General features: G+C 68.0%; 42 protein-coding genes and 1 pseudogene. 20 read left to right on the top strand and 23 right to left on the bottom strand.

Annotated elements, in window-relative coordinates:
* Nucleotides 1-173: 173 nt before the first annotated feature.
* Genes ASE31_RS24905 through ASE31_RS24890 form a run of 4 tightly spaced genes read left to right on the top strand, consistent with a single transcriptional unit; the run spans nucleotide 174 to nucleotide 3,170 of the window.
* Nucleotides 174-1,145: a tripartite tricarboxylate transporter substrate binding protein gene (locus tag ASE31_RS24905; protein WP_057204721.1), complete on the top strand. Its 972-nt coding sequence runs from the start codon at nucleotides 174-176 to the stop codon at nucleotides 1,143-1,145.
* Between the two features lie 49 nt (nucleotides 1,146-1,194).
* Nucleotides 1,195-2,544 carry a glucarate dehydratase gene (gene gudD, locus ASE31_RS24900; protein WP_057204720.1) on the top strand — a complete coding sequence of 450 codons (1,350 nt, stop codon included), beginning with the start codon at nucleotides 1,195-1,197 and terminating at the stop codon, nucleotides 2,542-2,544.
* 55 nt (nucleotides 2,545-2,599) lie between these two features.
* A complete protein-coding gene (locus ASE31_RS24895) occupies nucleotides 2,600-2,878 on the top strand; it encodes a type II toxin-antitoxin system RelB/DinJ family antitoxin (RefSeq protein ID WP_057204718.1) in 279 nt (92 codons plus the stop codon).
* The gene (locus tag ASE31_RS24890; RefSeq protein WP_057204716.1) at nucleotides 2,850-3,170 is read left to right on the top strand and encodes a type II toxin-antitoxin system YafQ family toxin; all 321 of its coding nucleotides are present in this window, start codon (nucleotides 2,850-2,852) and stop codon (nucleotides 3,168-3,170) included. The genes ASE31_RS24895 and ASE31_RS24890 overlap by 29 nt, the downstream gene beginning before the upstream one ends.
* 9 nt (nucleotides 3,171-3,179) lie before the next feature.
* Here ASE31_RS24890 and ASE31_RS24885 read toward each other — a convergent pair whose 3' ends face one another.
* Nucleotides 3,180-3,983, bottom strand: a complete 804-nt coding sequence (locus tag ASE31_RS24885; protein WP_082604365.1) for an IclR family transcriptional regulator — start codon at nucleotides 3,981-3,983, stop codon at nucleotides 3,180-3,182.
* Nucleotides 3,984-4,040: 57 nt separating this feature from the next.
* Nucleotides 4,041-4,952, bottom strand: a complete 912-nt coding sequence (locus tag ASE31_RS24880) for a LysR family transcriptional regulator (protein WP_057204714.1) — start codon at nucleotides 4,950-4,952, stop codon at nucleotides 4,041-4,043.
* Nucleotides 4,953-5,055: 103 nt separating this feature from the next.
* Between ASE31_RS24880 and ASE31_RS24875 the strand changes: the two genes are divergently transcribed.
* The 4 genes from ASE31_RS24875 (at nucleotide 5,056) to ASE31_RS24860 (ending at nucleotide 10,029) form a co-directional block, all read left to right on the top strand.
* A complete protein-coding gene (locus tag ASE31_RS24875) occupies nucleotides 5,056-6,501 on the top strand; it encodes an aldehyde dehydrogenase family protein (protein ID WP_057204712.1) in 1,446 nt (481 codons plus the stop codon).
* A 22-nt stretch (nucleotides 6,502-6,523) separates the two neighbouring features.
* The gene (gene mdlC / locus ASE31_RS24870; RefSeq protein ID WP_057204710.1) at nucleotides 6,524-8,143 is read left to right on the top strand and encodes a benzoylformate decarboxylase; all 1,620 of its coding nucleotides are present in this window, start codon (nucleotides 6,524-6,526) and stop codon (nucleotides 8,141-8,143) included.
* Between the two features lie 69 nt (nucleotides 8,144-8,212).
* On the top strand, nucleotides 8,213-9,205 hold the full coding sequence (locus ASE31_RS24865) for a tripartite tricarboxylate transporter substrate binding protein (RefSeq protein WP_057204708.1): 993 nt from the start codon (nucleotides 8,213-8,215) through the stop codon (nucleotides 9,203-9,205).
* Between the two features lie 11 nt (nucleotides 9,206-9,216).
* Nucleotides 9,217-10,029, top strand: coding sequence for a class II aldolase/adducin family protein (locus ASE31_RS24860; protein ID WP_082604361.1), 813 nt, complete (start codon nucleotides 9,217-9,219; stop codon nucleotides 10,027-10,029).
* Nucleotides 10,030-10,096: 67 nt separating this feature from the next.
* On the opposite strand, the gene ASE31_RS24855 is transcribed toward ASE31_RS24860, so the two are convergent.
* The 6 genes and pseudogenes from ASE31_RS24855 to ASE31_RS32810 all read right to left on the bottom strand — a co-directional run.
* On the bottom strand, nucleotides 10,097-11,074 hold the full coding sequence (locus tag ASE31_RS24855) for a PDR/VanB family oxidoreductase (protein WP_057204706.1): 978 nt from the start codon (nucleotides 11,072-11,074) through the stop codon (nucleotides 10,097-10,099).
* Nucleotides 11,075-11,081: 7 nt separating this feature from the next.
* Nucleotides 11,082-11,864 (bottom strand): SDR family NAD(P)-dependent oxidoreductase, encoded by a 783-nt coding sequence (locus ASE31_RS24850; protein WP_057204705.1) that lies wholly within the window; start codon nucleotides 11,862-11,864, stop codon nucleotides 11,082-11,084.
* A 4-nt stretch (nucleotides 11,865-11,868) separates the two neighbouring features.
* The gene (locus ASE31_RS24845) at nucleotides 11,869-12,855 is read right to left on the bottom strand and encodes a tripartite tricarboxylate transporter substrate binding protein (protein ID WP_057204703.1); all 987 of its coding nucleotides are present in this window, start codon (nucleotides 12,853-12,855) and stop codon (nucleotides 11,869-11,871) included.
* Between the two features lie 51 nt (nucleotides 12,856-12,906).
* On the bottom strand, nucleotides 12,907-14,181 hold the full coding sequence (locus ASE31_RS24840) for an aromatic ring-hydroxylating dioxygenase subunit alpha (protein ID WP_057204701.1): 1,275 nt from the start codon (nucleotides 14,179-14,181) through the stop codon (nucleotides 12,907-12,909).
* Nucleotides 14,182-14,506: 325 nt separating this feature from the next.
* Nucleotides 14,507-14,983, bottom strand: coding sequence for a hypothetical protein (locus ASE31_RS32815; RefSeq protein ID WP_235514765.1), 477 nt, complete (start codon nucleotides 14,981-14,983; stop codon nucleotides 14,507-14,509).
* A 100-nt stretch (nucleotides 14,984-15,083) separates the two neighbouring features.
* A pseudogene (locus ASE31_RS32810) lies at nucleotides 15,084-15,302 on the bottom strand (metallophosphoesterase); the annotation flags it as partial.
* 255 nt (nucleotides 15,303-15,557) lie between these two features.
* Between ASE31_RS32810 and ASE31_RS24830 the strand changes: the two are divergent.
* From ASE31_RS24830 to ASE31_RS24815, 4 genes are all read left to right on the top strand, one after another.
* Complete coding sequence (locus ASE31_RS24830) at nucleotides 15,558-16,730, top strand: HD-GYP domain-containing protein (protein WP_057204699.1); 1,173 nt, start codon at nucleotides 15,558-15,560, stop codon at nucleotides 16,728-16,730.
* A 90-nt stretch (nucleotides 16,731-16,820) separates the two neighbouring features.
* Nucleotides 16,821-22,001, top strand: coding sequence for a PAS domain S-box protein (locus ASE31_RS24825; protein WP_057204697.1), 5,181 nt, complete (start codon nucleotides 16,821-16,823; stop codon nucleotides 21,999-22,001).
* Nucleotides 22,002-22,022: 21 nt separating this feature from the next.
* Complete coding sequence (locus ASE31_RS24820) at nucleotides 22,023-23,555, top strand: transporter substrate-binding domain-containing protein (RefSeq protein WP_082604359.1); 1,533 nt, start codon at nucleotides 22,023-22,025, stop codon at nucleotides 23,553-23,555.
* A complete protein-coding gene (locus ASE31_RS24815) occupies nucleotides 23,552-25,159 on the top strand; it encodes a response regulator (RefSeq protein ID WP_057204693.1) in 1,608 nt (535 codons plus the stop codon). The genes ASE31_RS24820 and ASE31_RS24815 overlap by 4 nt, the downstream gene beginning before the upstream one ends.
* A 12-nt stretch (nucleotides 25,160-25,171) precedes the next feature.
* Here the strand turns inward: ASE31_RS24815 and ASE31_RS24810 are convergent, their stop codons facing one another.
* The 6 genes from ASE31_RS24810 to ASE31_RS24785 form a co-directional block, all read right to left on the bottom strand.
* Complete coding sequence (locus ASE31_RS24810) at nucleotides 25,172-27,283, bottom strand: TonB-dependent receptor (RefSeq protein ID WP_057204691.1); 2,112 nt, start codon at nucleotides 27,281-27,283, stop codon at nucleotides 25,172-25,174.
* A 159-nt stretch (nucleotides 27,284-27,442) separates the two neighbouring features.
* Nucleotides 27,443-28,663, bottom strand: a complete 1,221-nt coding sequence (locus tag ASE31_RS24805) for a HupE/UreJ family protein (RefSeq protein ID WP_057204689.1) — start codon at nucleotides 28,661-28,663, stop codon at nucleotides 27,443-27,445.
* On the bottom strand, nucleotides 28,663-29,802 hold the full coding sequence (locus ASE31_RS24800) for a hypothetical protein (protein WP_057204687.1): 1,140 nt from the start codon (nucleotides 29,800-29,802) through the stop codon (nucleotides 28,663-28,665). The genes ASE31_RS24805 and ASE31_RS24800 overlap by 1 nt, the downstream gene beginning before the upstream one ends.
* A 122-nt stretch (nucleotides 29,803-29,924) precedes the next feature.
* On the bottom strand, nucleotides 29,925-30,164 hold the full coding sequence (locus ASE31_RS24795; RefSeq protein WP_157412651.1) for a hypothetical protein: 240 nt from the start codon (nucleotides 30,162-30,164) through the stop codon (nucleotides 29,925-29,927).
* 17 nt (nucleotides 30,165-30,181) lie between these two features.
* Nucleotides 30,182-31,735, bottom strand: a complete 1,554-nt coding sequence (locus ASE31_RS24790) for a DUF4331 domain-containing protein (protein WP_057204683.1) — start codon at nucleotides 31,733-31,735, stop codon at nucleotides 30,182-30,184.
* 173 nt (nucleotides 31,736-31,908) lie between these two features.
* Nucleotides 31,909-32,454, bottom strand: a complete 546-nt coding sequence (locus ASE31_RS24785) for a PadR family transcriptional regulator (RefSeq protein ID WP_057204786.1) — start codon at nucleotides 32,452-32,454, stop codon at nucleotides 31,909-31,911.
* A gap of 182 nt (nucleotides 32,455-32,636) precedes the next feature.
* Here ASE31_RS24785 and ASE31_RS24780 point away from each other — a divergent pair, with 182 nt between their 5' ends.
* The 3 genes from ASE31_RS24780 to ASE31_RS24770 are packed head-to-tail and all read left to right on the top strand — an operon-like array spanning nucleotide 32,637 to nucleotide 36,850.
* Nucleotides 32,637-34,661 (top strand): NADPH-dependent 2,4-dienoyl-CoA reductase, encoded by a 2,025-nt coding sequence (locus ASE31_RS24780; protein WP_057204682.1) that lies wholly within the window; start codon nucleotides 32,637-32,639, stop codon nucleotides 34,659-34,661.
* 28 nt (nucleotides 34,662-34,689) lie between these two features.
* Entirely contained in the window at nucleotides 34,690-35,130 is a 441-nt protein-coding gene (locus ASE31_RS24775) for a nuclear transport factor 2 family protein (protein ID WP_057204680.1), read from the top strand.
* Between the two features lie 37 nt (nucleotides 35,131-35,167).
* Complete coding sequence (locus ASE31_RS24770) at nucleotides 35,168-36,850, top strand: long-chain fatty acid--CoA ligase (protein ID WP_057204678.1); 1,683 nt, start codon at nucleotides 35,168-35,170, stop codon at nucleotides 36,848-36,850.
* Nucleotides 36,851-37,021: 171 nt separating this feature from the next.
* On the opposite strand, the gene ASE31_RS24765 is transcribed toward ASE31_RS24770, so the two are convergent.
* The 4 genes from ASE31_RS24765 to ompR form a co-directional block, all read right to left on the bottom strand.
* Nucleotides 37,022-37,318, bottom strand: a complete 297-nt coding sequence (locus tag ASE31_RS24765) for a HigA family addiction module antitoxin (RefSeq protein WP_057204676.1) — start codon at nucleotides 37,316-37,318, stop codon at nucleotides 37,022-37,024.
* A gap of 36 nt (nucleotides 37,319-37,354) precedes the next feature.
* Nucleotides 37,355-37,636: a type II toxin-antitoxin system RelE/ParE family toxin gene (locus ASE31_RS24760; RefSeq protein ID WP_057204674.1), complete on the bottom strand. Its 282-nt coding sequence runs from the start codon at nucleotides 37,634-37,636 to the stop codon at nucleotides 37,355-37,357.
* Between the two features lie 345 nt (nucleotides 37,637-37,981).
* Entirely contained in the window at nucleotides 37,982-39,514 is a 1,533-nt protein-coding gene (locus tag ASE31_RS24755; protein WP_057204672.1) for an ATP-binding protein, read from the bottom strand.
* A 12-nt stretch (nucleotides 39,515-39,526) separates the two neighbouring features.
* The gene (ompR, locus tag ASE31_RS24750; RefSeq protein WP_007859588.1) at nucleotides 39,527-40,258 is read right to left on the bottom strand and encodes a two-component system response regulator OmpR; all 732 of its coding nucleotides are present in this window, start codon (nucleotides 40,256-40,258) and stop codon (nucleotides 39,527-39,529) included.
* 218 nt (nucleotides 40,259-40,476) lie between these two features.
* On the opposite strand from ompR, the gene ASE31_RS24745 reads away from it, so the two are divergent.
* Nucleotides 40,477-41,193, top strand: coding sequence for an SIMPL domain-containing protein (locus ASE31_RS24745; protein WP_057204784.1), 717 nt, complete (start codon nucleotides 40,477-40,479; stop codon nucleotides 41,191-41,193).
* 139 nt (nucleotides 41,194-41,332) lie between these two features.
* Here ASE31_RS24745 and ASE31_RS24740 read toward each other — a convergent pair whose 3' ends face one another.
* Complete coding sequence (locus ASE31_RS24740) at nucleotides 41,333-42,109, bottom strand: SDR family oxidoreductase (protein ID WP_057204670.1); 777 nt, start codon at nucleotides 42,107-42,109, stop codon at nucleotides 41,333-41,335.
* A gap of 135 nt (nucleotides 42,110-42,244) precedes the next feature.
* On the opposite strand from ASE31_RS24740, the gene ASE31_RS24735 reads away from it, so the two are divergent.
* Nucleotides 42,245-43,141 (top strand): AraC family transcriptional regulator, encoded by an 897-nt coding sequence (locus ASE31_RS24735; protein WP_057204668.1) that lies wholly within the window; start codon nucleotides 42,245-42,247, stop codon nucleotides 43,139-43,141.
* 9 nt (nucleotides 43,142-43,150) lie between these two features.
* Here the strand turns inward: ASE31_RS24735 and ASE31_RS24730 are convergent, their stop codons facing one another.
* Nucleotides 43,151-43,765, bottom strand: a complete 615-nt coding sequence (locus ASE31_RS24730; RefSeq protein WP_057204666.1) for a YdeI family protein — start codon at nucleotides 43,763-43,765, stop codon at nucleotides 43,151-43,153.
* Between ASE31_RS24730 and ASE31_RS33185 the strand changes: the two genes are divergently transcribed.
* Both ASE31_RS33185 and ASE31_RS24720 read left to right on the top strand, forming a co-directional pair.
* Nucleotides 43,730-44,176, top strand: coding sequence for a multiprotein-bridging factor 1 family protein (locus ASE31_RS33185; protein WP_369819495.1), 447 nt, complete (start codon nucleotides 43,730-43,732; stop codon nucleotides 44,174-44,176). The two genes, ASE31_RS24730 and ASE31_RS33185, sit on opposite strands and share 36 nt — an antisense overlap.
* Nucleotides 44,160-45,398, top strand: coding sequence for a type II toxin-antitoxin system HipA family toxin (locus tag ASE31_RS24720; protein WP_235514756.1), 1,239 nt, complete (start codon nucleotides 44,160-44,162; stop codon nucleotides 45,396-45,398). The genes ASE31_RS33185 and ASE31_RS24720 overlap by 17 nt, the downstream gene beginning before the upstream one ends.
* A 132-nt stretch (nucleotides 45,399-45,530) precedes the next feature.
* Here the strand turns inward: ASE31_RS24720 and ASE31_RS24715 are convergent, their stop codons facing one another.
* Nucleotides 45,531-45,959: a hypothetical protein gene (locus tag ASE31_RS24715; RefSeq protein WP_057204661.1), complete on the bottom strand. Its 429-nt coding sequence runs from the start codon at nucleotides 45,957-45,959 to the stop codon at nucleotides 45,531-45,533.
* 175 nt (nucleotides 45,960-46,134) lie between these two features.
* A complete protein-coding gene (locus tag ASE31_RS24710; RefSeq protein ID WP_057204659.1) occupies nucleotides 46,135-47,073 on the bottom strand; it encodes an AraC family transcriptional regulator in 939 nt (312 codons plus the stop codon).
* A gap of 103 nt (nucleotides 47,074-47,176) precedes the next feature.
* Here ASE31_RS24710 and ASE31_RS24705 point away from each other — a divergent pair, with 103 nt between their 5' ends.
* Nucleotides 47,177-47,938, top strand: a complete 762-nt coding sequence (locus ASE31_RS24705) for an SDR family oxidoreductase (RefSeq protein WP_057204657.1) — start codon at nucleotides 47,177-47,179, stop codon at nucleotides 47,936-47,938.
* Nucleotides 47,939-47,955: 17 nt separating this feature from the next.
* Here ASE31_RS24705 and ASE31_RS24700 read toward each other — a convergent pair whose 3' ends face one another.
* Complete coding sequence (locus tag ASE31_RS24700) at nucleotides 47,956-48,594, bottom strand: LysE family translocator (protein WP_057204655.1); 639 nt, start codon at nucleotides 48,592-48,594, stop codon at nucleotides 47,956-47,958.
* Between the last annotated feature and the right edge of the window lie 282 nt (nucleotides 48,595-48,876).

The raw sequence follows: 48,876 nt of genomic DNA, 5'->3' as shown, positions 1-48,876 counted from the left end.
CGTTGCCGCGTCTTGTCGTACTACTCGTACTGCCTACGACGCAGCGCCTAGCCAGAACCGCTTCGCTGAGTTTTGTTATCCGCTCTATGCGCAGCCTCCGCCCCACGCAAACCCCCAAGGCCCCGCAGAGGGCTACCGCAACGACAACACCACCACCTCCGGAGACATCCACCATGCTCGTCAAAAAACTGCTGCTGCTTGCCAGCGCCTGCACCCTGGCTTTTGCCGCAACGGCACAGACCACCCCCTGGCCCGAGAAGCCCGTGACCATCGTCGTGCCGTTCCCGGCCGGTGGCTCCACCGACATGGTGGCCCGCGCCATGGCCCTGCAAATGGGCGAGAAGCTGGGCCAGAGCTTCGTGGTGGACAACCGCCCCGGTGCCACGGGCACGCTGGGTGCCGGTGCGGTCAAGCGCGCCGCGCCCGATGGTTACACGCTGCTGGTGTCGTCCCTGGGCGCCTTCGTCGTGGCGCCGCACCTGCTCAAGAGCGTGCCGTACGACGCGCTCAAGGATTTCGACTACATCACCGTGCCCGTGCAGGCGCCCAACGTGCTGGTGGCCGCACCCAACCAGAAGGCCCGCACCGTCAAGGAGGTGATCGCCCAGCTCAAGGCCAACCCCGGCAAGGTGAGCTTTGCCAGTTCGGGCAACGGCTCGTCGGACCACCTCTCGGCCGAAGTCTTCTGGCAGCAAAGCGGCACCGAAGGCCTGCACATCCCCTACAAGGGCGGTGCCCCGGCCATCAACGACCTGCTGGGCGGGCAGGTGGAGTTCTCGTTCCAGAACGTGAACGCGGTGCTCGCGCACATCCGCGCCGGCAAGCTGCATGCCATTGCCGTCACCGGTGACAAGCGCAGCCCCGTGCTGCCCGACGTGCCCACCCTGGCCGAGGCCGGCGTGGCCGGTGCTGAGGTCTATTCGTGGCAGGGCATGGCCGCGCCCAAGGGCCTGCCCGCCGCCGTGAAGAAGAAGCTCTCGGACGCCGCCATCGCCGCCATGAACGACCCTGCGGTGAAGAAGCGCATGCTCGACCAGGGCCTGGAGATCGTGGCCAGCACGCCCGAAGCCTTCACCGCCTACCAGGCGCGCGAGTTCGCACGCTGGAAGACCGTCATAGAAACCCGCAAGATCACTGCAGATTGAGCAACCCAGGGGGCGCCCCTGCGCGCCTCCTTACTGTCTTTTGACCACCATGACCTCCTCCATCCCCTCTGCCACCAGCACCCCCGTCGTCACCGAACTGCGCGTGGTGCCCGTGGCGGGCCACGACAGCATGCTCATGAACCTGAGCGGCGCGCACGGCCCCTTCTTCACGCGCAACCTGATCATCCTGCGCGACAGCGCGGGCAATACCGGGGTGGGCGAGGTGCCCGGCGGCGAGAAGATCCGCCAGACCATCGAGGACGCGCGCCCGCTGATCGTGGGCCGGCCCATCGGCCACCACAACGCCGTGCTCAACGCCATGCGCGCCCAGTTTGCCGACCGCGATGCGGGTGGGCGCGGCCTGCAGACCTTCGATCTGCGCATCACCATCCACGCCGTGACGGCGGTGGAATCGGCCTTTCTGGACCTGCTGGGCCAGCACCTGAACGTGCCCGTGGCCGCGCTGCTGGGCGACGGCGTACAGCGCGATGCGGTGCAGATGCTGGGCTACCTTTTCTACGTGGGCGACCGCGCCAAGACCGACCTGGCTTACCGCACCGAGCCCGGTGCCGACAACGACTGGTTTCGCCTGCGCAACGAGAAGGCCATGACGGCCGATGGCATCGTGCGCCTGGCCGAAGCCGCTTACGAGCGGTATGGCTTTGCCGATTTCAAGCTCAAGGGCGGCGTGCTGCGCGGCGAAGAAGAGGTCGAGGCCATCCGTGCGCTGCACGAGCGCTTTCCAGAGGCACGCGTGACGCTGGACCCCAACGGCGGCTGGCTGCTGAAGGACGCCATCCGCATCACGCGCGACCTGCACGGCGTGATGGCCTATGCCGAAGACCCCTGCGGCGCCGAGGGCGTGTTCTCGGGCCGCGAGGTGATGGCCGAGTTCCGCCGCGCCACGGGCCTGCCTACCGCCACCAACATGGTCGCCACCGACTGGCGCGAAATGGCGCACAGCCTGGCCCTGCAGTCGGTGGACATCCCCCTGGCCGACCCGCACTTCTGGACCATGGCCGGCTCGGTGCGCGTGGCGCAGATGTGCCAGGCCTTCGGCCTGACCTGGGGCTCGCATTCGAACAACCACTTCGACGTCTCGCTGGCCATGTTCACCCACGTGGGCGCCGCCGCCCCAGGCCGTGTGACCGCGATCGACACGCACTGGATCTGGCAGGACGGCGAGCGCCTGACCAAGGAGCCGTTCCAGATCAAGGACGGGTTCATAGCGCTGCCCAAGAAGCCCGGCCTGGGCGTGGAGCTGGACATGGAAGAAGTGGAGCGTGCCCACCGCCTGTACCTGGAGCACGGCCTGGGCGCCCGCGACGACGCGATCGCCATGCAGTACCTGATTCCGGGCTGGAAGTTCAACAACAAGGCGCCGTGCATGGTGCGTTGAGGGGCTCTTGACTGTATCTCAAAAGAGATACAAAATTGGGCCAAAGGATCACACCATGGCCCGTTCCAGCATGCTCCACGTCCGCGTGGACGACGACATCAAGGCGCAAGCCGGCGAGGCATTGGCAGCCATGGGGTTGTCGGTGTCGGATGCCGTGCGCATTCTGCTCAAACGCGTGGTCAATGACCAGGCCTTTCCGCTGGAACTCAAGGTGCCCAACGGCGAGACCCGGGCGGCCATGGAAGAGGCCCGCGCAATGGCCAAGAGCCGTGCCGCGCGTTTCGATTCCGCCAGCGCCCTGATCGATGACCTCGAAAAAGCCCGCCAGCAGTAAGCGGGCGTCCCCACCCAGGGCGTGCGACTACACCAAGGCTTTTCTCAAGGACTGGGAACGTCTTTCCCGATCCGGCCGATACGACCTTGCGCGCCTGAAAGAGGCCATGCTATTGCTGGTGGCCAACGACGCTCCTTTGGGCGCAGAGTGGCTGGACCATCCGCTCAAAGGCAACTGGGCAGACCACCGCGAGTGCCATATCGGCGGGGACTTCCTGCTGATCTACCAACTGGACGGCAATGCCATCATCTTCGTGCGGACGGGTACGCATTCCGAACTGTTCGAGGAATGATCCACGGGGCTATCGTGTGCCGTGCCCCGCAAACCCCAGCGCCGCCGACAGCGCCCGCGCTTCCTCCTGCACCAGCGCGGCATAGTCTTTCACCAGCGCTTCGCTGAGCCGGGCGCTCGGGCCGAACAGGCCGAGCGAACCGACCACACGGCCGCTGCTCTCGAAGAACGGGGCGGCGATGGCGACCGCGCCCTGGATCAGTTCGTCGCGGCTGGTGGCGTGGCCGTCGCTGCGCACCTGCTGGAGCTGGCCGGTGACCCGCTTCGCATCTGCCGCGCTGGTCGCGCCATACGCCGGCAGGTCGCGTGCGTCGACATTGAGCCAGGCCAGGATCGAGCGGCCGCTGGCGCCGCGCACCAGTTTTTCGCGGTAGCCCACGCCGCGGCGAAAGCTCAGCGGCTGGGTACTGGGCAGCTCGGCCACGCAGACGCGGTCCACGCCCTCTTGCACGTGCAGCGACACGGTCTCGCGCGTGGTCTCCCACAGCCTGCGCATCATGGGCTGGGCCACGGTCTCGTAGCTGGTGCCGGCCGACCAGGCATGCGCCAGTTGCGCCACGGCAGGGCCCAGGCGAAAGCGCTGGGGCTCGCCCTGCGAGCTGAGAAAGCCCTTGGCGTCCAGCGTGTCGAGCAGGCGGTACAGAGTGGGGCGGCTCAGGTCCACGCGCTTGAGCAGCTCGGCCACCAGCAGGCCATCGTCGCCGGGCTTGAAGGCCAACAGAATGTCCAGCGCGCGCTGCACGGCGCGCACGCCGCCCTCGGATTTGTCGGTGTCGGCAGCGGCATCGGCTGCCGACGCAGTGGGTATTTTCATGGTGCTACTGTAGCGTGAATTGTCCATCTGACGGACTCGATTCCGGGGCGATTTTCCTCAAGAAGCTTCGAGTTCACGCAGGCACTGCAGGGCCATGTCCATGGCGGCGCTGCGCGAGGTGTCGCGGCGCCAGTACATCATCACCGGCGGGGCGGCGCTGAAGCGGATGGACAGCCTTTTCAGCGCCCCCATGCGCTCGTACTGTGCGATGGAGCGCTCTGAGGCGATGGTCACCATGTCGCTGGCGGTCAGCATCGAGAAGCTGGCGAACACCGAGTTCGACTGCAGCGCATCGGCCGGCAGGCTGCGGTTGGCCAGGCGCAGCTCTTCGTTGAGAAGGGTGCGTACGGGGGTGTCGGGGCTGAACACCACCCAGCGGTAGCGGTACAGGTCGTCCCAGCCCATGGACTTGAGGCGGTGCAGCGGGTGGCCCTTGCGCGCCACGAAGTGCAGGGGCTCGTCATAGAGCGCTTCCGACTCGACCTGCGCCGTCAGGTACTGGGGCTGGTAGCGGCCCACGGCGATGTCGAGTTCGCGCCGGCCCAGCATTTCCATCAGCCGGTCCATCGTGCCTTCGAAGATGTCCACGCGGGCGCGCGGCATGGCCTGCAGCAGGGCCAGCACGGCGGCCGGCACGGTGCTGGCAATCGTCGCCCCCGATCCGCCGATGGCCACGTAGCCGGTGCTGCCGGCCAGCAGCAGCGCCATTTCGTCGCGCGCCCGGTCCAGGTCCACGCCGATGCGCCGGGCGTGCTCGATCAGTGCCTCGCAGTAGTGCGTGGGCCGAAGGCCCCGCGCATGCCGCTCGAACAGCACCACGCCGATGTCGGCCTCCAGGTCCTTGAGCCATTTGGACAGCGCGGGCTGCGTCATGTGCAGCAGCTCGGCCGAGCGGCTCACATTCTGTGTCTCGGCCAGGCTGACCAGCAGCTGCAGGTGGCGCAGGCGGATGCGTTGTGTCCAGTCCATGAGGTATGTCCTGTTTTGTATAGCTAAGTCATTTTATTCATTGGATTGTTGATGGCTTGCCGCCAATACTGCGCAACTGAACGACAACCAGGAGACACGACTCATGACGAAGGTGGCGCAGCATTACATCGACGGGGCCTGGGTGCCCGCACGCGGAGCCATCGGCACCACGCTGAACCCCGCCACGGGCGAGCCGGCCGGGGAGTTCGTGGAGGGCACGGCCGCAGACGCGCAGGCCGCCATCGCCGCCGCCGATCGCGCATTCCATGCCACGTCCTGGAAGCACGATGCCCGGCTGCGCTCGGAGGTGCTGCTGGCCGCCGCCACCCGGCTGGAGGAGCGCCGCGAGCAGGTGGCCCACCTGCTGGTGGCCCAGAACGGCAAGCTGCTGCGCGAGGCCCTGGGCGAGGTGGGCGCTGCCATTTCCGAGCTGCGCTACTACGCCGGCCTGGCGCGCAACCTGTTCGGGCGGGTGGTCGAGATCGAGCCGGGCTGCTTCAGCACGCTGCACCGCGAGGCGGCCGGCGTGGCGGTGATCATCGTGCCCTGGAACGCACCGGTGACCTTGCTCGTGCGCTCGCTGGGCCCCGCGCTGGCGGCCGGCTGCACCGTGGTCGTCAAGCCCGCGCACCAGACCGCGCTGGTGAGCAACCTGGTGCTGGAGACGGTGCTGTGCGACCCGCGCGTGCCGGCCGGCGTGGTCAACACCGTCACCGAGTCCGGCGCCGAGGTGGCGCGCGCGCTGTGCGAGTCGCCCGACGTGGGTGTGATCAGCTTCACCGGCTCCACCGCCGTGGGCAAGGCCATCGCACGGGCCACGGCGGGTAATCTCACGCGCCTGTCGCTGGAGCTGGGTGGCAAGGCCGCTGGCTTGGTCTTTGGCGACTGCGACATCGCCGCCACCGTGCGCGGCATGCTGGCGGGCGGGCTGATCCTGTCGGGTCAGCAGTGCACGGCGCTGGCCCGGGTGCTGGTGCACGAATCGGTCTACGACCGCTTTGCGGCCGAACTCTCCGAGGCCATGAGCCGCGTGCAGCCCGGCCCAGGCATGGACCCCGCATCCGGCATGGGGCCGTTGATCGACGTGGCCAACCGCGAGCGCATCCGCGCGCTGGTGGAGGGCGCGCCAGGCGCCTCGGGCAAGGTGCTGGTGCACGGCGAGGTGCCGGGCGGTGCGCTGGCCCGAGGCGCTTTCATCGCCCCCAGCCTGATCGCCGTGGACGACCTCGCCAGCCCGCTGGTGCAGAACGAATTGTTCGGCCCGGTGATGGTGATCGAGCGCTTCAAGGACGAGGACGATGCCGTCATGCGCGCCAACGCCACGCGCTATGGCCTGGCGGCCAGCGTCTGGACGGGCGACGCGGGCAAGGCCCGGCGCGTCGCCAGCCGGCTGCGCTCGGGCAGCGTCTGGATCAACGCGCACAACAAGCTCTTTGCCGAGATCGAGACCGGCGGCGAGCGCGACAGCGGCTACGGCCGGCTGCATGGCGTGGAGGGCATGAACGACTTCCTGGTGACCAAGCATGTCTACCAGAGCCACATTGCGTGACCCCGCAGCAGAAAGCGACCCGATGAATTCATCCCCAATTACAACCCAGGCCCTGCAGGGACTGGCCCTGCCCAGCGTGCGCGACACCTTCTACCACCTGATGCGCGAGGTGGGCTGCACGAAGATCTTCGGCAACCCCGGCTCCACCGAGCTGCCGATGGTGCGCAACTTTCCCGACGATTTCGAGTACGTGCTGGGCCTGCAGGAGGCCTCGGTGGTCGGCATGGCCGACGGATACGCGCAGGCCAGCGGCAACGCCGCGTTCGTGAACCTGCACTCGGCTGCCGGCGTGGGCAACGCCATGGGCAACATCTACACTGCCTTCAAGAACCAGACGCCGCTGGTCATCATCGCGGGCCAGCAGTCGCGCTCGATCCAGCCCTTCGACCCGTATCTGAACTCGCGCCGCGCGGCCGAGCTGCCCCAGCCCTATGTGAAGTGGAGCATCGAACCCGCGCGCGCGGAGGACGTGCCCGCAGCCATCCGCAAGGCCTACCACATCGCCATGCAGCAGCCACGCGGCCCCGTGCTGGTGTCGGTGCCCTCCGACGACTGGGACAGGGGCTGCCAGCCGCTGATGGCGGCGCAGGTAAGCCAGGCAGTGGCGCCCGACCCGGCGCAGATCCAGCGGCTGCGCACGCTGATCGGCAGAAGCCGGCGCGTCGCCCTGGTGGTGGGCGCGGCCATTGATCGGGAGTCGGCCTGGCCCGAAGCAGTGCAGCTGGCAGAGGCTTGCCAGGCTGCCGTCTTCGCGGCGCCCATGTCCTCGCGCGCCTCCTTCCCCGAGACACATCCCCACTTCCAGGGCTTCCTGCCCGCCTCGGCGGCGGCCATTCGTGAGCAACTGCACGGCCATGACCTGGTGCTGGTGGTCGGCGGGCCTGCGTTCACCTACCATGTGGAGCGCGATACCGAAGGCTCGCACCTGCCCGAGGACGCCATGCTGGCGGTGCTGACCGACGACGCCGAGGCCGCCGCCTCCGTGCCCCAGGGCATTGCGGTGCAGGGCAGCGTGCGCCTGGGGCTGCAGGCGCTGCTGCAGGGCCTGGGCGAGCGGCTCGCGGCCGACGTGCCGCGCCGCCCCCGGCCCGCGCTGGCCGAGGGCACCAGCCCCATCAGCGTGGCCTACGTGCTGCAGACCCTGTCGCGGCTGCGTGATGCGCGCGACATCATCGTCGAGGAGGCGCCGACGGCCCGCGTGGTGATGCACCAGTACCTGCCCATCACCGAGCCCGGCACCTTCTACACCATGGCCAGCGGCGGGCTGGGCTACGGCATGCCGGCGGCCGTGGGCATCGCCATGGCGCGGCGCGACCGGCGTGTCATCTGTGTGATTGGCGACGGCTCCAGCATGTACAGCATCCAGAGCCTGTGGACGGCTGCCCAGCAGGGCGCCAACGTGGTCTTCGTGGTGCTCAACAACCGCCGCTATGCGGCGCTCAAGCGCTTTGCCGGCGTGCTCGGCTTCGCGCCGAGTGAAAAACTGGTCGGCATCGACATCCCCGGCATCGATTTCAGCGGCCTGGCCACGTCGCAGGGCTGCTTTGGCGAGAAGGTGGACCGCTGGGAGCAGGTCGAGCCAGCGCTTGCACAGGCCCTGCAGCGCCAGGGCCCCAGCGTCATCGACGTGGAAGTGGCCTGATGGCAGGCCGCATGCCACGATAGGTGGGACGCCACCGGACATTCCCCCGAATACATAAAAAGGAGACACATGACACACGCAACCACCGGGCTCGGCCGAGCCACCAAGACCCTCCTGGCACTCACCTGCCTGGCCACTTCCATGGGCGCCTCCATGGGCGCCACCGCGGCGCAGTGGCCCGACAAGCCCATCACCATCATCGTGGGCTATGCGCCCGGGGGCGCCAACGACGTGATCGCGCGCTTCCTGGCCGAAAAGCTGCAGCCTGTGCTCAAGCAGACGGTCATCGTGGAGAACCGCGCCGGGGTCGCCTCCATCATCGGTGCCCAGGCCGTGGCGCGCGCCAAGCCCGATGGCTACACCCTGCTCATGGGCGCCAGCGGCCCCATGGTGTTCAACCACGCGCTGTATTCGAAGCTGCCCTACAAGCCCACGGACTTCGCGCCCATCTCGCTTACCGGCACCTTCCCGCTGGTGCTGATCGCCAACAAGGACGACCCGGCGCGCAACGTCAAGGAGCTGGTGGAGGCCTCCATCCGCCACCCCGAGCGCTCCAACTACGGGGCCAGTGCGGCATCGTTCCAGCTGATCACCGAGCTGTTCAACGAGGCCACGGGCGCGAAGTTCTCGCACATCGGCTACAAGGGCAGCATGGAGTCGGTGACGGCCGTGATGTCCAAGACGGTGTCCATGACCATCATCGACGCAGGCCCGGCGGCCACCGGCATCAACAGCGGCAAGGCCAAACCGCTGGCGGTGACCTCCGCCGAGCGCATGAAGCAGTACCCCGACGTGCCGACGATGAAGGAACTGGGCATCGACGCCACCGTCACGCTCTGGAGCGGACTGTTCGCGCCGGCCAGCACGCCCCCCGAGATCGTCAAGCGCCTGCATGCCGAGGTGGAGCGCATCGCGGCCACGGCGGAAGCCAAACAGCGGCTAGAGGCCCTGGGGGTGACGCCCGTCGCGTCCAGCAGCCCGGCCCAGTTCTCCGAGCAGATCGACGGCGAGATCGTGCGCTGGAAAGAGGCCGCCCGCCGCAGCGGCGTGAAGGCCGATTGAAAGGCGACGCGATGCCCGCCACCACCGAAAAATTCACCCCCGAGGTGCTGCTGCAGGTCACCAGCACGGGCCTGAACTGGCCCACCCCACCGGTGTTCGCCAGCCCGGAGGACGAGCGCCTGCACTTGAAGCAGCGCCTGGCTGCGGGCTTTCGCATCTTCGCGATGCATGGCTTTGAGGCCGGCATCGCGGGCCACATCAGCGCGCGCGACCCCATTCTCACGGACCACTTCTGGGTCAACCCCCTGGGCGTGCATTTCAGCCGCATCACGGTGTCCGACCTGGTGCTTATCGACCACGACGGGCGCATCGTGCAGGGCAAGCACCCGGTGAATGCGGCGGCGTTCTCCATCCACTCGCGCATCCACCGCGCGCGGCCCGATGTGGTGGCGGCAGCGCACTCGCATTCGCGCTACGGTACGGCCTTTGCCTCGCTGGGCCGGCCGCTGCCGCCCATCACGCAGGAGGCCTGCGCGTTCTACGGCGACCATGCCGTCATGCAGGCCTATGGCGGCATAGCCAGCGAGCTGTCCGAAGGCGACCTCATCGCCCAGAGCCTTGGCCAAGGCAAGGCCGTGATCTGCCGCAACCACGCGCACTTCACCGTGGGCCATTCGGTGGACGAGGCGGTGTTCTGGTTTTTGCGCATGGAGCGCGCCTTCGAGCAGTACCTGCTGGCCTGCGCGGTCGGAGCGCCCGTGGAGATCGACGCGGCCACGGCCGCCGCCACGGCGCGCCAGGTCGGCTCGCACCGTGCGGGTTGGTTCGCCATGCAGCCGCTGATGGACAAGGTGATTGCCGAGCAGCCAGAACTGCTGGTTTGACGCTTGCCAACAAGGAACGCCGGCCGTTGCATTGCGCAACGGCCGGCGTTTGCATGGGTGGCGGTGTTCAGCAGTCGAGCACGAGGCTTCCCGATTTGCAGCCCGAGACGCAGACCATCATCGACCGATTGGCCGCCTGCTCCTGTTTGCTCAGGATCAGGTCGCGGTGGTCCACATCGCCCGAGATCACCTTGACCTCGCAGGCGCCGCACACGCCCTCGCGGCAGCTGTATTCAGGGTTCATGCCGGCGTCGATCAGTGCGTCCAGCAGCGCGATGCCGGGCGCCACGTGCACGGTCTTGCCGGACTTGCGCAGCTCCACGGCGTAGCCGTCCTGGGGCGTCTGGGGCGCGGCCAGCGGCGCGGCGGCAAAGCGCTCCAGGTGCACGTGGGGCAAGCCCAGCCGTTCGCAGGCCTGCTCATAGGCATCCAGCAGGGGCAACGGGCCGCAGCAGTAGAAGTGCGTGCCTGCGGGGTGGCCGGCCAGCAGGTGGGGCAGGTCGGCGCGCGTGCCGCGCTCGTCCTTGAAATGCCAGTCCACCGTGAGCCGGCCTTGGGATGCGGCGGCGAGCGACTCGATCTCAGCCACGAAGGCCGCGCTCTGGCGGCTGCCCGCGCAGTAGATGAGGTGGGCCGGGCACCCGAGCGCGGCCAGACGCTGCAGCATGGCGTAGATGGGCGTGATGCCGATCCCGCCCGCCACGAGCACGCTGTAGGGCGCCGCCTCGTCGAGCGCGAAGTGGTTGCGCGGCCCGCCGATGGCGATGGCCTGGCCCACGCGCAGGGATTCGTGCACGAAGCGCGAGCCCCCGCGGCTGGCCTTGTCCAGCGCCACGGCCACCACGTAGCGGTGGCTTTCGCCGGGGTTGGTCAGCGAGTAGCTGCGCGTGAGGCCATCGGCCAGGTGCAGGTCGATGTGGGCACCGGCTTCGACCGCCTGCGCGAAGGCCGTGGCCGGCGCCAGCGGGCGCAGCTCCACGCTGACGGTGCCCGCCGCCTCGTACCGCAGCTGGTGAACGAATGCCTGAAGGGAACTGGAGGACATGACTCTCTCACATGATGTGCAGGCCACCGTCGACCATCAGTGTGGTGCCGGTGATGAACGAGGCTTCGCCGGATGCGAGCCAGACGATGGGCCAGGCGATCTCTTCGGGCGATGCCCAGCGGCCGATCAGCGAGGTGTCCTTGCGCTCGGTGCGCAGTTGCTCGACGCTCTTGCCCGAACCCTGCGCGCGGCCGACGTGGAAGTCGGTTAGCGTGGAGCCGGGGCACACCGCGTTGGCGCGTACGCCGTGTGGCGCTTCTTCGAATGCCAGGCTGCGCGTGTACGCCAGCTGGGCGGCCTTGGTCGCGTCGTAAAGTGCCATGCCCTTGCGGCCCGTAACGGCGTAGCAGGATGACACGTTGACGATGCTGCCTGTGCCCGCCTTGCGCAGCGCCGGCAGGGCCGCGCGGCAGTAGTTCGACATGCCCACCAGGTTCACGCCCACCATGGCATGCCATTCGGCGGCCGTGGCGTCCGCAGCGGCGCTGTAGTTGCGCATGGCCGCGTTGTTCACCAGGATGTCGAGACCACCCCACAGCGTGGCGCACTGCTGCACGGCGGCCAGGGCGGCGGCCTCGTCCGCCACGTCGGCCGTGGCGCAGGCCAGCCGCGCGCCGGGCAGCGCCTCTTCGATGGCCGCCCGCGTGCGTTCGAGCGCCTCGCCGTTGGCGTCCACCAGCAGCACGGCGGCGCCTTCGCGGCAAAAGAGATGGGCCGCAGCGGCGCCGATGCCCGCGCCCGCACCGGTGATCAGGGCGGTGCGCCCTGCGAGTCGGAGTTCGTTGCGCATCGTCTTACTCTGCCTTGGCGCCGGTGGCCTTGATGACCTTGCCCCAGCGCGTGATCTCGGTGGCTATCCAGTCGCTGAACTGCTTGGGCGTACTGGCGACGACCTCGAACTCCATCTCCTGCAGGCGCTTGCTGATGTCGGGCGAGTTCAGTATGCGCACCATCGCCTGGTGGTAGCTGTTGACGATGGCCGGCGGCGTGTTGGCCGGCGCGAGCAGGCCGATCCACGACGTGGCCTCGAAATCCTTCAGGCCCGACTCGGCCAGCGTGGGGACGTCCGGCGTGCTCGGAAAGCGCTTGGGACCGGTGGAAGCCAGCAGCTTCAGGCGCCCCTCCTTGACGAAACCCTGCACATTGCCCGGCACGAAGAAGCCGGCCTGGATATTGCCCGCGATCAGGTCCGTGATGGCCGGGCCTGCGCCGCGGTAGGGCACGTGCGTCATCTGGAAGCCAGCGGCCGACTTCATCATCTCCATGGTCAGGTGCGAGGCGCTGCCCATGGCCACCGAGCCGTAGGCGAACTTCTTCGGGTCGGCCTTGGCCTTGGCGATGAAGTCCCGCACGTCGGTGATGCCGGTGTCCGGGTTCACCACCAGGTACTGCGGCGACTTCACGGCCAGCGTGATGGGCGCCAGGTCCTTCTGCGGGTCGTAGGGCATCTTGTCGAACAGCGTGACATTGATGGCCAGCGGCCCGTTGTAGCCGATCAGCAGGGTGTGGCCGTCCGGGGCCGCACGGCTCACTTCGGCGGCGCCGATGTTGCCGCCCGCGCCCGGCTTGTTCTCGACGAAGAAGGGCTGGCCCATCGCCTCCTGCAGCTTGGGCGCAATCATGCGCGCCAGCACGTCGTTGGTGCTGCCGGTGATGGGCACGACGATGCGCACCGGCTTGGTTGGGCGCCAGTCGGTGGCTGCGGCTGTCTGTGCCCAGGCGGCGGTGGCCGCGCAGGCCCATGCGGCCAAGGTGAAGGCCAGTTTCGTGGGGAATTTCATCGTTGTCTCCGTAGTGGTCGATCGTGCGGGCGCCCCGCTGGGGCGCTTGGGTCAGAGGCTGAAGACCGGTTTCTTCGTGGCGTCGGCCAGTTCCTCGCGCGCCCAGGCCACGGGGTCCTGGTCCTTGGGCAGCAGCACGCCGGCAGGGCGCACGTGCTGCGCGCTGGCGTCGAGCGCCGGTGGCGTCTGGCCCTGCTCCAGGCCGAGGGCCGCCTCGTGCAGCATGCGCCGGGCCATGACGATGGCCTTGTCGGTGGGCAGCAGCTTCTCGGCCTCGTGGTCCTGGATGGAACCCATGCTCTCCTGCAGCGAGTAGTCCTGCGCCGAGAATCCGAAGATGCCGCTGTAGGAGCGGTCCTCGCGCTGGGCCACGCGGTCCATGCCGTAGTCGTTGTCGCGGTTGGCCTTGGGGACGAAGCTGCCCGGCGCCTCGTACTCGACGTGGATGCCCTTGCCTTCCTCCATCGCAGTGCGCTCCTCGGCGGTGAGCGGGTGGGCAGGCTGCCAGTTGATGCTCCAGGCCCAGCAGCTGTGGTCGTCGATGGGCACCCACACATGGCCGCCCAGCGCGTGCTCGCCGAACGGCGCGATCAGCGTGAACCACGGGAACAGGTACTGCGTGATGCGCCAGTAGTACGAATCGGCCTCGCCGTTGCGCCGCCCGAACAGGCTCAGCCCGAAGGGGGTCTGCTCGATCTCGAACTTCACGTTGCCGTCGGCCTTGATGTAGTCGAGCGCCTTCACGCCCTGATGCATGGGGTCGGTGTCCACCTCGAAGCGGTGCACGTACGAGACGTGGGCCGTGTCGATGCCGCCTTCCATGGCCTGCAGCCAGTTGCTGTACTGCAGGCGCTTGGAGACGAACACATGCTCGGGCGGCAGGGTGCACCACTCCAGCTCGGGCGGCGCGGGCTGCTGGTCGGCCGGGCCCATGTAGGCCCAGACGATGCCGCCACGCTCCACACAGGGGTAGCCCTTGATGTGCATGCGCGAGCAGGCCTGGGGCGAGGAGGGCACGTCCACGCACTGGCCCTTGCCGTCGAACTTGACGCCGTGGTAGGCGCAGCGGATGCCGTTCTCTTCGTTGCGCCCGAAGTAGAGCGACACGCCCCGGTGCGAGCAGAACTCGCCGATCAGGCAGGCCTGGCCGTCGGTGTTGCGAAAGGCGAGCAGCTTTTCGCCCAGCAGTTGCACGCGCACCTGCGGGCCATCGGGCTCGGGTATTTCGGCGCACGCCAGAGCAGGCACCCAGTAGCGGCGCATCAGGTTGCCCATGCGCGTACCGGGGCCTACGCGGGTGAGCGTTTCAGACATTTCCTTGTTCACAGTCGTCTCCGTGGGGGTCGGTGGGTTGGAATAGATTGTTCGTCTGATGAGACTTGTGTCCATTTTATGGATGATTTGATCTGTGTCAAATTTTTGGATAAGTGTCCATCAGGCGGATAGTCTGCTGCAGAGCTCCCTGCATGGCCGAAGGTGGGGTGTGGGGTGTGGGGTGTGCGCCGAAGCCGGCAGTGCTTTGCCCAGGGCATGGCGCGCTCTCTGGGCGACAAGGCCACCGGTGCATGCCCTGTGCTCCGAAGGGCTTCGGCTTCAGTGCCCGCAGCCGTTTGCTTGGCTCGCAGGCTGGAGGCCTGGCGCGCCCAGGGGGCTACGCAAACGGGTAGGGCCCCTCAAAGCGCCCGATGTGGCTCAGGTGGCTGACCATGCCGTGCACCGGGTCCCACAGGTGCAGCAGGCAGCCCGCAGGGCCGACGACCGAGGCAGGTGCCGCATCCGGGCGCAGCTGTAGGCAGATCTCGGTGGTGGTGCTGGGCGCGGTGCACACCACCGTACCCGCCCAGCGCCGCAGCATGCTGCGGTGCACATGGCCGCACAGCACGCGCTCCACCTGCGGGTGGGCGCGCACCACCGCTTCAAGGCCGTCGGCGTCCATGCAGCGGTATTCGTCCATGTAAGGGATGCCGCTCATGAAGGGCGGGTGGTGCAGCATCAGCAAGGTGGGCTTGTCGCGTGCTTCCGACAGGATGGCGTCGAGCCAGGCCAGCGCCGCCGCATCCACCCGGCCATGCTGCCGCCCGGGGATGCACGAGTCCACGGCGACGATGCGTACCGGGTGGTCGTCCACGCAGAAATGCAGCGCGCCTGCGCGGGGGAAGGTACGCCTGGTCGTGGAACGCGGTGCGAAAGGCCTCGCGCTCGTCGTGGTTGCCGGCCATCGCCAGCCAGGGGATGGTGGTCGCAGCCAGCAGACGCCGCACTTGCTGGTACTCCGCAGGCCGGCCATGGTCCACCAGGTCACCGGTCAGCACGATCAGGTCGGGCCGGCGGTCCAGCGTGGTGAGGTGCGCGAGGGCCTGGGCGAACATGCGGTTCGAGTCCACCACGCCCTGGTAGAAAACGCCGGCTTCGCGCACATGGGGGTCTGAAAGCTGGGCGATGAGCATGGGGAAGATCGTGGGTGGTGCGGATGCGCTGGAGTGGCTGGCGCTGCACCCACGTGCCGGTGTGTCCGTATTGCGGAGTATGGGGAATGGACGCGTGCTGCTGAATACGGCCTAAGGCGTACGGAACATGGTGGCCCGCCGGTGTGCACCTTGGTACAACGCATACCGCGCGGATGGACAAGCGATGCTTGTCAAACCGGCAAGGGTAGGAGATAGTGGTGTCAGTGGAGTGCCTATAAATAAAGGGAGCGGGTGATGCCAGAACCATTGGGAGAAGCGTTGCGCCCACTGATACTTGCTGTCGATGATTCTTCCGACAACCTGTGGGTACTGTCCGGCCTGCTCAAGGACCAGTACCGCGTGAAGCTGGCAGGCTCGGGCGAAAAGGCCTTGCAGATCGCGCGCAGCACGCCCCCGCCCGACCTGATCCTGCTGGACGTGATGATGCCCGGCATGTCGGGCCACGAGGTGTGCCGCCAGCTCAAGGAGGCGCCCGCCACGCGCGACATTCCCATCATCTTCCTGACCGCCATGACGGGGACCGAGGACGAGAAAGTGGGGCTGGCGCTGGGCGCGGCCGATTTCATCACCAAGCCCATCAACCCGCCCATTGTGCTGGCGCGCGTGGCCACGCAGTTGCAGGCCAAGGCGGGCGCCGACTTCCTGCGCGACCAGAACCAATTCTTGCAGACCGAGGTGCAAAAACGCACACGCGAACTGGCTGCGATCCAGGACGTGACCATCCTGGCCATGGCTTCCCTGGCCGAAACCCGCGACAACGAAACCGGCAACCACATCCGCCGCACGCAGCACTACGTGCGGGCGCTGGCCACGGCGCTGAAAGACCACCCCCGCTTCAGCGCGGCGCTGAGCGACCATGTGATCGACATGCTCTACAAGTCGGCGCCCCTGCACGACATCGGCAAGGTCGGCATCCCGGACCGGATCCTGCTCAAGCCCGGGCGCTTCGAGCCGCACGAATTCGAGGTGATGAAGACCCACACCACCCTGGGCCGGGACGCGATACAGCACGCCGAGGACCAGCTGGGCATGCCGGTGGAGTTTTTGCAGTACGCCAAAGAGATCGCCTACGGCCACCAGGAGAAGTGGGACGGCAGCGGCTATCCGCAGGGCCTGGCGGGCGAGGCGATTCCGCTGTCGGCGCGCATCATGGCCGTGGCCGACGTTTACGACGCACTGATCAGCCGCCGTGTCTACAAGGAAGGCATGCCGCACGCAAAGGCGGTGGACATCATGCGCGAGGGCCGGGGTTCGCATTTCGACCCGGACATCCTGGACGCCTTCCTCGGCATGCTCGACGAGTTCCAGCGCATTGCGCAGAAGTTTGCCGACAGCGATGCGGACATGGCCGAGAAGGCCCGGCACCTGGAGCTGGCGACGACGCCGGCCAGCCCACCCACGCCCTGAGCATGGCCTGGTCCGTGCTCCATCCATGACAGCCACCGGCGGCCGGTCGCCGGGCCAGACTCCGCGCTGGTGCAGAGAGGAATGCGTTTCATGAATGCGCTTGTGCAGCACTACCACCGGTCTTCGCTGACCGCGAAGCTGGCATTTGCCTTCTTCGTCATCCTCGTCATGACCGCCGTGCTCAGCGTGCTGGGCATGCAGACGGTGGCCCGCGTCAATAACGACATCCAGGCCATGTATGAAAAGGACCTGCAGGGCATCTCCAACGCCCGCGCGATCCAGTTCCACTATGCCAGCATGGGCCGCTACCTGCGCAACGCCCTGCTCACCACGGAGGCGGCCGACCGGGCGCAGGCCCTGGAGAAGCTGGACCAATCGCACCGGGACATCTTGCGCGAGCTTGGCGAGCTGCGCGGGCGCATCATCCGCGAAGACAACACGCGCAACCTGCTGACCTTCGAGCAGAACTATGCGGTGTACCGCAAGAGCATCGAGCAGTTGCTGGAGCTTGCCAACCAAGGGCAACTGGAGGAGGCGCGAAGGCGGGCCGCCAGCCGCGAGTTCGGGGTGGTGGGCGACACCGTGGCGCAGTCGATGGAAGCCGTGGCTGCGACCAAAGAGGATGGAGCCCGCTCCACGCTCAGGTCGGTGCAGGAGCAGGCACAGCAGACGCGGCTGAACGGCGGCGTGCTGCTTGCCGGGGGGGCGCTGTTCAGCGTGCTCTTTGCATGGTTGATCGCTCGGTCCATCCGCGTGCCGGCCTTCGAGCTGCGCACGGCGGTGGAGCGCATTGCCGACGGTGACCTGCTGCAGGAGGTGCCCCATACCACGCACCGCAGCGACCTGGGCGCACTGGCGCGCGCCGTGGCCGTGCTGCAGCAGGGGGCCCGCGAGCTGGAGGTAGAGCGGTGGGTGAAGACGCACACGGCGTCCGTCTCGGCCGAATTGCAGTCGACCCGGTCCTTCGTGGAGCTGGCGCAGCGCTTTTTCGCACTCTCCGCACCGCTGCTGGACATAGGGCACGGGGTTCTCTATATCTACGAGAAGAACCAGCGCCGCCTGCGCTTGCTGACCGGCTTTGCCCACCGCGAACGCAAGTCGCTGGAGCAGTACATCCAGCTGGGCCAGGGCCTGGTGGGCCAGTGCGCGATGGAGCGCAACGCCATCACGCTCAGGCAGCCCCCTGCCGACTACGTACGCATCGGCTCGGCCCTGGGCGATGCTGCGCCCCGGTGCATCTGCGTGCTGCCGATCCAGCGCGGCGACGAGTTGCTGGGCGTTCTGGAGATCGCCAGCTTCGAGGCCTTCTCGCCCGCGCAGCAGGCCCTGCTCGACGCACTGATGCCCGCGCTGGCCGCCAACCTGGAGATCCTGGAGCGCAACGTGGCCACCCACCGGCTGCTGGAGGAGACGCAGGCGCAGGCGCAGACGCTGGAGCGGCAGGCCCATGAGCTGGCCGAGCAAAAGGATTCCATCGCCGCCACCGAGGCCTGGTACCACGGCATCATCGAATCCGCACCCGATGGCCTGATGGTCACGGACGAGCACGGCACGGTGATCATGGTCAACCCGCGCATGCTCGACCTGTTCGGCTATGCCGAGCACGAGCTGGTGGGCCAGCCCATGGAAATACTGGTGCCGTCCGCCATCCGCGGAAGGCACCCGGGCCTGCGCGAGGGCTTCCTGGCGGTCGGGCTGCCGCGCAACATGGGGGGCAACAATTCCAGCCTGAAAGGCGTGCGCAAGGATGGCAGCGAGTTTCCGGTGGAGGTCGGCCTGTCGCGCCTGCCGGCCATTGGTGGCCATGGCGTCTGCGTATGCGCCTCCGTGCGCGACGTGACCGATCGCAACCGGGTGGAGCAGGAAGTGCGCAACAGCCAGCGCCAGATCCGCACCCTGGTGGACGGCATCGGCTCCATCATCACCCTCAAGGACCGCGAAGGCCGCTACCAGTTGCTGAACGCCACCTACGCGAAATACGTGGGTGTCAGTGAGCAGGAGGTCCTGGGGAAAAGCGCGTACGACCTGTGGCCCAAGGAGATGGCGGACAAGATCGTCGCGGTGGAGAATCGGGTGCTGAACGGGGGCGAGGCCATCACCTACGAGGAGATCATCCCCACGGCCGATGGCTCGGAGCAGCGCTCGTTCATGACCACCAAGACACCGCTGGTCAACGAGGCCGGGGAGATCTATGGCATCTGCGGCATCGCCACCGACATCACCGAGCACAAGAAGTCCCAGGAGGCCATGCGCCTGGCCAATGCCGAGCAGACCGCCATGTTCGAGGCCACCACGCTGGGCATCGCCTTCATCAGGGACCGCGTGGTCGTGCGCGGAAACAGCCAGCTCGACGCCCTGTTCGGCACCGGGCAGCTGGGCCAGTCCCCGCGTGCCTGGTATGCGTCCGACGAAACCTTCGACCTGGTCATCAGCGAAATCTACGAGCAATTGTCCCGCGGCGAAAAGCACCACCGCGAGGAGGAACTGGTGCGTGCCGATGGCACGCGCTTCTGGTGCCAGCTCAGCGGCGCGGCCATCGACCCGGGCGACCTGGGCAAGGGCACGGTGTGGATGCTGCTGGACGTGACCGGGCGCAAGGAGGCCCAGCAGGAAGTGCAGCGCAGCCGCCAGTTCATGGAGGCCGTGCTGGAAAACATCAACTCCGCCATCTACGTCAAGGATGTGCAGGGCGCCTACACCTACGTGAACTCCGACTGGGAGCGTGCGACCGGCCTGGCGCGGGCACGGGTGCTGGGGCACTCGGCCATCGAGGTGGACCCGTCCGGGCGCGGTCAGTCCTACCATGCGCTGGACATGCAGGCCCTGGAGGCGGGGCAGCTCATGGTCACCGAGGAGGTGGCGGGCGAGGATGGCGAAGAGCGCCACTTCCAGGTCACCAAGGTGCCGATGCGCCAGGGCGACGAGATCTCGGGCCTGTGCAGCATTGCCTTCGACGTGACGGACCGCAAGAAGTCGGAAGAGGACATCCGGCGCGCCAAGGAGATGGCGGAGGACGCAACCCGGGCCAAGAGCGAGTTCCTGGCCAACATGAGCCACGAGATCCGCACGCCGATGAACGCCATCATCGGCATGTCGCACCTGGCCCTGCAGACGGCGCTGGACAACAAGCAGCGCAACTACATCGAGAAGGTCAACCGGGCGGCCGAAAGCCTGCTGGGCATCATCAACGACATCCTCGACTTCTCCAAGATCGAAGCCGGCAAGATGTCCATGGAGCAGGTCGACTTCCGCCTGGAGGATGTGCTGGACCACGTGGCCAACCTGATCGGCATGAAGGCCGAGGACAAGGGCCTGGAGCTGCTGTTCAGCACCGCGGACGACGTGCCCACCGCGCTGGTCGGCGATCCGCTGCGCCTGGGCCAGATCCTGGCCAACCTGGGCAGCAATGCCGTGAAGTTCGCGGAGCAGGGGGAGATCGTGCTGGGGATCGAGCTGGCCGGCCAGCAGGGCGAGCCAGGTGGTGACGTCGAGCTGCACTTCTGGGTCAAGGACTCGGGCATCGGCATGACGCCCGAGCAGTGCGCCCGGCTGTTCCAGTCGTTCAGCCAGGCCGACAGCTCCACTACCCGCCGCTATGGGGGCACGGGCCTTGGCCTGGCGATCTCCAAGACCCTGGTGGAGTTGATGAAAGGCCGCATCTGGGTGGAGAGCACCGAGGGGCAGGGCTCGACCTTCCACTTCCATGTGCACTTTGGCCTGCAGGCGCAGCCCATGCCCCGGCGCATGTTCGATGCCAATGAACTGCTGGGCCTGAGAGTCCTGGTGGTGGATGACAACGCCGCAGCCCGGGAGATCCTGTCGACCATGGCGCGCCGTTTCGGCCTGGAGGTGGACATGGCCCGAGATGGCGAGGAAGGGCTGCGCATGGTGGAGGGCGCCGACAGCCGCTCGCTCGCCTACGACCTGGTGCTGATGGACTGGAAGATGCCGCGCATGGACGGCGCCGAGACCGTGCGCCGGATGCAGGCGCTCAAGGGGGGCGCGGCCCCGGCGGTGATCATGGTGACCGCCTTCGGCCGCGAAGAGGCCATGAACGCGGTGCACAGCCGGGGCGCGCGGGTGAACGCGGTGCTCACCAAGCCGGTCACGGCCTCGACCCTGCTCGAGGCCGTGGGCGAGGCGCTGGGCCGCGGGCGCCTGGTGTCCGACCGGGTGACGACCCGGGCCCAGGGGCAGACCGAGCACCTGCAGCAGCTCAAGGGCGCGCGCGTGCTGCTGGTCGAAGACAACGCGCTGAACCAGGAGCTTGCCATGGAGCTGCTGCGCCAGGCCGGCATGGAGGTGGTGCTGGCCAACAACGGCCAGGAGGCGCTGGACCTGCTCGCTGCGGACCCCAAGTTCGATGGCGTGCTGATGGACTGCCAGATGCCGGTGATGGACGGCTACACGGCCACCCGCCACCTGCGCTCGCTGCCGCAGTTCGCCGACCTGCCCATCATCGCCATGACGGCCAACGCCATGGCCGGTGACCGGGAGAAGGTGATCGAGGCCGGCATGGTGGACCACATCCCCAAGCCCCTGCGGGTGGAGGAAATGTTTGCCTGCATGGCGCGCTGGATCAAGCCTGCCGCGCCTGCTCTGGTGCAGGGTAGTCCTCTGCGCCCGACCGCCAAAGCGGCCGATCCAGACCTGCCGCAATTGCCCGGCGTGGACCAGGCCGTCGGGCTCGGCATCGTTCAGAACGACCGGCGCCTGTACCGCCGCCTGCTGGGCATGTTCCTCGAAGAATACACGGGCTTCGAGCAGGCCATGGCCGACGCCGTGCAGCAGGGCGACTGGCCGCTGGCCACGCGGCTGGCCCACACCCTCAAGGGCGCTGCGGGCACCATCGGTGCCAGGCCGCTCGCATCGGCCGCGGGGGCGCTGGAGGCCGAAGGCGCCCACGAGGCGCGTGCGCCGGTGGCCGGGGAGCTGCTGGCCGAGCTGGGGGTGCTGCTGCGCCCGCTGATCGAGGCGCTGCAGGCGTCCGGCCTGGACAGCGGGGCCAGCACCGCACAGGCCGTGCCGGCACCTGCCCCGGCCGTGGCGCGCTCTGCCGAGGCCGAAGCCTTGCTGGTGCGCCTGCGCAAGCTGCTGGGGGACAGCGACGCCGACGCGGGCGACGTGCTGGAGGCCCTGGTGTCACGGCTGGCGGCGGACGGCGACCCGCTTGCCGATGCCCTGTCTGCCGTGAACCGGGCCATCGAGCGCATCGATTTCGACCGTGCCCTGGAGGCGCTGGGGGCCCTGGCCCCCGCGCACCCTGGCTGAACCCCGCCGAAGGCCCCGCGCATGCTGCGATCCATTGCCTGGTTACTGGTTCTCATGCTGGCAGCGGGCAGCGCCTTCGGCCGCACGCTGGAGGAGATCGAGCGCAGCCGCGAGCTGCGCATCTGCGTGGCGGGATCCAGCGCCGACTACTACCGGGCGAATGGCGAAGACTTTGCCCGCTACCTGGGGGTTGAGGCCCGCACGGTGACGCTTGCGCAATGGGACCAGCAGTTCCACAACGCGCAGGGCGTGACTGTGCAGGGCGAGCGCTACGAAGCCGCGCCGCTGGCCACCGGCAAGTGCGACCTGTACCCCAACGATCTGCACATCACCGACTGGCGCAAGACCAAGATGACCCTGGTGCCGTACTTCGCGACGCGCAATGTCGTCGTCGCGCGGCCGGAGATGCGCTCCGTTCTGCGCAGAGAGGCCGATCTTGGCGGGCGCAAGGCATCGGTCCAGGCCGGGACGGCCTACGAAGCCTGGCTGCAGGGATTCAACGCCGGCCTGGGGGAAAGCGCGCCCGTCGCCATCGAGACCGCCCCCACCGCCAAGTCCATGCAGGCCGTGGCGCAGCGCCGTGCTGATTTCACCGTGATCGCGGCCGAATCGGCATTCCACTGGGTGCGCAACGACCTCGACAACCTGGACATGCTGTTTCCGGTGGGCGACGCCACCGCGGCGGGCTGGGGCATCGCCTTCGCCGCACCCGACCTGGAGCGGGCGCTGCAGCGTTATTTCGACGACAGCCGGCGGGTGGGGTCGCCGCTCGATCAGTCCTGGCGCCGCAAGTACGGTGTGTCGTTGATGGAGTACCAGCTGTTCTCCGCGTCTTTCGACCGCAGCGGAAAGTGGCACGAGCGGTGGGTGGCCTGGGGCATCCCCGGGGGCGCTGCCCTGGCCGGTGTGCTGCTGGCGATGCTTTTCTGGGCCACGCGGCTGCGGCGCGAGGCGGGCCGGCACCAGCTGACGCTCAAGGCCCTGCAGCAGAGCCACGACCAGTTGACCCGCGATGCCAACCGGCGGCGCGCCGTGTCGGACCTGCTGCTGGCGCTGCAGCAGGTGGACACGCTGGCGGCCTTTGCGCGCATCGTGCTGCGGGAACTTGCGCGGCAACTGCCCATGGGGCAGGCGCTGTTGGTGCTGGTGGACGAAGACCTCGGCGTGCGGGCGCTGGCCCACTATGCGGGATCGGGGCCGACGGCGGAGCAGACCCTGTCGCAATGGCCGACGACGGCCGGCATGGTCGAGCGCTGTGCCGCCACGGGCGAGCCCGTGCTCATCGAAACCCCGGGGGCGGACTACCTGCGCATCCAGTCGGGCCTGGGGCATTGCAGTCCCGCCGCGATCTACCTGCTGCCCATCAGGCATGCAGGGCGCGTCACGGCCATCATCGAGCTGGCCTTGACCGAGGCGTTCAGCCAGGATCACCGTCTGTTGCTGATGGACATGGAGCCCATCGTGGCCGTGGGCATCCAGCGTTTTGTGGGTGAAGACGCCGCAGGGGCTGCTGCCGGCCCTGTCCGGCACGTTGAGGAGGTGCAGGCACCATGAGCCATTTCACGGTTTCCAATGCGTCGACCATCGGACAGGGCGCGCGCTGCCTGGTGGTGGACGATTTCGAGGCCATGCGCAAGGTCACCATCAACCAGCTGCGGCAGATGGGGGTGGAGCGCATCGAGTCCGCGCGCAACGGGGCCGAAGCGCTGCGCCTGCTCAAGGGCCAGCACTTTGACGTGGTGCTGTCGGACTGGAACATGCCCGTGATGACGGGCGTGGAGCTGCTGCAGGCCATGCGCGCGGACGAAAAGCTGTTTGCCATCCCCTTCGTGCTGATCACCGCCGAGGCGGAGCGCAAGCGCGTGGAGGAGGCCATCGCGCTCGGGGTCACCTCCATGCTGCTCAAGCCCTACTCGCCCAAACAGCTGGCGCAGCGCCTGGAGAAGGCCTTGCAGTGGAAGCCGCGCGGCCCTGGCAACTTCGCGGGGGAGGAACTGCCCGCGCAGGCCGTGCCTGCAGACGGCTCTGCCGGTGCGCCATCGGCCGAGCCGCAGGAAGCACCCCGCCCGACGATACTGATCGTGGACGACACGCCCGACAACCTGCTGCTGCTGTCCCAGCTGTTCAAGGGCGAGTACCGGGTGCGGCTGGCGCAGACCGGCGCCAAGGCGATGGAGGTGCTGACCTCCAACGACCCGCCCGACCTGGTGCTGCTGGACATCATGATGCCCGGCATGGACGGCTTCGAGGTGGCCCGGCTGATGCGCGAGCACCCCACGTCCGAGACCATTCCCATCATCTTCGTCACCGCCATGGCCTCGGCCGATGCGCGCATCCGGGGGCTCGACCTGGGGGCCGTGGACTTCATCACCAAGCCCATCGATCCCGAGACGCTCAAGCCGCGCGTGCGCAATTTCATGCGCTACGTGCAGTTGCGCAAGGACCTGCAGGCCGATTTCGACAGCATGGTCGAGACCGCCCAGCTGCGCGAGGATGTCGAGCGCATCACCCGGCACGACATCAAGGCGCCTCTGGCTGGGGCGCTGGGCCTGGTGCAGGCGCTGATCGACGACGACTCGGTCGGGCGCCGCCAGGTCGAGCAGCTGCGCCTGATGGAAGAGAGCGTGATGCAGGTGCTCAACATGATCAACCTGTCGTCCGAGCTGTACAAGATCGAATCCGGCCGCTTCGTGCTGCACGCGAAGCCCGTGCGCATCGGCGAGCTGCTGCGCCGCATCGCCGAGATGAACCGCGTGACCTTTGCCGAGAAGGGGCTGTCCATCGCGGTGGACACGGACGTGGCCGTGGGGGCAGAGCCGCCCCTGGCGCTGGCGGATGCCACGCTGTGCTACTCGGTCTTCCAGAACCTGCTGAAGAACGCCTGCGAGGCCGCGCCGGCCGACTCCCGGGTCTCGGTACAGCTGCAGGACCAGGACCCCTTGCGCATCGCCATCAGCAACACCGGCGCGGTGCCGGCGGCCATCCGCAGCCGTTTCTTCGACAAGTTCGTGACCTCGGGCAAGGCCGATGGCACGGGCCTGGGCACCTACTCGGCGCGGCTGCTGGTGCAGGCCCAGCACGGTAGCATTGAGCTCGATGTGTCGGACGAATCCAATACGACGCGGATCACCGTGGTGCTGCCGCGGGCTGCCGATTGAGCGCGCTGCGGGTCAGAACGCCCAGCGCGCACTGAGCCGTGCGCTGCGTGGCTCCATGGGGTGCACATGGCGGCCCTCGATGCCGCCGCCCGTGCAGTCACCGTGCGCTGCCTCGCCCGCCGTGCACGATGCGTAGAGGTACTCGATGTCGTTGCCCTTCTTGCCGGCCAGGTTGAACACGTCCAGGCCCAGCGTGAGCTGCTTGTTCACCGCATAGCGCACGCCGGCATTGAGCACCGTGTTGGCGCGCGAGCGCACGGTGTTGAGTGTGTCCAGCGCGCGCGGCCCCATGTAGCGCAGGCGCAGCGACGCGGTCAGCGGGCCCTGGGTGTAGACCGCGCCCACGGCCAGCACGCGCTCCAGCGCGTTGTCCACGAAGTTGCCTTCGCCCTCGGGCGCCTGCCCGCGAAAGCGCGCGCGCGATACGGCGGCATCGGCTTCCAGGCGCCAGCGGGCGTGGGGCTTCCAGCGCACCGTGGTCTCGATTCCGCGCCGGTAGCTGGCGCGGCCCGGCTCGGTGCTGCCTGCATCGCCCACATACACCAGCTCGGAATCAAGCTTGAGCTGCCACAGTGCCGTGGTGATGGTCAGGTCGTCGCCAGGCTGGTAGCGCCAGCCGATCTCGCTGCCCAGGCCCTTGACCAGTGCGGGCACGCGGTCTGCGGGCAGGCCGCTTTGCGGGTCGGTCTGGATGGTGGCGCCGCGCACGTCGTTGCTGTGCGAGCCCACGCCCGTGTTCAGGTAAAGCTCATGCACGGGGGTGACGGCCCAGGCCAGCCCGGCTTTGGGGCTCACCAGCGCATCGTGGCCGCTGCCGCTGCTGGCGGCGCCGTAGACGGCCTCGCGGCCCTGCACGTCGTAGCGCAGCAGGTCGCCGCGCAAGCCCGCGTAGCCGCGCAGGCGCTCGGTGAAACTCACGAACTGCTGCGCGTGCACCGACAGCATGTCCTGCGACACCTTGTCGTTGCGCACGGTGGACAGGCGCTGGCGGGCCGCCGTGTTGTACAGGCCCACCTCGGCGATGCGGTCGCCGCGCCACTGTGCGCCCACGCTGAGCACACCGTCCAGCCCGGCGATGCGGTTGGGCAGGCTGTGCGATGCCTGGGCGCCGAACACGCGGCGCCGGTCCGACTGCTCGAACTGGTCACCGTTGACCGGGTCGCGCAGGAAGTAGGTGAAGTCGGAGAACAGGTCGAACCGGTAGTCGATGGCATAGGCGCTGATCTGGGTCTGGCCCTCGGGCCCCTTGTTGAACCATTTGCCTGACAGGCTCAGGCGCCGGGTGCTGCCGCCGTCGGTGGGGTTGAGCGAGCCGAAGCGCGGCAGCTCGCCGCTGTCGATCAGGCGCTCGGGGATCTGGTCGGTGGCGTTCCAGCGATTGCGGTAGGCCATGCCCGTCACGCTGAAGCCGCGGCTGGGCGAGCCCTGCGCATAGCGCACCACGGCGTTGATCTTGCGCAGGCGCTCGGGCACGTCCCAGGGGCCGTCGTTGCCTTCGAGCTCGATGGCGCCCAGCCAGGTCTGGTCGTCCCGGGTACGCGAGCCGGCCGCCAGCAGGCGGCGCAGCTGATTGGGGCCCAGGGTCACCTCGGCAAATGGTGCATCGAGTGCGCTCACGTAGTCCAGCGAGGCGCTGCCTGCCGTGGAGAAGTCGCCGCTGTCGGCGAAGTAGGGCCCCTTGCGGTAGCGCACGCCCGAGACCAGGTCGGGGATCAAAAAGTTCAGGTCGGCAAAGCCCTGGCCGTGGCCGTGCGTCGGCATGTTGACCGGCATGCCGTCCACCGTGACTGAGAAGTCGGTGCCATGGTCCAGGTTGAAGCCGCGCAGAAAATACTGGTTGGCCTTGCCGTCCCCCGAGTGCTGGGTGGCCACGACCCCGGGAACGGCCTCGACGATGTCCCCCGGTCGCAGCTTGGGGCGCGCCTGAAACGACTCGCGCTCCACCGCGCCCTCGCTGGCGCTGTCGGCCAGGCCGATGGTCACGTCCTTGGGGCCGCGCACATCGACCTCGGGCAGGTGCGTGGCCTGCTGGGCCCAGGCCGCCGTGGTGGCCATGCCTGCCACCAGAATGCCGAGCGCGAGGGGTCGCGGCGCTGCGGTGCGAGAGAGCTCTTTATTCTTCATGTCTGCCTTTTTCATTGTCCAGAAATCCTGCCGCGCAGGCTCCCGGACCTCCCTCATGCGGATCTGCATTCAATCGGATAACCAGGCGGGGAGCCGCAGACAGTGCTTCAGCACGGCAAGGCGACTCAACGGCGTTATACGGTTGAAGGCAAATCCGTATCAGCCAGAGAACGCTATACGCTGCACCGTCCAGTACAGCGACAGCACGATCAGTGCCACCGAGCCGCCCTTGACCACCACGGTGCGGTAGCCCGCCCAGCGGGCCAGCAGCAGGGAGACGCCGCACCACACGGCAACCACCATGAGCTGGCCGGCCTCCACCCCCAGGTTGAACCCCGCCAGTGCCCAGACCAGCAGGCCGCCCGAAACGCCGGCCTCGACCAGCGCGCCCGAGAACCCCAGCCCGTGCACCAGGCCAAAGCACAGCGCCAGCAGGTCGCTGCGCAGCCCCTTCACCGGGAACAGGTTGAGCAGCGCCGATATACCGATGCTGATGGCAATCGCCGGCTCGACCCAGTTGCCCGAGACGGTGACCCAGCCCAGGCCCGCCAGCACCAGCGTGACCGAATGGCCCACGGTGAAGCTGGTCACGGTGAGCAGCAGTGCCTTGACGCCGCCCCACGGCCCTGCCGCCGGCGCGGCCTGCGCCGCGCCCTGGCGGCGCAGCAGCGTGATCGGCAGCAGCAGGGCCAGCAGAAAGGCCAGGTGGTCATAGCCTTCGAGGATGTGGTGCACACCCTCCGAGACAAAGTGCGCCAGCGTGGCCGGGCCGCTGCGGGCCGTTGCCGCCTCGGGTGCGGCGGTGCTGCCGCCCACCGCACGCAGGTCGGTGCGCGAGCGGCCATCGGGCGCCAGCACGGCGGCCAGCGGCTGGCCGCCCAGTTGCCCGCTGACCAGCAGGCGGTGCGTGGGGTCGATGCCCTGCATCAGGCGGTAGTCCAGCGCCAGCGCTTGCGTGGCAGCGCAGTCGAGCGCGGCCGCCATGCGGATGTAGCGCCCGTCGGTGCGCTGCTCCAGCGCCTCGAAGCGCCAGGCCGGGGCCAGCACGGCGTTGCCGCACTGCCAGCGGATGCCTTGGCCCACCCAGGCGGCCACTGCGGGCGTAGCTTGCCTGATTTCGCCCCAGGTGAGCTGGCGGTCGCCGTCGGCATCGAGCAGGTCCAGCGCGGCATCCACGTCCTTGAGCGCGAGCGAAAGCTGCAGCGCCACGGCGTCGGCGCGGGCGGGGTCGGCCTCACCGGCGGGGGCCACCCGCAGGTAGGCGTCGCTGGCCTTGTGCGCCCAGGCGCTGGGCGCTGCGGCGCAGGCGGTGGCCAGGGCCCCGGCCATCGCCAGCCACCGCAGCGCGCTGGCCGTTCGTTGAAAAAGCGACGGCTGCATCACTTGTCTCCCCGTGCTTGCCAGCGCGCCAGGCGCGCGTCCTGCAGGCCCGTGCGCTGAAAGCTCTGCACCACCGTGCGGTGGGCGGCGGCGTCACCGGACTGCTCGGACGTCTGCAGCGCCAGCCACCAGTCCAGCGGCTCTTTCTGCAAGGCCAGGTTGGCCTGTGCGGCCTGCCAGGCCTCCCGGGGTTGGCCCTGCAGCCACAGCGCCAGCAGCGAGCGCTCGCGGGCATGGGCATCGAGCGCCTCGCCGCGCGCCGCAAGGGCTGCAAACCGGGCTTGCAGTTCGGTGGCCAGGGCCTGCGACTGCACGGTCTTGCCCATGAGCCGCAGGGCCTGGGCGCGGCGCAGCAGTACGGCGTCGCTGGCGGGCTGGGCCTTGAGCACATCCACGGCGGCGGCCGGGCGGCCCAGGCGCAGCAGCAGGTCGGCATGGGCCAGGGCGGTGTAGCCGTCGGGCGCCGCAGCCAGGCTGCTGCGGTAGGCGGCATCGGCTGCGTCGTCGCGCCCGGCGCGTTCCTCGCTCTCGGCCAGCAGCGACAGCAGCCAGGCGCGGTCAGCCGGGTCTGCCGCCTGCCCGATAAGGGCGATGAAGCCGCTGCGTGCCGCGTCGCTCTGGCCCTGCAGCGAGCGGCTTTCGAGCAGGCAGGCCGTGGCGTGCAGCGCAGCCCCATGGCGCGCCACGTTGCGGCAGGCGGTCTCGGATTCGGCATAGCGGGCGGCCACCCGCTCCAGCGTGGCCAGGGTCAGCCAGCCCTGCACCTGTGCAGGGTCGGCCTGCAGGGCGCGCTTCAATGTCGCGCGCGCAGCGTCGAATTCATGGCGGCTTTGCTCCACCGTGGCCTGCAGCACCGCCAGTTCGGCGGGCGCGTCGGGCTTGCCCCACCACAGGGCCAGCACGGCCTGGGCGCGGCCCAGGTAGCGGGGGTCAGCGGTCTCGCGGGCCAGCGTGATCCAGCGGCGCGCGGCAGTCGCTGCGGCCTGCGGCGTGGCCGGTGCAAGGCTGACCCGCTCGGGCAGCACCTCGATCACCTCGGTGTCCGAAGCGGGGCGCAGCTCCTGCACGGCGGCGGCGGCCGCGCCCAGGCAGCACAGGGCAAGGCCGATCCCCCAGAGAAGGCGGGCAGGGTGTGTCATAGGAATCCGCAGGGTTGAAGGGATGGGCGAGCAGCGGGCAAGCGGCGAGAAACAGGCCGCAGGCCCGCGCAGGCAACAGGCGGCGGCCGCACGCAGGCATGCGGTCACCGCCCCTGGCGAGGTCACAGACGGGTGTCTGGCTCGTCGGTATCGCTGGTGGACAGCACCAGCTGTTCCACAGCCACGGGTTCCGCCGTGTCCTGCACGCTGGCCGCAATCGGCTGGGTGTAGGCAAAGGCATTCACCGCTCCGCCGCCGCCATCGGGCCCGGCGTTGTCGCTGCCGCCGCCACCGCCGCAGGCGGTCAGCGCCATCGCTCCCACGGCCACCAGGGCGGCCTTTTGCATCGTGATGTTGGGCATGGTGTGCATCCTTCGCATCAGAAGTTCTTGGCGCCAGGCAGCGGCGTGTTCACGTACGGGAAGGCGGTCTTGTAGTCGGTGGCCTTGGTGCGTGCACCGTCCACGAACTCAACCGCGCCAGCAGGCGCATCGGCGGGCTTGCAACCCACCTTGAGCGCATCGGTCGCTCCCGTCAAGGTGCACAGCGCACCCATGGCCACGCGCAGCGAGACGTCGACCACGTCATCGCCCAGGCGGCGCCCGTTGGGGAAGCCGGCGGCATCGCCCGCCACCACGCCCAGCGAGTTCTGCGCGCTGGCCGGCGTGGGCGCAATGCCGGTGTTCAGGCGCAGCATTTCCGCCAGCGGCCCCCCGGTACCCAGTGCCGTGATGTTTCCCGGGCGGTTGACGGTGGGCAGGCCCGTGAGGAAGGCCGTCATCAGGTCCGTGCGCGGGAAGTTGGTGGGCGCCTGCGCGCCGAACAGCACCTGGATCAGGGCCGGCAGCGTGGGGTGGGTCACATAGTCCGCGAAGTTGGCGGCATCGTCCTTGGGCTTGGACGCATTGAACTTGTCCTTGTCCTTGAGGCCGATGACGACTTCATTCACCAGGGGCATACCCAGGCGCGACACCTGGGTCCAGGCGCCGCCGGACTTTTCGCTGGCCTGCAGGCCGGAGTCGGGCTTGCCGTTGAGCACGCGCGCCTGGCGTAGGCTGGCCGTGGTCCAGCCGCCAATGACCTTCTCGCCCGATGCAGCGGTCAGGCAACCGGTGGGCATCTCGACGGCGAGCGAGGTGACGTTCTTGTTGGCGATCTGGCCCGCGCCGAAGGCCGCCGCATTCGATTCGCTGGTGATCACGGCGGCTGGGGCGTTCACGAGGTCGAAGATGGTGCCCAGGGATACCGGGAAGGGGTCCTGCCGCTGGCCCACGAACACCTTGCCCGGCGTGGCGCAGCCGGGCACGTTGATGCCGTACACATACTTGCCGGCATAGGCGTCGTAGGCGGCGGCGTTGCCCAGCGACTTCTCGCCGATGTAGTCGATGGGCTTGGTGAAGGTGGTGCCCCCACCAGCCATGGTGATCTGCTCGCGCTTGCCGGTGCGCCGGTCGCCACGCACGATGAACATCTCGTACTCTTCGCGGTACGACACCGGGTCTGCCGCAGCGCCCGTGATCCCGCCCGCATTGCGCAGCGGTATGGCCACCTTCTTGCGGGCGCCGTCCGGGCCGATGTCCAGGGTGATGCCGGCCCCGCCGTTATTCAGCGTGTTCTTGAAGCGGAACTGCAGGGTGATGTCTTCTGCCGCATCGCCGTTGTTGTCGATGTGGATCTCGTACAGCGCATTCGGGTCCAGGCTGAAGTAGTTGGGCCCGCCATAGGGGTCCTGCAGCGGCAGGTAGTTGGCGATCATGGTGACGAAGCCGCCACGCCCCGCCTCGTAACTGTTGAAGAGGTAAAAGTCCGCACCATCGACCTTGGGCTGGGTCGTGATGAAGGGCGCCTCTCGGTGGCTGGATGCCAGGCTGACGCCGGCAGTGCAGGCGGCAAGCGCCGCAAGCGCCAACAGACTGAGTTTCCTGATTCGCATGGAGATCTCCTCGTGGGTGTTCGACCGTGAGCGCAATAGCTCGCCCTCTTATACGGCCGGGACTTCCAGGCGGATGCAGATATTTGGCAGCGCAAGGGTTAACACCTAATGCAGATCTCTGGCCTGTACTTCGCGCAGTCTTTGGCAGCCCTGAAGGACTGCTCCAAACGACGTCAGGACTTCGGTGCCGGAGCCCCGCCCAGTATCTCCAGCGCCTCCTTCGATATCGCCAGCGACAGCTCCTCCTGCAGGATGCCGGCCTTGAGCACCAGGTGCTGCAGGCGGCGCTCGCGGCTCAGCTCCTTGCCCACAAAGTCGCGCTGCTCGATGCGCTGGTAGACGGCCAGCTTCTCCTGGTGCAGGGCCATGAGGCGGGCGATTTCCTTGTCCAGCCCGGTGGGGCCGATGGCGGCTTCGGCGCGCAGGCGCACCATGAGTTCGTCGCGCAGGGGCGTGGGGTCGTGCTGTTCGGCGATCCAGCGGCGCAGCTCCTTGCGGCCTGCGGGCAGCAGGCGGAACTGGCGCTTGCGGCCGCGGCCGGTCTCGGCCGGCAGGGCCTCGATCCACAGCGCCTCTTCGAGCCGCGCCAGCTCGCGGTAGATCTGCTGGTGCGTGGCGTGCCAGAAGTAGCCGATGGACTTGTCGAAGCGCTCGGCGAGTTCCGAGCCCGAGCACGGGTGCTCGACCAGGGCGGTGAGGAGGGCATGGGGCAGGGACATCGGGCGGAAGGAGGCGGCCAGGAATTCGGAATCCCCGATCTTGCCTGAATCGCGGAGGGCTCTCTTTGTTTCTGCAACCAGTTGCATAAACGGTGCGCCAAGGCTATATTTGTGCAACTGGTTGCATAAACAAAAGGAGACCCACGATGAACGCCGTCCTCGCACCGACCCGGGAGCCGTCCATGGCTTCCCCCTATCCCCACCTGCACGCCCCGCTGGACCTGGGCTTCACCACGCTCAAGAACCGCGTGCTCATGGGCTCCATGCACGTGGGGCTGGAAGAGGTGGCCAACGGCTTCGAGCGCATGGCCGCCTTCTATGCCGAGCGGGCGCGCGGGGAGGTGGGGCTGATAGTGACCGGTGGCATTGCGCCCAATGAGCGTGGCCGGCCCATGCAGGGCGGGGCCATGCTGGTCAACGAGCACGAGGCCGAACAGCACCGCAAGGTGACTGCCGCCGTGCATGCCGAGGGCGGCAAGATCGCGATGCAGATCCTGCACTTCGGCCGCTATGCCTACCACCGCGACCTGGTGGCCCCGAGCGCGCTGCGCGCACCCATCAACCCCCATGTGCCGCATGCGCTCACGGCCGACGAGGTGGAGCACACCATCGAAGACTTTGCGCGCTGTGCCGCGCTGGCCCAGCATGCGGGGTATGACGGCGTGGAGGTCATGGGCTCCGAGGGGTATCTGATCAACGAGTTCATCGCGGCGCGCAGCAACCACCGCGACGACGCATGGGGCGGCAGCTATGCCAACCGCATGCGCTTTCCCGTCGAGATCGTGCGGCGCACGCGCGAACGGGTGGGGCCCAACTTCATCATCATCTACCGCCTGTCCATGCTCGACCTGGTGGAGGGCGGCTCCACGCTGGCCGAGGTGATTCAATTGGCCCAGGCCATCGAGGCGGCGGGCGCCACCCTCCTCAATACCGGCATCGGCTGGCACGAGGCGCGCATCCCGACCATCGCCACCAAGGTGCCGCGCGCGGCCTACGCGTGGGTGACCCAGCAGGTGATGGGGCAGGTGGGCATACCGCTCATCACCTCCAACCGCATCAACACGCCCGAGGTGGCCGAGCGCCTGCTGGCCGAGGGCTGTGCCGACATGGTCTCGATGGCCCGGCCGCTGCTGGCCGATGCCGACTTCGTGCGCAAGGCGCGCCAGGGCCGGGCCGACGAGATCAATACCTGCATCGCCTGCAACCAGGCCTGCCTGGACCACACCTTCGGCGGCAAGATCACGAGCTGCCTGGTCAACCCCCGTGCCTGCCACGAGACGGAGCTGGTAATCGCGCCCGCGGCGGCGAAGAAGCGCATCGCCGTGGTCGGCGCCGGCCCCGCAGGGCTGAGCTTTGCCGTCACCGCAGCGCAGCGCGGCCACGCGGTGGTGCTGTTCGACGCGGGCAGCGAGATCGGCGGTCAGCTCAACATCGCCAAGCAGGTGCCGGGCAAGGAAGAGTTCTACGAGACCCTGCGCTACTACCGCCGCCAGCTGGAGCTGCATGGCGTGGAGGTGCGCCTGAACACCCGTGTGGACGCGAGCGACCTGGCGGGCCAGGGTTTTGACGAGGTGGTGGTGGCCACGGGCATCCGCCCGCGCACGCCCGATATCGAAGGCATCAGCCACCCCAAGGTGCTGAGCTACCTCGATGTGCTGCGCGACAAGAAGCCCGTGGGCCAGCGCGTGGCCGTGATCGGCGCGGGCGGCATCGGCTTCGACGTGGGCGAGTACCTCACGCACGAAGGCGAGAGCGGCGCGCTGGCGCCCGCCAAATTCAACGACGAATGGGGCATCGACACCGGCTATGCCCACGCTGGCGGCCTGCGCGCTGCCCAGGTGGAGCCACCTACGCGCCAGGTGCACCTGCTGCAGCGCAAGGCCAGCAAGGTGGGCGACCAGTTGGGCAAGACCACGGGCTGGATCCACCGCACCTCGCTGAAGGCGCGCAACGTGGGCATGAGCTCGGGCGTGGCCTACGAGCGCGTGGACGACGCCGGCCTGCACATCCGCATCGACGGGCAGCCGCGCGTGCTCGATGTCGACCACATCGTCGTCTGCGCCGGCCAGGAGCCGCTGCGCGAGCTGTACGACGCGCTGCTGGCCACAGGCCAGAGCACGCACCTCATCGGCGGTGCCGACGTGGCCGCCGAGCTCGATGCCAAGCGCGCCATCCTGCAGGGCACGACGCTTGCCGCCACCATCTGATCCAACAACCTTACCCCAGGAGACATCCATGACCGAAGCCCCGAAGAACATCCACCCCGCCGTCGCCCGCTCGCTCGACACCTGGCACCACATGGTGGCCAGCCGCGACCTGTCGAACCTGCTGTCCATCGTGCACCCCGACGCGGTGTTCCGCTCGCCCATGGCCAACACGGCCTACACCTCGGCCCCGGCGCTGATGCTGGCCCTGTCCACAGTGATCCAGGTGTTCGAAGACTTCACCTACCACCGCCAGCTGGCCACCGACGACGGCCTGAACATCGTGCTGGAGTTCAGCGCGCGCGTAGGCGACAAGCAGCTCAAGGGGATCGATCTGGTGCGCTTCAATGAAGAGGGGCAGATCACGGAGTTCGAGGTCATGGTGCGCCCCCTGAGCGGCCTGCAGGCGCTGGGCGCCGAAATGGGCGCGCGGCTGGGTGACAAGTTGCCTGCGTTCAAGGCCAAGACCTGAAGCGTTCGTAAAAAAGAAAAGACAGGAGACAAAGCCCATGACCGCCACCACCGCGCCGCCAGCATCGATGCCCTGGGAGGGCTCCTACCCCGAGGCCCTGCACGACTACCAGCTCGACCTGGCGGCGCTGCCCGCCAATGCCGCGCAGCTGGCCGCACAGGCCGCTGCCGACCATGGGGACCAGCCGGCATTCACCTTCGTGCTGCCCACGGGGGCCAACGTGGTGCGCAGCTTCAGTGAGGTCGATGCCCTGTCCGACGCGTTTGCCGCCTGGCTGGTGCGCGAGCAGGGGCTGCAGGCGGGCGAAGTGATCGCGCTGCAGATGCCCAACTGCCTGCACTACCCCATCGCGGTGTTCGGCGCCTGGAAGGCGGGGCTCATCGTGACCAACGTGAACCCGCTGTACACCGGGCGCGAGCTGCGCCTGCAGCTCGAAGACAGCGGTGCGCGCCTGCTGCTGGTGTGCGACATGTTCCTGCCGGTGGCGCGGCCCGTGGCCGAGACGCTGGGCGTGCCGGTGCTCACCGCCAGCCTGTGGGACTTTTTCGACGAACCGGTGGCGTCGGCCATCCGCGCCAAGATGGCCGGGCCTGCCGATGCGGATGCATCGCCGCTGCCGCGCATGGCCGACGCGCTGGTGCGCGGGCAGGCTCTGGCGCCCATCGACCGGCGCAGCCACCCTGTGGCGCTGTACCAGTACACGGGCGGCACCACCGGGCGCAGCAAGGGCGCGGTGATCACACACGGCAACATTGTGGCCACCTTGCGCATCACGCGCGATTTTCTCGACGCCTACGATGGGCCGAAGCGCGGCGAGACCATGCTCACCATGCTGCCCATGTACCACGTGTTCGCCTTCATGGTGAACTTTCTGGTGTTCTTTCAGGTCGGCGCGCGCAACCTGCTGGTGCCCAGCCCACGCCCCCTATCCAACCTGCAAAAGACCTTCGAGCAGTTCGAGGTGCGGTGGACCGCCGGGGTGGACACGCTGTTCGCCGGCCTGCTGGCCGAGCCCTGGTTCCAGGCCAGACCACCGAAGCTGCGCTATGCGTTTTCGGGCGGCACGGCCTTGCGCACATCGACCGCGCAGGCCTGGCAGGCCGTGGTCTGCCCCATCCTCGAAGGCTACGGCATGACCGAGACCTCGTGCATCGTCTCGTGCAACCCGCCCTCGGCCACGCCGCGCCTGGGCACCGTGGGCGTGCCCATGCCGGGCTGCCGCGTGCGCGTGGTCGATGACCAGGGGCGCGACCTGCCCCAGGGCCAGCGCGGCGAGCTGCTGGTGCAGGGCCCGCAGGTGGTGGGCGGCTATCTGCATGCACCCGAGGACAGCGCCAGCGCGCTGCTCGACGGCTGGCTGCACACCGGCGACATCGCGCAGCTGGAGGAGGGCGGTTTCATCCGCATCGTGGATCGCAAGAAGGACATGATTCTGGTGTCCGGCTTCAACGTCTACCCCAACGAGGTGGAAGATGTGCTGGCTGCCCACCCCGACATCGCCGAGGCCGCCGTCATCGGCGTGCCGGATGCCGGCACCGGCGAGGCCGTGCGCGCCTTCGTCGTGCCGCGCAACCCGGCGCTGACAGCCGAGGACGTGGAGCGCCACTGCCGCACCCAGCTCACGGCCTACAAGGTGCCGCGGCAGATCATTTTTCGCGAGCAGTTGCCCAAGTCGCCAGTGGGCAAGATATTGCGGGCGTCGCTGCGCGAAGCGGCCTGACGAGCCTTGGCGCAGCAAGAAAAAGAGGGCCGGGCCAGGATGGCGCGGGCCTCTTGCCAACCGGGCAACAGGCAAAGTCAATCCGCCGGCGTGTCGCAAGGCACTGCCGCAATGCGGATGACGGACGCGAGGAACACCCTGGCCGGGAGGATTTGAGCCGCGGTGGCGTGCTCAAGCCGCTGCAAACGGCTCGATGGTCTCCAGGTCCGCAGCGATGGCTGCCCGCGCTGTGTCGGCATCGTACTGGCTCTGAAGATTGAGCCAGAACTCCACCGTCGTCCCGAAGAAGCGCGCCAGACGCAGGGCAGTGTCTGCAGTGATCGACCGGCCCTCCTTGACGATGGCTGCGATACGCGTCTGCGGCACGTGGATGGCCTGGGCCAGACGGTACTGGGTGATTCCCATGGGCTCCAAGAACTCCGTGGCGAGGATCTCGCCCGGGGTGGGGAGGGTGAGAGGCTTGGTCATATTCGCACTCCTTGCTATGACGATGGCGCTTTCGCGTCAGTGGTAATCGACGATCTCGACGTCCTTTGGTCCTTCTGGGGTCCACACGAAGCAGATTCGCCACTGATCGTTGATGCGGATGCTGTGCTGGCCCTGGCGGTTGCCAACCAGAGCTTCAAGTCGGTTGCCCGGCGGAACCCGCAGGTCGAGCAATTGAGCGGCGGCGTGGAGCATGCGCAGCTTGCGCAGTGCAGGGCCTTCGATGTTCACCCAGCGAGGAACGCGCTGTTGATGGAACAGGTCTTGTGTCTCGCCGCACTTGAAGGATAGGATTGGCATGAGAAATAATAACGCGACGCGGTAGTAACGTCAAGCGTGATTAATATTCTGATCCGCGACCGCTTCCCCAAATTGGCACGAAGGCACACCCGCATCACAAGGTTCGCGGGGCGCTGGTCAATGGGCTTGAAAGCCTTCAACGAGCCCTTTGGGTCCATTCGTTGCGCCCAGTCCACCGCAACCGAGAAATCGGCTGTGCAGCAGAGCAGACCACCTTGCTGCGCCTATGAAGGCCTGGTGCCAAGAGTATCCGATGCATGGCTTGTCGCGTTGCCAGTGCGGCGCAAAAAAAGAGGAACGGGCCAGGCAGGCGCGGTCCTCTTTTCCGTGGCGGGAACAGGTGTTCTACACCTTGTCCTCCGCCCGCCGGCGCGGCAGGTGCCGCTTGACGGACGGCCGCTGCAGCCTCTGCTTGGGGTCCACCCCATCAGGCAGCTCGCTGGCGCGCTGCAGCTGGATGTGGGCCACCAGGCCGCCGGTGCTGCTGTTGGCCAGCGCGAAGATGCCGCCCATGCGCTGCACCGTCTTGTCCACGATGGACAGGCCCAGCCCTGCGCCGGCAGCGGCGGTGCGGGCCGAGTCGCCGCGGAAGAAGGGCTTGGTCAGGTTGGACAGCTGCTCGGGCGGCACGCCCAGGCCGTGGTCACGGATCTTGACCAGCACCCAGTTCTCGCGGCCCTTGGCGACGATGTCGACGTTGGCCACGCCGGTGTCGTCGCCCTTGCCGTAGCGGCGCGCGTTCTCCAGCAGGTTGGAGATCACGCGGGCCAGCTCCACCTCGTCGGCCAGCACGTTCAGGTCCTCGGGGATGGTCATGGCGATCTGCAGCTCGCGGTGGTCCTGCACGGCGTACACGCACGACGAGACCACGGCATGCAGGTTGACGGGCGTGAGGGTCACGTGGTCGGGCCGCGCGTAGTCAAGGAACTTGTCGATGGTGGCATCGAGCTGCACGATGTCGGCCACCATGTGCTCGCGCGCCACGTCGTCGTTCACGCTCATCTCGGTTTCGAGCCTGAGGCGCGCCAGCGGCGTGCGCAGGTCGTGCGATATGCCGGCCAGCATCACCGCGCGGTCTTGCTCCAGCTTGGCGAGCTTTTGCGCCATGCGGTTGAAGCCGATGTTCACCTCGCGGATCTCGCTGGTAACCACCTCTTCATCGAGGTGACTGGCGGCGAAGTCGCCGTCGCGCACGCGGTTGGCGGCGTACGACAGTTGCTTGAGCGGCCGGTTGATCAGCCGTGCAATGGCCGCCGCACCCGCCAGCGACAGCGCGCCTGCGGTGATGAGCCAGATGAGCCAGGTGCGCCCGCCCGCAGGGCTGAAGCGCGAGCGGTCCATCAGCAGCCAGTTGGGGTCGCCGTTGATGTTGAAGCCGACCCACAGGCCGGGCTCGCCGTTGACGCTCTGGGCCACGATGGTGTCGGGCCCCAGGCGCTGGGTGAGCTCATCCGTCAGGCGGTTGCCCAGTGCCGTGCTGTCGAGCAGGGCGAACTGGTCCTTGGGTTCGCGCGGGAGGATGCGTACACCCTCCTGGTCGGCCATGGTCTTGATGAGCGAGACGCGCGCGATCGCGTCCGAGTGCACCAGCGCGGCGCGGCTCAGGTTCACCAGCGAGGCGATCTGCTGCGCGGTGTGCAGGGTGCGGGGCTCGAACTCGAGCGCGCGCAGCGTTTGCAGCCACGCCAGGATGCTGCCCACCAGCAGCAGGGCCAGCAGGAAGAAGGTGCGCCAGAAGAGGTTGAGCCCGACGCGCGCCTTTTGCTCGCGCGCCAGGCGCACGGCTTCGAGCGGGGCCGGGCTGGTGGCATCGGTCGGCGCGGTCACGGAGGGAGAAGGGCGCGGTGCAGACCGCCCCTTGGCGCCGGAAATGGACATATCCCTCGATTATCAGCTCGTGCCATCCGGCACGAACACGTAGCCCACGCCCCACACGGTCTGGATGTAGCGCGGCGCGGCGGCGTCCACCTCGACCAGCTTGCGCAGGCGCGAGACCTGCACATCGAGGCTGCGGTCAAAGGGCTCGAACTCGCGGCCACGGGCCAGCAGGGCCAGCTTTTCGCGCGACAGGGGCTGGCGCGGGTGGCGCACCAGGGCCTTGAGCATGGCGAACTCGCCGGTGGTCAGGGGCAGCTCTTCACCACTGCGCTGCAGGGCGCGGGTGCCCAGATCGAACGTGAAGGGGCCAAAGTTGACCACCTCGTTGTCGCCCGAAGGGGCGCCCGGTGCCTCTTGCGCGGGGCGGCGGCGCAGCACGGCGTGCACGCGGGCCAGCAGCTCACGGGGGTTGAAGGGCTTGCCCAGGTAGTCGTCGGCGCCCACTTCCAGGCCCACGATGCGGTCCACGTCCTCGCCTTTGGCGGTGAGCATGATGATGGGCGTGCGGTCGTTGGCGGCGCGCAGGCGCCGGCAGATGGACAGGCCGTCTTCGCCGGGCATCATCAGGTCGAGCACGATGAGGTCCACGGTTTCGCGCAGCAGCAGGCGGTTGAGGGCCTTGCCGTCTTCGGCGACCATCACCTCGAAGCCTTCCTGCGTGAGGTAGCGGCGCAGCAAGTCGCGGATGCGTGCGTCGTCGTCCACGACGAGAATCTTGTCGGTGCGGTTGGTTGTTGTGGCCATGTTGATCCCAAGTCCAATTTGTAACAGAGCCGATTCTGACTACTTGGAGCGCCAAAGTTCGGTTTTTGGGGTCATCTTTGACCAACTGTTACAAGTTTTGCGGAGCTTCGCACAGTTGCCACCCCCTGTTCACCGGGGAGGCTGCCACAGCGGTTATGGTGGCGGCCTGCGTGGCCCGGTTGCCGGGCCGCGCCCCATTCATCGACGAAGGTTTTCCCATGAAAAAAATCGCCATCCGCCTGATCACCACCGCCGCCTTGCTGGCCTGTGCGGGCACCGCCATGGCCCAGGCCACGGCGCCGCAGGAGCTGCGCAACGTGGTGCAGCTGTCGGCCACGGGCACCGTGGAGGCGCAGCAGGACCTGCTGGTGGTCACCCTGGCCACCAGCAAGGAGGGCGCCGATGCCAGCGCCGTGCAGGCCCAGCTCAAGCAGGCGCTCGACGCTGCGCTCGCCGAAGCCAAGCGCAATGCCCAGCCCGGGCAGCTGGATGTGCGCACGGGCCCCTTCGGCCTGTACCCGCGCTATGCCAAGGACGGCAAGATCAACGGCTGGCAGGGCCGCGCCGAGCTGGTGCTGGAGGGGCGTGACTTCTCGCGCATCACCACCACGGCTGGCAAGGTGCAGACCATGGCCATCAGCCAGGTGGCGTTTGCCCTGTCGCGCGAGGCCCGCGCCAAGGTCGAGGGCGAGGCCCAGACCCAGGCCATCGAGCAGTTCAAGTCGCGCGCGGCCGAACTGGCCAAGGGCTTCGGCTTTGCCAACTACAGCCTGCGCGAGGTGGCGGTGAACAGCAACGAGATGTCCCCCGGCCCGCGCCCGCGCATGATGGCCATGGAGGCCAAGGGATCGTCGTTTTCCGACTCGGCCGTGCCGGTGGAGGCCGGCAAGGCGCAGGTGGTGGTCACCGTCTCCGGCTCGGTGCAAATGCGCTGAAGCCAAGCTCCCTTGAAATGGAAGTTCCAGGACTCTCGCGGGTCTGCGTTCAGCCGGAGAGCTAGGCGGAGAGCCGCAGACAGCGCCGTGGCACGGCAAGGCTCTCCAGCGACGCTATCCGGTTGAAGGCAGGCCCGCTTTACAGGGCCTGGCCGCCGGAGACTTCGATGCGCTGCGCGGTGACCCAGCGGTTGCTGGCATCGAGCAGGCTGGCCACCATGGGGCCGATGTCGTCGGGCACGCCCACGCGGCCCAGGGCCGTCATCTGGGCGAGCTGCTGGTTCAGCGCGGGGTTGTCGCGCACCACGCCGCCGCCAAAGTCGGTCTCGATGGCGCCGGGCGCCACCGTGTTCACCGCGATGCCGCGCGCGCCCAGCTCTTTGGCCAGGTAGCGCGTGAGCACTTCCACGGCGCCCTTGGCCGCCGCGTAGGCGGCATAGCCCGGCAGGGACAGGCGCGTGAGCCCGGTGGAGAAGTTCACGATGCGCCCGCCGTCGGCGATCAGCGGCAGCAGCGCCTGCGTGAGGAAGAAAACCCCCTTGAAGTGCACGTTGACCAGGCGGTCGAACTGGGCCTCGGTCGTCTCGGCAAACGCGGCGTAGTCGCCGTGGCCGGCGTTGTTCACCAGGTGGTCGATGTGGCTGCGCTGCCAGGTGGCCTGCAGCGCGGCGCGCAGGCGCTCGGTGAAGCCAGCGAAGCTGGCCACGTCGCCCGTGTTGAGCTGCAGGGCCACGGCCTTGCGGCCCAGGGCGGTGATTTCGGCAACCACAGCCTGGGCTTCGTCGGCCTTGCTGTGGTAGGTGACGACCACATCGCCGCCGGTGCGCGCAATGCTCAGCGCGGTGTTGCGGCCCAGGCCCCGGCTGGCGCCGGTGACGAGGGTGATGGTGGGGGTTGCGGTGGTGGTGGATGTCATGCTTGGGCTCCTGTGTGGGTGACGGAATCCAGTGTCCGGCTGCAGGCCCTGGCGGTGTTGCCGAAACCCCTTCAATTCTTGCCTGATTCTCCAAAACCAGCGCCAAAGCTCCTACAAAGCGTTACGCTTGGCGGCATGACGTCACCTTTGCTCTTCGAGGCCGTGGGCCGCTATGCCGATGCCCATGCGCGCCAGCCCGGCGTGCTGCCCACCCCCATCCCGGGCCTGACCCTGGTGCGAGCCACCGAGCCCAGCGGGCTGCTGCATGCCATCTCCCACCCGCTCATCTGCCTGGTGCTGCAGGGCAGCAAGCAGGTGACCATGGGGCCGCAGACCTTCGAGTTCACGGTGGGCGAATCGCTGCTGATCACCGCCGACGTGCCCACGGTGAGCCAGATCACCCGCGCCAGCGCGGCGGCGCCCTACCTGTCGATCGCGTTGGAGCTGAGCCTGCCGGTGATTGCCGATCTATCGGCCCAGATGGGCGCAGCGCCCCTGGGCGACCACGCCCCGGTGCGCGTGGACCCCACCGACGATGAAGTGGCCGACGTGGCCCTGCGCCTCATGCGCCTGCTGGAGCGGCCCGAGGCCGTGCCCCTGCTGCACGCCCCCCTGGTGCGCGAGCTGCACTATTGGCTGCTGGCCGGCCGCCACGGCGCCGCCATTCGCCGCCTGGGCTGGCCCGGCAGCCACGCCCAGCGCGTGGCCCGCGCCGTGGCCGTGCTGCGCACCGACTTCGCCCAGCCCCTGCCGGTGGAAAGCCTGGCCGCGCTGGCGGACATGAGTCCCTCGTCCTTCCACCAGCACTTCAGGGCCGTCACGTCCCTGTCGCCCCTGCAGTTCCAAAAGCAGCTGCGCCTGATCGAGGCGCGCCGGCTCATGCTGTCCGAGGGTGCCAGCGCCAGCAGCGCGGCCTTTGCCGTGGGGTACGAGAGCGTGCCGCAGTTCACGCGCGAGTATGGGCGGTTGTTCGGCCTGCCGCCGGTGCGCGACACGCAGGCGGCGCGGGGGAGGGCGCGCGAGGCGGCGTGAGCCGAGGCTTCAGGAAGCCTCTTTCGGCTTTTTGCCTTGCGGGTAAATCGTCTCCCCGCGCGCCAGCATGGCGACGAAGGCCTCGATCTTCTTCCTGCGCCCCGCCTCGGTTTTGAGGTTGTGCACCCGAAACGCCAGCGCAAACCGGTTCTGCTCGGTCAGCGTGGCCAGCATCGCCCGGGCCTTGGGGTTGGCGTCGATGGCGGCCTGAAGGTCGTCGGGAATCTTCAGGCCCTTGCCGCTGCCATAGGCCCGGTCCCACCGGCCGTCGGCCTTGGCGGCATCGACATGCGCCAGACCGTGCGGCGTCATGCGCTTTTCCTTGACCAGGCGCGCCACGTTGTCGACGTTGATCTTGCTCCACACGCGCTTCTTGCCGCGCGGGGTGTAGCGCTGCAGGTAGCTGGTGTCGTCCAGCCCCTTGCGGATGGCGTCGATCCAGCCCCAGCACAGCACCACGTCGATGGCCTCCTTGGGGGTGATGGAGGGCATGCCCGAGGCGAGCTTGTGGATCTTGATCCAGACCTCGGTTTCCTGGTCGTGGTGGCGGCCGAGCCAGGCGTAGAAGTCCTGGGCGTTGGCGAATTCATGCACCTTGGTGGGGTCGACGATGACGGCTGCCATCAGCGATTGCGCCCAAGGGGCTGCGTCGTGTCGAGGGCCATGGGAACCTTTCGCAATGCCGGCTTGCGCCAATGCAGAAATCCTAGCATTGCAAGTTATGACTGGCAAGTGATGTATTTAATGGGTAATATGCAAGCCATGACTGACAAAATAAGGCTGCCAGACGAACTGGGTGCGCAATTGCGTGAGCGCCGGGAGGCCTTGGGCATGAGCAAGTCTGCACTGGCCGACAAGGCGGGCAAGGTGCGCGAGGTGGTCTACCGGCTGGAGGCGGGCGAGGACACCACTGTGTCTTCCCTTCTGGCCGTGCTGGGAGCCCTGGGCCTGGCGATGCGTATCGAAAGCGCGGGCATGCCTTCGGCGCACGAGGTATCGCGCCGTTTCATGGACGACGATGGCGATGCTCCCTGAAAAGATTCGCCTGCTGGATGTCTCGATTGGTGGCCGGCTCAACGCGGGCCAGTTGCTCAAGGCCTCCACGTATGAGTTTCGCTATCTCACACCGGACCCGGGTCAGCCGGCCGTGGCCCTGCTGATGCCACCCGCAGGGCAACTGACCTGGCAGGACGGCGACCTGTTCCCTGTCATGGACCAGAACCTGCCCGAAGGCGACCTGTTCATGCGTATCCGCGAGCTGTTCCCCAAGCAGCCGATGACGCCCATGCACATGCTGGCATTGGTGGGGCGCAATGGTATCGGCCGGCTGGGCTTTGGCCTGCCGGGGCAGGCCGCAGCGCCCATGCCCCGTACATTGAGCAAGAGCGAGTTGCTGGGCACCCGGTACACACCTGCGGTTTTCGACGAACTGGTGGCGGCCTACCTGAGCACGGGCGCTGGCATTGCCGGCATGCAGCCCAAGATCATGGTGCCCGACCGCCCGACGGTGCCCATTCCTTCGCTCATCGTGAAGGCCGCCAGCCCTGCCTACCCGGGCCTGGCAGCCAACGAGTTTCTGTGCCTGAGCGCCGCCAGGCAGGCCGGCATCGGCGTGCCATCGTTTGCCTTGTCCGACGATGGCCAGATGCTGGTGCTCGACCGCTTCGATCTGGTGGTGCAGGGCGATGGGCAGGTGGAGCGGCTGGGCTTCGAGGACATTGCGGCGCTGGCGGGTCTGCGCGTGCGCGACGTGCTGTCTGACCGCAAATACCAGGGCAGCTACCAGCGCGTTGCCGAGCTACTGCGGCAGTTGCAGCTGCACAGCGACAACCTGCACCGGTTCTACGAGCAGGTGGCGTTTTCGGTGATGGTGCGCAACGGCGATGCGCACCTGAAGAACTTCGGGTTGTTGTACCGCTCAGCCACCGAGGCCTGGCTGGCGCCCATGTTCGATGTGGTGACGACCTCCATCTACCGCTACACCCAGTACGCGGGCGGGCCTGAGCTGGAAGACAGGACGCTGGCCCTCAAGCTGTTTGCCGGCAGGCACCGCACCAAGACCTACCCGACCACTGAAGAGTTGCTGGAGTTTGGCCGCAAGGTATGCGGCGTGGCCCAACCCGCCCTGGTGCTTGCACGCATTGCCGATGCCATGCGCACCACCCTGCAAGAGGCCAGGGGTGACCCGCGGGTGCCGAAGTCGCTGTGGCGGGACATGTCACAGGCCTGGGACGAAGGCCTGGCGCACGCGCGCTGAAAACGCTGCGTTACTTACTTAGAGCGGCTAACAAAACTCTTCTGGCGTCGTTGCTGCGCCTTGTCGTACTAACGTACTGCCTGCGGCGCAGCGCCTAGCCAGAACCGCTGCGCTGAGTTTTGTTATCCGCTCTTACTTGCTGAACGCGATCAGCGTCCACACGATCACCACCAGCTGCGCCAGATTGATCGCGATGGCCGTGACATGCGTCTTGCGAAAGCCCGGGATGGCGTTCATGCAATCTGGGGACGACTGGATCTGCGCGCCCAGCGCATCCATCTTGGGGATGACCTGGCGGCGCAGCACGAGGGACAGCCCTGCCAGGGCCGCTGCCCCGGCTGCAATGCCCGGGCGGCCTGCGGCGGCAAAGCTGATGGCGGTGGCCGCAGCCGTCACGAGCGCGGCCCGGTAGTACAGGTTGAAGAAGCCGCGCACAAAGCGTGCATCCAGCGGCGTGTCGTGCTTGAGCACCAGCAGCGGGAGGGACCCCATGATGAAGTAGGAGTTGGTGACGAGCAGGGCCACCGTGAAGAACATGGCGGCGAAGAGGGCGGCGGACATGGCGGTTTTCCTCCCTGCGGTGGGGGTTGCGGCCATGCCGGCGAGGTGAGGGGCCACCGGGCCGATTGGCGGGCGATGCCATTGTAGGAGCCGCCTTGCGCCCGCACCTCAGGGAATGCGAGCATGCACGTGCGGGCCGTGGTGCCCGCTACCAAGTGCGCGCTACCAGTGCGCGTTATGGGGTGGTGCCTGCGGCGTCTTTGGCATACCGCCCCGGCGGCATGCCCACGTGCCGCGTGAACGCCACGCCAAAGGTGCTGACCGAGCTGTAGCCCACGTGCTCGGCAATCTCGGCCATCGCCAGCGTGCCTTGGCGCAGCATCTGCCGGGCCAGCGCCATGCGCCAGGCCAGCAGGTATTCCATGGGGGCGATGCCCACCGCGCGGTGAAAGCGCCCGAAGAAGGCGCTGCGCGACATGGCGGCCTCTTGCGCCAGCTGGCCCATGGTCCAGGGCTGTGCGGGGCGCTCGTGCATGCGGCGCAGGGCCATGGCCAGCTTCGGGTCGGCCAGGCCGCGCACCAGCCCGGGCGCAGCCATGGTGCGGGCCGACGAGCGCAGCGCCTCGATCAGCAGCACTTCGAGCAGCCGCGCCATCACGATCTCGCGCGCGGGCCGGTCGCTGCGCGACTCGTCGCCCACCAGCTCCACCAGGGTGGCCAGGCGCCGCTCGCCGCGCACATGCAGCCACTGCGGCAGCAGCGGCACCAGCAGGGCTGCGTCGGGCGACTCGAACACGCAGTGGCCCACCAGCATGCGCACATCCACCGCGCCATCGGGGTCGCCCACGCGGGCGCCGCCCGGCATGGGGGCGATGGGGGTGGTGACGGACTCGCCCTCGCGCGGTGGGTCGCGGTCCAGGCTGCTGGTGGCAAAGCTGCGCGCGGCGGGTATCAGCGCGAAGTCGCCCTGGTGCAGGGTGATGGTGTCGCTGCGCGCGGGGCTGTCGATGGTCAGCTGGCAACTGCCTTCGAGCACCACGAAGTAGAACGGCCGCCCCGTCTCGCTGCGCCGCACGGCCCAGGGGGCCGATGCCACCACCAGCTTGGAGAACGGCGCGGCGGGCCGCAGCAGCGAGACGACTTCCGCCAGGGGGTCGACGGCGGGGGTGCTCATGGGGCTGGACTCTTTCGACAAAAAGATGGACTTGCGAGTGTAGTCAATCCAGGTGGGCGTTTCTACCATCCAGGCATCGTCAACCCAACGGAGTCCCTGACCCATGTCCACCACCACCCCTTCCACCGTCCTCATCACCGGCTGCTCATCCGGCTTCGGCCTGGAGATTGCGCGCTTCTTCCTGGCCCAGGGCTGGCGCGTCATCGCCACCATGCGCACCCCGCGCGAAGGCCTGCTGCCCCCATCGGACCGCCTGCGCCTGCTGCCGCTCGACGTGGCCGATGCCGACAGCATCCGCCGCTGCATCGGGCAGGCGGGCCCCATCGACGCCCTGGTCAACAACGCCGGCATCGGCCTGCTCGCGCCGCTCGAAGGCACTGCCATGGCGCATGCGCGCGAGGTGTTCGAGACCAACGTGCTCGGCACCATCGCCATGACCCAGGCCGTGCTGCCGCAGATGCGCGAGCGGCGTGCGGGCGTGGTGGTCAATGTCACCTCCAGCGTCACTCTGCTGCCGTTGCCCCTGCTGTCGGTCTACACCGGCAGCAAGGCGGCGGTGAACGCCTTCACCGAATCGCTGGCGCTGGAGCTGGCGCCCTTCAACGTACGCGCCCGCCTGGTGCTGCCCGGCCGCGCGCCCAGTACCAGTTTTGGCGACAACGCCCGCCCGCGCATGGGCCCGGGCAGCGTGCCCGAGGCCTATGCCGATTTTCGCGACCGCGTCTTCGCCGCCGTGCGCGACACGGCCACGCCGGTCACCCATGCGCAGGATGTTGCCGAGGCGGTGTGGCGTGCGGTGACGGATGAGGCGGCCCCGATGCGCCTGCCAGCGGGGGCCGATGCGGTGGCGCTGGCGGGCGCGTAGGCAACGCAGGCCGGGGCTCAGCCCAGCTTGTGCCGCGTGTTCAGCAGGCCCAGCCCCAGCGCGATGAAGGTGCCGCCCACCACGCGGTTGAACAGCTTGGCGCGCGCCACCACGTGGCGCTTGACCAGCGAGATCAGCGCCACGTAAAAGGCGTGCGAGATCAGCGCGCAGACGGCGAAGGTGGTGGTCAGCAGCAGGTACTGCGTGAACAGCGGCTGGCCCGGCACGATGAACTGCGGGAACAGGGCCGAGAAGAACAAAATGGCTTTGGGGTTGGTGAGCGACACGCCCATGCCCTGCGCCACCAGCTGCCAGTTCTTGCGCTCGCGCCGGTCCGTGGGTGCCTGGCCGGCATCGCTGCTGATCAGCGCGTCGTTGCTGCGCCAGCGCTTGACGCCCAGCCAGATCAGGTACATGGCGCCCACCACCTTCATCACCAGAAAGGCGTTGGCCGACATGCTGAGGATGGCGCCCATGCCGATCATCGCCAGGCCCGAGACCACGTAGATGCCGGCCGAGCTGCCCACCGAACTGAAGGCCGTGCGTTTGGGGCCGACGTCCATCGAGTTGGACACGGCCAGCAGCACGGCGGGGCCGGGGGTGAAGCACATCAGGAGGGAGACGCCGCAGAAAAGGAGCCAGTGGGTGAGGGTCATGGTCAGGGGGGGGCTTTTGTCGTCGTTCGTCGGCTGCTGCGGACAGCGCCAGGGGGTATTTTCGGTGAGTTGGCGTTGGCGTGTTGCTGGAGTTTTGATTGACCCCTGCAATGGGAGATGATGTCACCGCAGGTGGAAGAGATTCTTCGCTGCGCGACGTGCCATGATGCGAGCTGCATCGCTTGTTGGGTGGTGGTTGCCGCATGCTTTGATAGAGGACGGAGGCCGGGGTGTGCGCCCGGCGGCGCAGTAACTTTCTCTTGCGTCGCCAAGAGGGTGTAG

The sequence above is a fragment of the Acidovorax sp. Root217 genome (assembly GCF_001428645.1).
Classification (GTDB): domain Bacteria; phylum Pseudomonadota; class Gammaproteobacteria; order Burkholderiales; family Burkholderiaceae_C; genus Acidovorax.
This window is presented reverse-complemented; position numbering and strand designations above follow the sequence as displayed.

What these genes read in the sequence shown, in the direction of transcription:
- ASE31_RS24825 (WP_057204697.1), top strand. Translation starts at nt 16,821, where the DNA reads ATGAATGCGCTTGTGCAGCACTACCACCGGTCTTCGCTGACCGCGAAG.
- ASE31_RS24710 (WP_057204659.1), bottom strand. Translation starts at nt 47,073, where the DNA reads ATGAGCACCCCCGCCGTCGACCCCCTGGCGGAAGTCGTCTCGCTGCTG.
- ASE31_RS24885 (WP_082604365.1), bottom strand. Translation starts at nt 3,983, where the DNA reads ATGAAAATACCCACTGCGTCGGCAGCCGATGCCGCTGCCGACACCGAC.
- ASE31_RS24875 (WP_057204712.1), top strand. Translation starts at nt 5,056, where the DNA reads ATGACGAAGGTGGCGCAGCATTACATCGACGGGGCCTGGGTGCCCGCA.
- ASE31_RS24830 (WP_057204699.1), top strand. Translation starts at nt 15,558, where the DNA reads ATGCCAGAACCATTGGGAGAAGCGTTGCGCCCACTGATACTTGCTGTC.
- ASE31_RS24730 (WP_057204666.1), bottom strand. Translation starts at nt 43,765, where the DNA reads ATGGCAGCCGTCATCGTCGACCCCACCAAGGTGCATGAATTCGCCAAC.
- ASE31_RS24880 (WP_057204714.1), bottom strand. Translation starts at nt 4,952, where the DNA reads ATGGACTGGACACAACGCATCCGCCTGCGCCACCTGCAGCTGCTGGTC.
- ASE31_RS24845 (WP_057204703.1), bottom strand. Translation starts at nt 12,855, where the DNA reads ATGAAATTCCCCACGAAACTGGCCTTCACCTTGGCCGCATGGGCCTGC.
- ASE31_RS24810 (WP_057204691.1), bottom strand. Translation starts at nt 27,283, where the DNA reads ATGAAGAATAAAGAGCTCTCTCGCACCGCAGCGCCGCGACCCCTCGCG.
- ASE31_RS24850 (WP_057204705.1), bottom strand. Translation starts at nt 11,864, where the DNA reads ATGCGCAACGAACTCCGACTCGCAGGGCGCACCGCCCTGATCACCGGT.
- ASE31_RS24795 (WP_157412651.1), bottom strand. Translation starts at nt 30,164, where the DNA reads ATGCCCAACATCACGATGCAAAAGGCCGCCCTGGTGGCCGTGGGAGCG.
- ompR (WP_007859588.1), bottom strand. Translation starts at nt 40,258, where the DNA reads ATGGCCACAACAACCAACCGCACCGACAAGATTCTCGTCGTGGACGAC.
- ASE31_RS24785 (WP_057204786.1), bottom strand. Translation starts at nt 32,454, where the DNA reads ATGTCCCTGCCCCATGCCCTCCTCACCGCCCTGGTCGAGCACCCGTGC.
- ASE31_RS24765 (WP_057204676.1), bottom strand. Translation starts at nt 37,318, where the DNA reads ATGACCAAGCCTCTCACCCTCCCCACCCCGGGCGAGATCCTCGCCACG.
- ASE31_RS24705 (WP_057204657.1), top strand. Translation starts at nt 47,177, where the DNA reads ATGTCCACCACCACCCCTTCCACCGTCCTCATCACCGGCTGCTCATCC.
- ASE31_RS24860 (WP_082604361.1), top strand. Translation starts at nt 9,217, where the DNA reads ATGCCCGCCACCACCGAAAAATTCACCCCCGAGGTGCTGCTGCAGGTC.
- ASE31_RS24720 (WP_235514756.1), top strand. Translation starts at nt 44,160, where the DNA reads ATGGCGATGCTCCCTGAAAAGATTCGCCTGCTGGATGTCTCGATTGGT.
- ASE31_RS24855 (WP_057204706.1), bottom strand. Translation starts at nt 11,074, where the DNA reads ATGTCCTCCAGTTCCCTTCAGGCATTCGTTCACCAGCTGCGGTACGAG.
- ASE31_RS24865 (WP_057204708.1), top strand. Translation starts at nt 8,213, where the DNA reads ATGACACACGCAACCACCGGGCTCGGCCGAGCCACCAAGACCCTCCTG.
- ASE31_RS24820 (WP_082604359.1), top strand. Translation starts at nt 22,023, where the DNA reads ATGCTGCGATCCATTGCCTGGTTACTGGTTCTCATGCTGGCAGCGGGC.
- ASE31_RS24755 (WP_057204672.1), bottom strand. Translation starts at nt 39,514, where the DNA reads ATGTCCATTTCCGGCGCCAAGGGGCGGTCTGCACCGCGCCCTTCTCCC.
- ASE31_RS24700 (WP_057204655.1), bottom strand. Translation starts at nt 48,594, where the DNA reads ATGACCCTCACCCACTGGCTCCTTTTCTGCGGCGTCTCCCTCCTGATG.
- ASE31_RS33185 (WP_369819495.1), top strand. Translation starts at nt 43,730, where the DNA reads ATGCACCTTGGTGGGGTCGACGATGACGGCTGCCATCAGCGATTGCGC.
- ASE31_RS24905 (WP_057204721.1), top strand. Translation starts at nt 174, where the DNA reads ATGCTCGTCAAAAAACTGCTGCTGCTTGCCAGCGCCTGCACCCTGGCT.
- ASE31_RS24770 (WP_057204678.1), top strand. Translation starts at nt 35,168, where the DNA reads ATGACCGCCACCACCGCGCCGCCAGCATCGATGCCCTGGGAGGGCTCC.
- ASE31_RS24790 (WP_057204683.1), bottom strand. Translation starts at nt 31,735, where the DNA reads ATGCGAATCAGGAAACTCAGTCTGTTGGCGCTTGCGGCGCTTGCCGCC.
- ASE31_RS24760 (WP_057204674.1), bottom strand. Translation starts at nt 37,636, where the DNA reads ATGCCAATCCTATCCTTCAAGTGCGGCGAGACACAAGACCTGTTCCAT.
- ASE31_RS24815 (WP_057204693.1), top strand. Translation starts at nt 23,552, where the DNA reads ATGAGCCATTTCACGGTTTCCAATGCGTCGACCATCGGACAGGGCGCG.
- mdlC (WP_057204710.1), top strand. Translation starts at nt 6,524, where the DNA reads ATGAATTCATCCCCAATTACAACCCAGGCCCTGCAGGGACTGGCCCTG.
- ASE31_RS24780 (WP_057204682.1), top strand. Translation starts at nt 32,637, where the DNA reads ATGGCTTCCCCCTATCCCCACCTGCACGCCCCGCTGGACCTGGGCTTC.
- ASE31_RS24715 (WP_057204661.1), bottom strand. Translation starts at nt 45,959, where the DNA reads ATGTCCGCCGCCCTCTTCGCCGCCATGTTCTTCACGGTGGCCCTGCTC.
- ASE31_RS24735 (WP_057204668.1), top strand. Translation starts at nt 42,245, where the DNA reads ATGACGTCACCTTTGCTCTTCGAGGCCGTGGGCCGCTATGCCGATGCC.
- ASE31_RS24775 (WP_057204680.1), top strand. Translation starts at nt 34,690, where the DNA reads ATGACCGAAGCCCCGAAGAACATCCACCCCGCCGTCGCCCGCTCGCTC.
- ASE31_RS24895 (WP_057204718.1), top strand. Translation starts at nt 2,600, where the DNA reads ATGGCCCGTTCCAGCATGCTCCACGTCCGCGTGGACGACGACATCAAG.
- ASE31_RS24745 (WP_057204784.1), top strand. Translation starts at nt 40,477, where the DNA reads ATGAAAAAAATCGCCATCCGCCTGATCACCACCGCCGCCTTGCTGGCC.
- ASE31_RS24890 (WP_057204716.1), top strand. Translation starts at nt 2,850, where the DNA reads ATGACCTCGAAAAAGCCCGCCAGCAGTAAGCGGGCGTCCCCACCCAGG.
- ASE31_RS24805 (WP_057204689.1), bottom strand. Translation starts at nt 28,663, where the DNA reads ATGCAGCCGTCGCTTTTTCAACGAACGGCCAGCGCGCTGCGGTGGCTG.
- ASE31_RS24800 (WP_057204687.1), bottom strand. Translation starts at nt 29,802, where the DNA reads ATGACACACCCTGCCCGCCTTCTCTGGGGGATCGGCCTTGCCCTGTGC.
- gudD (WP_057204720.1), top strand. Translation starts at nt 1,195, where the DNA reads ATGACCTCCTCCATCCCCTCTGCCACCAGCACCCCCGTCGTCACCGAA.
- ASE31_RS24740 (WP_057204670.1), bottom strand. Translation starts at nt 42,109, where the DNA reads ATGACATCCACCACCACCGCAACCCCCACCATCACCCTCGTCACCGGC.